45 protein-coding genes and 1 pseudogene are annotated in these 57,671 nt (G+C 71.9%); 22 read left to right on the top strand and 24 right to left on the bottom strand.

Annotated features, from left to right (window positions below; translation table 11 throughout):
* Window positions 1–269: 269 nt before the first annotated feature.
* Entirely contained in the window at window positions 270–1,334 is a 1,065-nt protein-coding gene (locus IG84_RS0133215) for a glucose 1-dehydrogenase (protein WP_031065690.1), read from the top strand.
* A 31-nt stretch (window positions 1,335–1,365) separates the two neighbouring features.
* Window positions 1,366–2,241, top strand: a complete 876-nt coding sequence (locus IG84_RS0133220; RefSeq protein WP_078649728.1) for a ribonuclease BN — start codon at window positions 1,366–1,368, stop codon at window positions 2,239–2,241.
* Window positions 2,242–2,292: 51 nt separating this feature from the next.
* Here the strand turns inward: IG84_RS0133220 and IG84_RS38390 are convergent, their stop codons facing one another.
* Both IG84_RS38390 and IG84_RS0133230 read right to left on the bottom strand, forming a co-directional pair.
* Complete coding sequence (locus IG84_RS38390; protein WP_037801148.1) at window positions 2,293–2,808, bottom strand: hypothetical protein; 516 nt, start codon at window positions 2,806–2,808, stop codon at window positions 2,293–2,295.
* 236 nt (window positions 2,809–3,044) lie between these two features.
* Window positions 3,045–4,118 carry a LacI family DNA-binding transcriptional regulator gene (locus IG84_RS0133230; protein ID WP_342668478.1) on the bottom strand — a complete coding sequence of 358 codons (1,074 nt, stop codon included), beginning with the start codon at window positions 4,116–4,118 and terminating at the stop codon, window positions 3,045–3,047.
* A gap of 267 nt (window positions 4,119–4,385) precedes the next feature.
* Here IG84_RS0133230 and IG84_RS0133240 point away from each other — a divergent pair, with 267 nt between their 5' ends.
* The 7 genes from IG84_RS0133240 to IG84_RS0133270 all read left to right on the top strand — a co-directional run bounded on the left by IG84_RS0133240 (window position 4,386) and on the right by IG84_RS0133270 (window position 13,659).
* Window positions 4,386–5,714, top strand: a complete 1,329-nt coding sequence (locus tag IG84_RS0133240) for an extracellular solute-binding protein (protein WP_382467331.1) — start codon at window positions 4,386–4,388, stop codon at window positions 5,712–5,714.
* Window positions 5,711–6,688, top strand: coding sequence for a carbohydrate ABC transporter permease (locus tag IG84_RS0133245; protein ID WP_211266551.1), 978 nt, complete (start codon window positions 5,711–5,713; stop codon window positions 6,686–6,688). Before IG84_RS0133240 ends, IG84_RS0133245 begins: the two co-directional genes overlap by 4 nt.
* A complete protein-coding gene (locus IG84_RS0133250) occupies window positions 6,685–7,533 on the top strand; it encodes a carbohydrate ABC transporter permease (protein WP_031065704.1) in 849 nt (282 codons plus the stop codon). Before IG84_RS0133245 ends, IG84_RS0133250 begins: the two co-directional genes overlap by 4 nt.
* Window positions 7,530–9,266: a glycoside hydrolase family 13 protein gene (locus tag IG84_RS0133255; protein WP_078649723.1), complete on the top strand. Its 1,737-nt coding sequence runs from the start codon at window positions 7,530–7,532 to the stop codon at window positions 9,264–9,266. Before IG84_RS0133250 ends, IG84_RS0133255 begins: the two co-directional genes overlap by 4 nt.
* 237 nt (window positions 9,267–9,503) lie before the next feature.
* On the top strand, window positions 9,504–10,865 hold the full coding sequence (locus tag IG84_RS0133260) for a cytochrome P450 family protein (RefSeq protein WP_051862755.1): 1,362 nt from the start codon (window positions 9,504–9,506) through the stop codon (window positions 10,863–10,865).
* 287 nt (window positions 10,866–11,152) lie between these two features.
* On the top strand, window positions 11,153–12,301 hold the full coding sequence (locus IG84_RS0133265) for a selina-4(15),7(11)-diene synthase (RefSeq protein WP_063761898.1): 1,149 nt from the start codon (window positions 11,153–11,155) through the stop codon (window positions 12,299–12,301).
* Window positions 12,298–13,659, top strand: a complete 1,362-nt coding sequence (locus IG84_RS0133270; RefSeq protein WP_281179400.1) for a cytochrome P450 — start codon at window positions 12,298–12,300, stop codon at window positions 13,657–13,659. Before IG84_RS0133265 ends, IG84_RS0133270 begins: the two co-directional genes overlap by 4 nt.
* A gap of 65 nt (window positions 13,660–13,724) precedes the next feature.
* Here IG84_RS0133270 and IG84_RS0133275 read toward each other — a convergent pair whose 3' ends face one another.
* The 10 genes from IG84_RS0133275 to IG84_RS0133320 form a co-directional block, all read right to left on the bottom strand.
* A complete protein-coding gene (locus tag IG84_RS0133275; protein WP_078649725.1) occupies window positions 13,725–14,405 on the bottom strand; it encodes a GTP-binding protein in 681 nt (226 codons plus the stop codon).
* The gene (locus IG84_RS0133280; RefSeq protein WP_030249882.1) at window positions 14,386–14,748 is read right to left on the bottom strand and encodes a DUF742 domain-containing protein; all 363 of its coding nucleotides are present in this window, start codon (window positions 14,746–14,748) and stop codon (window positions 14,386–14,388) included. The genes IG84_RS0133275 and IG84_RS0133280 overlap by 20 nt, the downstream gene beginning before the upstream one ends.
* A complete protein-coding gene (locus tag IG84_RS0133285) occupies window positions 14,745–15,152 on the bottom strand; it encodes a roadblock/LC7 domain-containing protein (RefSeq protein ID WP_031065723.1) in 408 nt (135 codons plus the stop codon). Before IG84_RS0133285 ends, IG84_RS0133280 begins: the two co-directional genes overlap by 4 nt.
* On the bottom strand, window positions 15,149–16,723 hold the full coding sequence (locus IG84_RS0133290; RefSeq protein ID WP_031065726.1) for a sensor histidine kinase: 1,575 nt from the start codon (window positions 16,721–16,723) through the stop codon (window positions 15,149–15,151). Before IG84_RS0133290 ends, IG84_RS0133285 begins: the two co-directional genes overlap by 4 nt.
* A gap of 313 nt (window positions 16,724–17,036) precedes the next feature.
* Complete coding sequence (mreB, locus tag IG84_RS0133295; RefSeq protein ID WP_031065729.1) at window positions 17,037–18,158, bottom strand: rod shape-determining protein; 1,122 nt, start codon at window positions 18,156–18,158, stop codon at window positions 17,037–17,039.
* A gap of 174 nt (window positions 18,159–18,332) precedes the next feature.
* The gene (locus IG84_RS0133300; protein WP_031065732.1) at window positions 18,333–20,402 is read right to left on the bottom strand and encodes an FUSC family protein; all 2,070 of its coding nucleotides are present in this window, start codon (window positions 20,400–20,402) and stop codon (window positions 18,333–18,335) included.
* Window positions 20,403–20,511: 109 nt separating this feature from the next.
* Entirely contained in the window at window positions 20,512–20,967 is a 456-nt protein-coding gene (locus tag IG84_RS0133305) for a hypothetical protein (protein WP_031065735.1), read from the bottom strand.
* 157 nt (window positions 20,968–21,124) lie between these two features.
* Window positions 21,125–21,988, bottom strand: coding sequence for an ABC transporter permease (locus tag IG84_RS0133310; protein ID WP_031065737.1), 864 nt, complete (start codon window positions 21,986–21,988; stop codon window positions 21,125–21,127).
* Window positions 21,985–24,690, bottom strand: a complete 2,706-nt coding sequence (locus tag IG84_RS0133315) for an alpha/beta fold hydrolase (protein WP_031065740.1) — start codon at window positions 24,688–24,690, stop codon at window positions 21,985–21,987. The genes IG84_RS0133310 and IG84_RS0133315 overlap by 4 nt, the downstream gene beginning before the upstream one ends.
* Before the next feature lie 70 nt (window positions 24,691–24,760).
* Window positions 24,761–26,047, bottom strand: coding sequence for a hypothetical protein (locus IG84_RS0133320; RefSeq protein ID WP_051862757.1), 1,287 nt, complete (start codon window positions 26,045–26,047; stop codon window positions 24,761–24,763).
* A 212-nt stretch (window positions 26,048–26,259) separates the two neighbouring features.
* On the opposite strand from IG84_RS0133320, the gene IG84_RS0133325 reads away from it, so the two are divergent.
* Window positions 26,260–27,492 (top strand): styrene monooxygenase/indole monooxygenase family protein, encoded by a 1,233-nt coding sequence (locus IG84_RS0133325; protein WP_031065755.1) that lies wholly within the window; start codon window positions 26,260–26,262, stop codon window positions 27,490–27,492.
* 141 nt (window positions 27,493–27,633) lie between these two features.
* Here IG84_RS0133325 and IG84_RS0133330 read toward each other — a convergent pair whose 3' ends face one another.
* From IG84_RS0133330 to iolC, 5 genes are all read right to left on the bottom strand, one after another.
* Window positions 27,634–29,127 carry a CoA-acylating methylmalonate-semialdehyde dehydrogenase gene (locus IG84_RS0133330; RefSeq protein WP_031065758.1) on the bottom strand — a complete coding sequence of 498 codons (1,494 nt, stop codon included), beginning with the start codon at window positions 29,125–29,127 and terminating at the stop codon, window positions 27,634–27,636.
* 35 nt (window positions 29,128–29,162) lie between these two features.
* Complete coding sequence (iolD, locus tag IG84_RS0133335; protein ID WP_031065762.1) at window positions 29,163–31,082, bottom strand: 3D-(3,5/4)-trihydroxycyclohexane-1,2-dione acylhydrolase (decyclizing); 1,920 nt, start codon at window positions 31,080–31,082, stop codon at window positions 29,163–29,165.
* The gene (gene iolB, locus IG84_RS0133340) at window positions 31,079–31,978 is read right to left on the bottom strand and encodes a 5-deoxy-glucuronate isomerase (protein WP_031065764.1); all 900 of its coding nucleotides are present in this window, start codon (window positions 31,976–31,978) and stop codon (window positions 31,079–31,081) included. Before iolB ends, iolD begins: the two co-directional genes overlap by 4 nt.
* A 67-nt stretch (window positions 31,979–32,045) precedes the next feature.
* Window positions 32,046–32,927, bottom strand: coding sequence for a Cgl0159 family (beta/alpha)8-fold protein (locus IG84_RS0133345; RefSeq protein ID WP_031065767.1), 882 nt, complete (start codon window positions 32,925–32,927; stop codon window positions 32,046–32,048).
* 60 nt (window positions 32,928–32,987) lie between these two features.
* Window positions 32,988–33,995 carry a 5-dehydro-2-deoxygluconokinase gene (gene iolC, locus IG84_RS0133350; RefSeq protein ID WP_031065769.1) on the bottom strand — a complete coding sequence of 336 codons (1,008 nt, stop codon included), beginning with the start codon at window positions 33,993–33,995 and terminating at the stop codon, window positions 32,988–32,990.
* 279 nt (window positions 33,996–34,274) lie between these two features.
* Here iolC and IG84_RS0133355 point away from each other — a divergent pair, with 279 nt between their 5' ends.
* From IG84_RS0133355 to IG84_RS0133375, 5 genes are all read left to right on the top strand, one after another.
* The gene (locus IG84_RS0133355) at window positions 34,275–35,195 is read left to right on the top strand and encodes a sugar phosphate isomerase/epimerase family protein (RefSeq protein WP_031065772.1); all 921 of its coding nucleotides are present in this window, start codon (window positions 34,275–34,277) and stop codon (window positions 35,193–35,195) included.
* 46 nt (window positions 35,196–35,241) lie between these two features.
* The gene (locus IG84_RS0133360; protein ID WP_031065775.1) at window positions 35,242–36,261 is read left to right on the top strand and encodes a Gfo/Idh/MocA family protein; all 1,020 of its coding nucleotides are present in this window, start codon (window positions 35,242–35,244) and stop codon (window positions 36,259–36,261) included.
* Window positions 36,262–36,317: 56 nt separating this feature from the next.
* Window positions 36,318–37,178, top strand: a complete 861-nt coding sequence (locus IG84_RS0133365; RefSeq protein WP_031065777.1) for a sugar phosphate isomerase/epimerase family protein — start codon at window positions 36,318–36,320, stop codon at window positions 37,176–37,178.
* A gap of 4 nt (window positions 37,179–37,182) precedes the next feature.
* Window positions 37,183–38,595: a sugar porter family MFS transporter gene (locus tag IG84_RS0133370; protein ID WP_031065779.1), complete on the top strand. Its 1,413-nt coding sequence runs from the start codon at window positions 37,183–37,185 to the stop codon at window positions 38,593–38,595.
* Window positions 38,596–38,869: 274 nt separating this feature from the next.
* Window positions 38,870–39,076, top strand: coding sequence for a helix-turn-helix transcriptional regulator (locus tag IG84_RS0133375; RefSeq protein ID WP_031065782.1), 207 nt, complete (start codon window positions 38,870–38,872; stop codon window positions 39,074–39,076).
* Between the two features lie 53 nt (window positions 39,077–39,129).
* On the opposite strand, the gene IG84_RS0133380 is transcribed toward IG84_RS0133375, so the two are convergent.
* Window positions 39,130–40,212: a LacI family DNA-binding transcriptional regulator gene (locus IG84_RS0133380; protein WP_031065785.1), complete on the bottom strand. Its 1,083-nt coding sequence runs from the start codon at window positions 40,210–40,212 to the stop codon at window positions 39,130–39,132.
* A 151-nt stretch (window positions 40,213–40,363) separates the two neighbouring features.
* Between IG84_RS0133380 and IG84_RS0133385 the strand changes: the two genes are divergently transcribed.
* Window positions 40,364–41,365 carry a Gfo/Idh/MocA family protein gene (locus IG84_RS0133385; protein ID WP_031065788.1) on the top strand — a complete coding sequence of 334 codons (1,002 nt, stop codon included), beginning with the start codon at window positions 40,364–40,366 and terminating at the stop codon, window positions 41,363–41,365.
* Between the two features lie 14 nt (window positions 41,366–41,379).
* Complete coding sequence (locus IG84_RS0133390) at window positions 41,380–42,261, top strand: TSUP family transporter (protein ID WP_031065790.1); 882 nt, start codon at window positions 41,380–41,382, stop codon at window positions 42,259–42,261.
* 183 nt (window positions 42,262–42,444) lie between these two features.
* Here IG84_RS0133390 and IG84_RS40255 read toward each other — a convergent pair.
* Window positions 42,445–42,882: pseudogene (locus IG84_RS40255) on the bottom strand (DedA family protein); the annotation flags it as partial.
* Between the two features lie 126 nt (window positions 42,883–43,008).
* On the opposite strand from IG84_RS40255, the gene IG84_RS0133405 reads away from it, so the two are divergent.
* Complete coding sequence (locus tag IG84_RS0133405; protein ID WP_031065793.1) at window positions 43,009–43,242, top strand: heavy-metal-associated domain-containing protein; 234 nt, start codon at window positions 43,009–43,011, stop codon at window positions 43,240–43,242.
* A 5-nt stretch (window positions 43,243–43,247) separates the two neighbouring features.
* A complete protein-coding gene (locus IG84_RS0133410; protein ID WP_031065796.1) occupies window positions 43,248–45,524 on the top strand; it encodes a heavy metal translocating P-type ATPase in 2,277 nt (758 codons plus the stop codon).
* Window positions 45,525–46,185: 661 nt separating this feature from the next.
* Here IG84_RS0133410 and IG84_RS0133415 read toward each other — a convergent pair.
* The 5 genes from IG84_RS0133415 to IG84_RS0133435 all read right to left on the bottom strand — a co-directional run bounded on the left by IG84_RS0133415 (window position 46,186) and on the right by IG84_RS0133435 (window position 53,446).
* A complete protein-coding gene (locus IG84_RS0133415) occupies window positions 46,186–47,475 on the bottom strand; it encodes a citrate synthase (protein WP_030249960.1) in 1,290 nt (429 codons plus the stop codon).
* A 176-nt stretch (window positions 47,476–47,651) separates the two neighbouring features.
* Window positions 47,652–49,895 carry an SF1B family DNA helicase RecD2 gene (recD2, locus tag IG84_RS0133420; protein WP_051862761.1) on the bottom strand — a complete coding sequence of 748 codons (2,244 nt, stop codon included), beginning with the start codon at window positions 49,893–49,895 and terminating at the stop codon, window positions 47,652–47,654.
* Between the two features lie 349 nt (window positions 49,896–50,244).
* The gene (locus tag IG84_RS0133425; RefSeq protein WP_031065802.1) at window positions 50,245–51,102 is read right to left on the bottom strand and encodes a sugar phosphate isomerase/epimerase family protein; all 858 of its coding nucleotides are present in this window, start codon (window positions 51,100–51,102) and stop codon (window positions 50,245–50,247) included.
* Window positions 51,099–52,271, bottom strand: a complete 1,173-nt coding sequence (locus IG84_RS0133430; RefSeq protein ID WP_051862762.1) for a dihydrodipicolinate synthase family protein — start codon at window positions 52,269–52,271, stop codon at window positions 51,099–51,101. The genes IG84_RS0133425 and IG84_RS0133430 overlap by 4 nt, the downstream gene beginning before the upstream one ends.
* A gap of 23 nt (window positions 52,272–52,294) precedes the next feature.
* On the bottom strand, window positions 52,295–53,446 hold the full coding sequence (locus IG84_RS0133435) for a Gfo/Idh/MocA family protein (RefSeq protein ID WP_031065810.1): 1,152 nt from the start codon (window positions 53,444–53,446) through the stop codon (window positions 52,295–52,297).
* 232 nt (window positions 53,447–53,678) lie between these two features.
* Between IG84_RS0133435 and IG84_RS38395 the strand changes: the two genes are divergently transcribed.
* The 3 genes from IG84_RS38395 to IG84_RS0133455 all read left to right on the top strand — a co-directional run bounded on the left by IG84_RS38395 (window position 53,679) and on the right by IG84_RS0133455 (window position 56,983).
* The gene (locus IG84_RS38395; protein WP_037801151.1) at window positions 53,679–54,830 is read left to right on the top strand and encodes a LacI family DNA-binding transcriptional regulator; all 1,152 of its coding nucleotides are present in this window, start codon (window positions 53,679–53,681) and stop codon (window positions 54,828–54,830) included.
* A 26-nt stretch (window positions 54,831–54,856) separates the two neighbouring features.
* Window positions 54,857–55,900 carry a bifunctional helix-turn-helix transcriptional regulator/GNAT family N-acetyltransferase gene (locus IG84_RS0133450; RefSeq protein WP_031065814.1) on the top strand — a complete coding sequence of 348 codons (1,044 nt, stop codon included), beginning with the start codon at window positions 54,857–54,859 and terminating at the stop codon, window positions 55,898–55,900.
* 273 nt (window positions 55,901–56,173) lie between these two features.
* Window positions 56,174–56,983 carry a sugar phosphate isomerase/epimerase family protein gene (locus IG84_RS0133455; RefSeq protein WP_031065817.1) on the top strand — a complete coding sequence of 270 codons (810 nt, stop codon included), beginning with the start codon at window positions 56,174–56,176 and terminating at the stop codon, window positions 56,981–56,983.
* The last annotated feature ends 688 nt before the right edge of the window (window positions 56,984–57,671 follow it).

Genomic DNA, 57,671 nt, shown 5'->3' on the forward strand with positions numbered 1-57,671 from the left:
GCCCACCGAGATCTACACCTCTCTATTCGTCGGCAGCGTCAGATGTGTATAAGAGACAGGGTCAGCGGCGTGTGGGGGTGACGGCGAGCCCGGTGTGGGGGTGAATGGGGGGTCGGACGGGCGCTCCGGGGCCGTCGGTCTGGAGCAGGGGGCTGCGGGTACCCGCCGTGTCCGGTCGGTGGTGGCGGGGTGGACACCAACGCGGCGGTGACCGCTGCGACCGGACGGCCGCCGGCCGGTGACGACGGAGCGACGAGAGGTTAGTGAGGATGCGCGCGTTGACCGTTCGGCCGTTGCAGCCCGGTTCGCTGGAAGTGCGGGAGGTGCCCGGGCCAGTGGCCGGGGAGGGCGAGTTGCTGGTGGACGGGCTCGCCGTCGGGGTGTGCGGGACGGACAAGGAGATCGTGGCCGGCGAGTACGGCGCGGCGCCGCCGGGGCGGGACCGGCTCGTGCTCGGGCACGAGTCGCTCGGGTGTGTGCGCGAGGCGCCGTCCGGGAGCGGGTTCCACCGCGGTGACCTGGTGGTGGGCGTGGTCCGGCGGCCCGATCCGGAGCCGTGCGGGGCGTGTGCACGGGGCGAGTTCGACATGTGCCGGAACGGCCGCTACACCGAGCGGGGCATCAAGGAGCGCGACGGCTACGCGAGCCAGACGTGGACGGTGGAGCCCGAGTACGCGGTCCGGCTCGACGCCGGGTTGCGCCGGGTGGGGGTGCTCATGGAACCCACCACCGTGGTGGCCAAGGCGTGGGAACAGGTGGAACGGGTCGGGGGCCGGGCATGGTTCGAGCCCCGGCGGGTGCTGGTGACCGGCGCGGGCCCGATCGGGCTGCTGGCCGCGCTCCTCGGAGTACAGCGGGGCCTCGACGTGCACGTACTGGACCGGGTCACCGGTGGCCCGAAGCCCGGGCTGGCGCGCGACCTGGGCGGGACGTACCACAGTGCGGACATCGACCGGGTCACGGAGGCGCTCCGGCCGGACGTCGTCATCGAGGCGACCGGGGCCGGGCGGCTGGTCTTCGACGCGATGGCCGGGACGGCGGCGTACGGGATCGTGTGCCTGACCGGCGTCTCGCCGACCGGGCGGCAGCTCACGATCGACGCGGGCACCGTCAACCGGGACCTGGTGCTGGAGAACGACGCGGTGGTGGGCTCCGTCAACGCGAATCTGCGCCACTACCGGCAGGCCGCGGAGGCGCTGGCCCGCGCCGATCGCGGCTGGCTGGAGCGCCTGATCACCCGGCGGGTACCGCTGTCCCGCGCCCCGGAGGCGTTCACCGCGCGCGACGACGACATCAAGGTCGTCATCACGATGGATGACGACAACGAGGGATGAGCACGGTGGATGAGCACGAGGGATGACGGCGATGAATGAGCACCCCCGGCGGCGCCGCCGCCATCCGGTGCGCCGGTTGCGGAACCGGCTGCGGGTGCGGCGGTTCCGGCAGCGCGGCGTCGAGCTGGAGCTGCTGCACCGCTCGATGGGGTTCGGGGCGCTCGGACTGGTCACGCTCGTGCCGCTGCTGATCGTGGTGGCGGCGGCCGTCCCGTTCCAGCACCGCGGCTTCGCCCTGTGGCTGGTCGACGGCATGGCGCTGTCGGGGCGTTCGGCGGACGCCGTGCAGAGCGTCTTCACCGCGCCGCGCCAGGCGGTCGCGACGACCAGTGCGTTCAGCCTCGTCGCGCTCGCCGTCTTCGGCCTGACCTTCGCCGGCAGCGTGCAGACCGGGTACGAGAAGACCTGGAGCCTGTCGGTCGGTCCGTGGCACCGGGCCTGGCGGCAGATCGTCTGGCTGGCCGTCCTGATGGCCTATCTCTACGCCGAGGTGCAGTCCCGCGGCTCCATGCCGGAACCGCTGCGGATCGGGCTGAACCTCCTGGCCGGCGTGCTCTTCTTCTGGTGGGGACAGCGGTTCCTGCTCGGCGAGCAGGTCGCGTGGCGGGCGCTGCTGCCGGGCGCCGTCGCGACCATGGCGGGCCTGGTGGGTCTGCGTGCCTTCTCGTACCTGGTCTTCGCGCCGCTCATCGTCACCAACGCGGTCAGTTACGGGGCCGTGGGCACCGTACTGATAGTGGAGTGCTGGCTGGTCGGGGTCGGCTTCGTGGTCTTCGGCGGCGCGCTGCTGGGGAGGCACTTCCACGACCACCCGGAGCGCCATGTGATCCATTACGTCCACCACCGCGCGCCACGGCACACACGGGACGGGGACTCGCCCCCCGACGAGCCCCCGCACATTCCGTGAGCGTCCGCGCCCGCAACCCTCAACGACCGCCCGGCGCCGCGCACCCGCGCGTCACCTGGCCGGCGCCGCCTTGATGTCCGTGATCTGACGGGTTTCCAGGGAGCTGCGGACCGCCAGCCGGGTCGTGCTCGGGTGGCTGCCCGAGTCCCAGGTGAGGGTGACGATCGTGTACGCGCTGCCGGTGCCGGAACCGTCGTAGTTCACGGACCACTTGGCGGGCACGTTCTGGGCGCGCAGGACGCCGTCGGCGTGGTTCTTCTCCTCCCAGACGGCGAGGCGCTTGCGCAGGTCCGCGCGGAGGTAGTGGTTCCGCAGCTCTCCGGCGAGCCGGCCGTCCTCGTCGTAGACGGCGTCGATGTACGCCCCGTAGAAGTCCGCGACCCGGTCCACGGTCGATTCGGGGCTGCCGTCGCGTACCGGCTGGACCGCCGCCTGCGCAGCGGGCCGGACGGGCGGCGGCGCGGTGCCGGCACCGAAGGCCGGGATGGCCGCGGAGGTGGCGAGGAGCGCGGCGACGGCCGTACCGATGACGGCGGTGCGGCGGCGCGCGGGACGGGAGCTTCGCATGGTGAGTCCTTCCCCCAGGATGAACGGTGGACCCTGAGTCCGGGGTCCACGAGATAAGACACTCATATGCCTGGGAAGGGTTGTATTCGACCCGGTGTGTCATCTCCGGTTCCCCGGGACGGCGTCTTCACCGTGCCCGGTTCGGCCGAGTTGCGGCAGCTCGCGCACGCGTCCGTATCCGTCCGTACGCGCCCGTACGTCTTCCTGGGGACCGCCGGCACCGGGCCGGGTGGCCGTCACGCCTCTCCGGCGTCCGGCTCCCCCGACGGCGCGGAATCCGAAGGCCCCGGACCGGGAACCGGCGCCGTGGTCCCCCGAGGAATCAGATACGTCGGCAGTACGACATGCCGCGCCGGATCCGTGGCCGGGTCGTCGATGAGGGTGTGGGCGAGGGTGCCTGCCGCGCGGCCGACCTCGACGGCGGGCTGGGCGATCGTGGTGAGGTCCAGCCACTCGGCGTGGTCGTGGTCGTCGAAGCCGAGGACGGAGATCCGGCCGGGTATGTCGATGCCGGAGGAGCGCAGTACCCACAGCACCTCCATGGCGATCTCGTCGGTCTCGGCGAAGACCGCGGTGGGCGGGTCGGCCAGGCAGAGCAGCCGCCCGACCGCCTCCGCGGTGTGGCGCCGGCCGCGCGAGGTGGCGACCACCAGGTCCTCGTCGTACGGGAGTTGCGCCTCGGCCAGCGCCTCGCGGTAGCCGAACAGGCGGGTGCGTGAGCTGCAGGTGAAGCCGGTGCCGGGGGACGCGCGGACGAAGGCGATCCGGCGGTGGCCGAGGCCGCACAGGTAACGGGTGCCGCTGCGGGCCGCGGCGACGTCCTCGACGTACACGCTCGCCCGGCCCGGCGCGTGCTGGCTGACGTACACCACCGGTACGCCCAGGCCGTCCAGCCGGGCGAACTCCGCTTCCGTCAGGTCGAAGGAGACGACGAGCAGCGCGTCGGCGTTGCGGCGGGCCGGGAGCCGGTCGAAGAAGGCGGCGCGCTCGGCGAGGTCGGCGACGCTGTAGACCACCAGGTCCAGGCCCGCGTCGCGCAGCACTTCACTGAGGCCGCGCAGCACCTGGCCGACGAACCACGAGCCGAGGGTGGGCGCGAGCACGGCGACCGTGCCCGTCTTGCCGGTGACCAGGCTGGATGCCTGGCGGGAGATGACGAAGGACAGCTCGCGGGCGGCCGCTTCCACCCGCTCCCTGGCCTCGTCCGAGACCGTGGACAGCCCGCGCAGGGTCCGCGAGACCGTGGAGACCGAGACCCCCGCCCGTTCGGCCACGTCGGCCATGGTGGGGTGGCGCTGCGCTGGAGGCATGTTCCGGAACGTAGCACAGGTGTAGGGGACATGGACCGGTTGGTGACAGCGTTACCACCGGGCGATATCCGGCAATTCGCGCCAACGCCGCCATTCACCCCGGTTCTTCGCGCAGGAGACGTGCAGGAGAGTCGCAGGCGACGCGCAGGAGAGCGGCCATTTCGATGCTGCGCGGTCCATTGACAGCCTCTGGGGCCACTTCTAGCGTGCAAGCGTTGTCAGGCAGCAGCGATCCCACCCCTCCATCAGGAGCGCATCGTCATGCCGTTGAGCCGCAGATCCCTTCTTCGCACCACCACCGGGGCCGCCGCCTCGCTGGCCGCCGTCACCGGCTGCGGCCGGGCCGTCGCGCGCGGCCCCGATCTCTCGAGTGCCGCCGAGATACCGCGTGGCCCGGTCACCATCCGCTGGTGGGCCGGGCGGGTGGCGGCCCGCGACGGCAGTGACCTGCGACCCGCGCTGGTCAGGGCCTTTCGCCGGAAGTACCCCAACATCGCAGTGCAGTTGATCGCCGCACCGCCGACCACGGACGTGGCCCGCGCGACCCTCACCACGCAGGTGACGAGCGGCAGCCCGTCCCCCGACGTCTACATGGGCGACATCGCCTGGCCCGCCCAGTTCGCGTACAACTCACTGGCGCTGCCGCTCGATCCGCTGCTGCCGAAGGGGTACTGGCAGCGCTATCCCGAGGAGCTGGTGCGGGCGCTGACTTACCAGGGCTCGGTCTACGCCTTCCCGCTCTATCTGGACGAGGCGTTCCTCTACTACCGGAAGGACCTGCTGCACAAACACGGGCTGCGGCCGCCCGGTTCGTGGGAGGAGCTGGCGTCCAGTGCCGCGAAGATCCAGCGGGCGGGCGACGCCGACCTCGGGTTCGTCTGGCAGGGCACGGTGTACGAGGGGCTCACCGCGAACGTCGCGGAGCTGGTCGCCGACGCGGGCGGCAGCATCCTCTCCCCCGACGCGCGCACGGTCACCTTCGACAGCCCGGCCGGCGTGCGGGCCGTCTCCTACCTCCGGGAGCTGATCGCGCGCGGCGTCTCCCCGTCCTCGGTGACGACCTTCGTGGAGCAGGACAGCCTGGACGCCTTCACCAGCGGCCGGTCGGTGTTCCTGCGCAACTGGCTGTACGCCTGGGGCGTCGCGGACAACCCGGCGTCCTCGCGCGTGGCGGGGAAGATCGGGGTGATGCGGCGGCCCGGCTTCGAGGGCGGCACGGGCGGCCGGAGCTGCCTGGGCGGCTGGTGCAACTACCTCAATCCGCACTCCCGGCACCTCGGCGCGGCCCTGGCGTTCGCCCGCTTCCTCGCCGAGGAGGAGGGGCAGTCGATCCTGGCCCGCGAGGCCGCCGTGCTGCCGCCGCTGCTGTCCCAACTGCACGGCAAGGCCGTGGCGCGGTCGTCCAACCCGGCGTTCGCGCTGGCCCGTGAGGTGCGGCTGGTCGCCCGGCCGACCCGGACTCCGGAGTATCCGATGGTCAGCAAGGCGGTGTTCACCCGCGTCAACGAGGTGCTCAGCGGCGGTACGAGCATGCCGCGCGCACTGGCCCGCGCCCGCGGCGACCTGCGCGCTGCGCTCCGAGGGGAGGCGCTGTGACGGTCTCCCCGACGGCTGTCCCGGACACCCGGTCCGCGCCCAGACCCTCCTCCCCCGCCCCTCGAAAAACCCGTCCCCCGGCCGGCATCGCGCGCCGCCGGGCCCGTACCGGCTGGCTCTACACCGCCCCCGCGCTCACCGTGATCGCGCTGGTGACGCTCTTCCCCGTGGTCTACTCCGTCGTCCTCAGCTTCAGCGACGTGCGCTTCACCTTCGGCGGCGTCCGCGTCGAGGAGTGGACGCTCGGCAACTACACGACGATGCTGGCGAGCCCGGTGTGGCTGGAGGCGCTGGCCTTCACGGTCGGGTACACGCTGGTGACGGTGGCCGTGGAGATCGCCCTCGGCATCGCGGCCGCGGTGCTGCTGGACCGGCTGGAGGCCGGGCGCGGCTGGATCCTCGCACTGCTGCTGATCCCCTGGTCGCTGATCACGGTGGTCTCGGCGCAGCTCTGGGACTTCCTGTACGACGCCACGTTCGGCGCGGTGACCTGGCTCTTCGGGCTGGTCCTGGACCAGCCGCCGGTGATCCTCGGCACGCCCGTACCCGCGATCACCGGCATGGCGGTCGCGGACATCTGGAAGACCACGCCGTTCGTCGCGGTGATCATCCTGGCGGGGCTGGTCCGCATCCCGCAGGAGCGGTACGAGGCGGCGGAGATGGACGGCGCGGGGGCCTGGGCCACCTTCTGGAACGTCGTCCTGCCCGCGCTGCGCCCCGTGGTCTCGGTGGCGGTGCTCTTCCGGGTACTCCAGGCGTTCGGGATCTTCGACCTGCCGTTCGTACTGACGCAGGGCGGCCCCGGCACGGCCACCCAGTCGCTCGCCGTGCTCGGGTACAAGACGCTGTTCCAGAACCTCGACATCGGGATGGGCGCGGCGATCGCCACCAGTACGGGCGTGCTGGTCATCGCGGGCTGCCTGCTCTTCCTGCGGATGTTCCGCAGCCAGGTCGACGAAGGGGGCGCGGCATGAGGCGCGGCCGCCGGCGTACGGGAGTGCGCCGCTATGTGAACGTGGTGAACCTGGGCGCGCTGGTGCTGGTGGCGGTGACCGCGCTGCCGCTGCTGTGGATGGCGGTCACGTCCTTCAAGACGGCGCGGGAGAACGGCACGCTGCCGCCGACGCCGGTGCCGCTCCACCCCACCCTCGCCAACTACCGGCAGGCGCTGGGCTTCGCGGGCTTCGACCGCTATCTGCTCAACAGCGCGGTGGTGGCCGTCAGCGCCACCGCGATCGTCCTGGGACTCGGGCTGTTCGCCGGGTACGCGCTGGCCCGCACGCCGATGCGCGGCCGCGGCCCCGTCATGACGGGCCTGCTGATGATCTCCGTCTTCCCGACGATCGCCGTGGTCACCCCGCTGTACCTGGTCGAACGCGAGCTGGGCCTGCTCAACAGCTACTGGGGCCTGATCATCCCGTACACCGCCTTCCACCTGCCGTTCGCCATCTGGATCCTGCGGAACTCGCTGCTGTCCATCCCGTACGAGCTGGAGGAGGCGGCGACGGTGGACGGCGCGGGGCCGACCCGGGCGCTGCTGTCGGTGATCCTGCCGCAGGCCCGGCCCGCGCTGTTCACCGCCGGGGTGTTCACCTTCACCGCGACCTGGACGGAGTTCCTGATGGCGCTCACGTTCAACAGCGAGGACGCCTACCGGACCGTGCCGGTGGGCATCGCACTCTTCAGCAGCCAGTACGAGATCCCGTACGGAACGATCTTCGCCGGGGCGATGGCGGCGACCGTGCCGATCGCCCTCCTCGTCCTCGTCTTCCGGCGCGCCGTGCTCTCCGGCCTGACCGACGGCGCGGTCAAGGGATGAGCAAGTACGCCTCCTCTTCTGTGTCCGATCCGCTTCCCGAAGGAGCATCCGTGACCGTCCCCGCCTCCCCCGACCTCTCCTCCCAGGACCCCGACTGGTGGCGGCAGGCCGTCATCTACCAGGTCTACCCGCGCAGCTTCGCCGACAGTGACGGCGACGGCATCGGTGACCTGCCCGGCATCACGAGCCGGCTGACCCATCTGGCCTCGCTCGGCGTGGACGCGCTGTGGCTGAGCCCCTTCTACCCCTCGGAACTGGCCGACGGCGGGTACGACGTGGCCGACTTCCGGGACGTCGACCCGCGGCTGGGCACGCTCGCCGACTTCGACGCGATGGTCGCCGAGGCGCACCGGCTGGGCCTGAAGGTCCTGGTGGACCTGGTGCCCAACCACACCTCCGACCAGCACGTCTGGTTCCAGGAGGCGCTGGCGTCGCCGCCCGGCTCGGCGGCCCGCGCACGGTACGTCTTCCGGGACGGGCGCGGTGCGAACGGCGAGCTGCCGCCCTCGGACTGGGTCTCCCGGTTCGGCGGCAGCGCCTGGCAGCGGGTGCCGGACGGCCAGTGGTACCTCCATCTCTTCGCGCCCGAGCAGCCGGACCTGGACTGGAGCAACGAGGAGGTGCGCGAGGACTTCCGGCGCACCCTGCGCTTCTGGTCCGACCGCGGCACGGACGGCTTCCGCATCGACGTGGCGCACGGGCTGGCCAAGGACCTCACCGAGCCGCTGCGGGACATGGGCGAGAACCAGTTCAAGGGCGACCACGACCTGCTGCCGGACGGCACCCACCCGCACTGGGACCGGGACGAGGTGCACGAGATCTACCGGGACTGGCGGATCGTCATGGACTCCTACACGCCGCCGCGGATGGCGGTCGCCGAGGCGTGGGTGAAGAACTCCCGGCGGGTCCTCTACACCCGGCCCGACGAGCTGGGGCAGGCGTTCAACTTCGAGTATCTGCAGACCGAGTGGACGGCCACCGCGCTGCGCAAGGTGATCACCGAGTCGCTGGCCACCGCGGCCGCCGCGGGTGCCTCGGCGACCTGGGTGCTCTCCAACCATGACGTGATCCGGCACGCCTCCCGGCTCGCGCTGCCGCCGGGCACCGACACCGACGCCTGGCTGCTGTCCGGCGGCACCCGGCCGGCCGAGGACCGGGCGCTGGGGCTGCGCCGGGCGCGCGCGGCGACGCTGCTGATGCTGGCACTGCCCGGCTCCTCGTACGTCTACCAGGGCGAGGAGCTGGGCCTGCCGGAGGTCGCCGACCTGCCGGCCGACGCGCTGCAGGACCCGGTGTGGGAGCAGACGGGCCACACCCGCAAGGGGCGGGACGGCTGCCGGGTGCCGCTGCCGTGGACCGAGGACGGCCCCTCGTACGGCTTCGGACCGGGCGGGGCCTGGCTGCCGCAGCCGGCCTCCTTCGGGAAGCTGTCGGTCGCGTCGCAGGACGGCGAGAAGGACTCGACGCTGGAGCTGTACCGGTCGGCGCTGCGGCTCCGGCGGGAGCTGCAGGGCGACGAGTCGCTGGAGTGGCTCTCGGCGCCGGACGAGGCGGCGGAGGACGGCGCCGCGGGGATCATCCACTTCGGCCGCTCGACCGGCTGGCGCTGCCTGGCGAACCTGTCGGGGCGGGCGGTACCGCTGCCGGCCGGTGAACTGCTGTTGAGCAGTGCGCCGTTGACCGGCGGGCTGCTGCCGCCGGACACCACGGCCTGGCTGCGGCAGACGGACTGACACCGGATCGGTGGCGGGCCGGGGCAGCGCGCCGGAGCGGCCCCGGCCCACCGCGCACCGTGAGGGGCACAGCGGCAAACTGGAGCGCAATGGTGGGCTGTTAGCCTGACGCAGTGGATCACGCCTGGTACGCCTTCGACGCTGGATCCTGTCATCCGGATGTGAACGACAGCGGTCGCACCCGCGCCACGTGATGCCGCTCCCTCATTCCGCCCCCCTCATCACGCCGGAGAGACCGTGACCATCCCGATCCCCGAACACCTCCGCGCCCGGTTCGAGTTGAAGGCGCATGTGGGCCGGCCCCTGAGCGACGAGGATCCGGGCGGACTGCTTCGGCTGCACGGTCCGGAGGCCGCGGACCCGACGGCGCTGTATGCGCGGCTCCGCGCCACGTACGGTCAGGTCGCCCCGGTACTGCTGCCGGGGGATCTGCCGGTCTGGCTGGTGCTGGGGTACCAGGCCAACCTCGACGTCGCTCGTGCGCCGTACCCCTACAGCCGTGACTCCCGGCTGTGGAACCTCGCCGACCGCGTTCCCGCTGCCTGGCCTCTGGGCCCCACCGTGGACTGGGAACCGACATGCGTGTTCACCGACGGCCGGGCGCACGCGCGGACGCGGGCAGCCGTCACCGACAGCCTGGAAGACCTCGACCGGCACGGGATACGCCGCTATGTGAGCCGCTACACCAAGATGCTGGTCAACGAATTCATCCACACCGGCGAGGCCGATCTGGTCGGCCAGTACGCCGAGCGGCTGCCGATGTTCGTGATGACACGGCTCCTGGGCATGGACGAGGCGGACGGACCGCGACTGGCGGACGCCGCCCGCGACCTGATGACCGGCAGCGACACGGCCGCCGCCAGCAACAACGTGATCAAGACCGCCCTGGTCAGACTGGTGAACGCCAAGAAGGCCCGGCCGGGCAACGACCTGGCGAGCTGGCTGGGCACGCACGAGTCCGGCCTCTCCGACGACGAGGTTCTCGGACACCTGCGACTGATGCTGATCGCCGCGTACGAGACCACGGCGAATCTCATCGCGAACACCCTGCACATGATCCTGACCGACCGGCGTTTCCGCGCGAGCCTGTCGGGTGGCCACATGACGCTGAGCGATGCGCTGGAGGGCATGCTCTGGGACGAGCTGCCCATCTCCGTGGTCCCCGGCCGCTGGGCGAACGCGGACACCACTCTCGACGGCTGGCGGATCGAGGCCGGCGACATGCTGCTCCTCGGCCCCGGCGCCGCGAACACCGACCCGGAGATCCGGCCCGACCTTTCCGAGCCCGTGCACGGCAACCGGTCGCATCTCGCCTTCAGCGCGGGGCCGCACCGGTGCCCCGGTGAGGACATCGGCCGGGCCATCGCCGACACCGGCATCGACACCCTGCTCACGCTGCTGCCCGACATGCGGCTCGCCGTTTCCCAGGACGAGGTGCGCTGGGACTACGTGCTGCTCTCCAAGCGCCTGTCCAAGCTGCCCGTACGGTTCCAGCCGCGCCCCCCGCTGGCCCTGCGCTCCGGGTCGCTCCCCGCTCGCGACCTTCCCGCGGCCACGGGCTGCCCGTTCACGGGCGCCGCGGCCAACACCGCGCCGTAGACGGCCGGTTCGGCCGCGTACCGCATTCCACATACAGCCACTATTCGCCAACATATCGTCATAGTCCCCGCGGTGCGCGGCAGTCGGCCGCCACCGGGGACCGTTCGCTATGGGTGGAAAACCGCCGGTCAACGACCAGTTGAGGGATCTGGGCGGTCTTCCCGGGCACAGCCGCACACACACGTGATGTTGGCCCTATTCACCTTTTTCAAGCCATGCCTACCATTCCGCTTGTTGATCACACTGAGTGCACGCTATGTAGCGCGCACACCAGGAAGGCGGCCGGAGTGAGTATCGCGCTCGTAGTCCCACCGACCTATGCCCCCATCCCACCGGCCATTCATCCGCGCCATGCCGACATCGATGCGCAGACCACCGCGTGGGCGCACGCGTTCGGCATCGGGTCCGCGGGCCTGCGCGAGCGGCTGGTGACGCAGCAGATCGGCACGTTCGCCGCGCGCATCCTGCCTTCGGGCCGGAGAGAAGTCGTCCAGGTCCTGGGGGACTTCGTCCTGTGGCTGTTCGGAGTGGACGACGGGCTGTGCGAAGAGGGGGCGCTGGGCCGGACTCCGGGCGCACTCAACGCCTCCCTTCAGCGACTTCTGTGGGTCGCCGAGCATCCCGAGGCGGACATCCTCGCCGGCGATCCCCTCGCGCGCGGACTGCGGGACCTGCGGGCCAGGGTGGCGGAGTACGGCACTGCCGGGCAGACGAAGGCGTGGATCGACGCACTGCGGGAGTACTTCCTGTCCGTGGTCTGGGAGGCTTCCCACCGCACTGCGGACAGCGTGCCCGAGCTCGACGACTACACGCTCATGCGCCTCTACGACGGCGCGACCACCGTCGTACTGCCGATGCTGGAGATGGCCCACGGCTATGAACTCCGGCCCGAGGAGCGGGCGCTGCCGGGCATACGGGCCGCGGCCCAGGCGGCGTCCTTCGTGATCTGCTGGGACAACGACCTCTTCTCGTACCACAAGGAAGTCAAGGAGCGTGGCCGGACGGGCGGCTACTACCTCAACGTCATCCGTGTACTGGAACACCACCGGGGTCTGTCCAGCCACCAGGCCCTGGCCGAGGCCGTCAGCCAGCGGGACCGCGTGATGGTCCTCTTCCAGCGCCTGTGCAGGGCTCTCGGGGAGCAGGGGAGCCCGCAGTTGCGGCAGTACCTCGACGATCTGGGCCACTTCGTACGTGGCTCCATGGACTGGGGCATCTCCTCCGTGCGCTACACCACGCCCGATGATCCGGCGGCGCTGCCCGCGCGGTTCAGCTCGACGCCCACCAGCACGGGGCCGGTGGACATCCCCTCCATCACCTGGTGGTGGGACGTGCTGGACCGGCTCGACGGCACCGCGGCGCACCGGCTGCCCCAGCCCGCCACTCCCCCACTGGTCGGCGCGCGCGTCGGCGCGATGAATGGATTCTCCTGGTGATTGTCGACACGCAGAACATCCCCCGTGCGCCGGGCCGGATGCCGCTCCTCGGGCACGCCCTGAAGATGGCACGCCGGCCGCTGCACTTCCTGCAGTCCCTGCCCCGGACCGGGCCGCTGGTACGGGTGGACCTGGGCACGATGCCCGTCTACGTCCCCACCGACGCCCGCCTGATCCGCGACGTGCTGACCACGCACGCCACCAAGTTCGTCAAGGGACGGCTGTACACCCGCGTCGAGCCGCTGGTGGGCAAGGGCCTTGCGACCTCCAGCGGTCAGGTGCACCGCCGCAACCGGCGCCTGATGCAGCCGATGTTCCACAAGGAGCGCATCGCCGCTTACGCGGCCACGATGAGCGAGCGCGCAAAGGACCTAGTCGACTCCTGGGTGCCGGGGCAGCAACTGGCCCTGGAACAGGTCATGGGCGAATACACCATCCGTACGCTCGCGGAGGTGATGTTCTCCGCCGACCTCGGACAGCCGGCGGTGGAATCGGTCCGCCGGAACCTGCCGGTCATCCTCAAGTACATGCTGCTGCGGGCGGCGTTCCCCGCGTTCCTGGACGGGCTGCCGATCCCCGCCAACCGGAAGTTCGACGCCGCGGCGCGGGACATGCGCGCGGTGATCGACCAGGTGGTCGCGGACACCCGGCGCTCGGCGGATACCGAGCGGCACGATCTGGTGACGCTGCTGCTGGAGGCGCGGGACGCGGACACCGACGAGGCGCTGACGGACGAGGAGGTCAGGGACGAGCTGGTGACCATCCTGTTCGCCGGCACCGAGACCACCGCCTCGACGCTGGGCTGGTTCTTCCACGAGGTGGGGCAGCACCCGGAGGTCGAGCGACAACTGCTGGAGGAGATCGACGAGGTGGTGGGCGGCGGCCCGGTGACCATCGAGCACGTCCCCCGGCTCGTCACCGTCAAGCGGGTCCTGGACGAGGTGATCCGCCTCTACGGCGTCACCATGCTGATGCGGCGGACGACCGAGCCGGTGGAACTGACGGACACCCGGCCCGACGGCGAGCAGGTCACCTATCGGATCCCCGCCGACACCGAAGTCGCCTTCAGCCCCTATGCCGTGCACCGGCACCCGGAGCTGTACAAGAACCCCGACGACTTCGACCCCGACCGATGGCTGCGCGACGACATCCCGCGCACGGCCTTCTTCCCCTTCGGCGCGGGCAACCGGATGTGCATCGGTGACGCCTTCAGCTGGACGGAGGCGACCATCGCCGTCGCGACCATCCTTCAGCGGTACACCCTCGCCCCGGTCCCCGGGCACACCCCGCGCAAGGCCACCTCGGCCATGGTCCACCCCGACCACGTCCCCATGACGGTGGTGCCGCGGACCGGCTGAGCACCGGTGTCCGCGCCGCGGTTCGCGGCGCGGACACCGTTACTGGCAAGGACACCGCTACCGGCTTACGACGCCTCCGTCGTGAGCGCGAGATTGTGCAGGTAGTGCATCAGTGCCATCAGGACGTCGCGGCTGGACGTGCGCAGTCGCGCGTCGCAGTCCACGATCGGGACCTCCGGGGGCAGGTCGAGGGCTTCGCGGAGCTCCTCGACGTCGTGCTTCGGCGCCTCCGGGAAGGAGTTGATCGCGACGACGAAGGGCACGCCGCGCTCCTCCAGGCGCCCGATGACGTCGAAGCTGACCTCCAGGCGGCGGGTGTCGACCAGGACGACCGCGCCCAGCGCGCCGTCGAACAGGCCGTTCCACAGGAACCAGAAGCGCTGCTGGCCGGGCGTGCCGAAGAGGTAGAGCACCAGCTCCTCGTTGAGGCTGATGCGCCCGAAGTCCATCGCGACGGTCGTGGAGGTCTTGCGCTCGACGCCCAGGGTGTCGTCGACGCCGACGCCGGCCTGAGTCATCGTCTCCTCGGTGGTCAGCGGGCGGATCTCGCTGACCGCGCCCACCAGGGTCGTCTTGCCGACCCCGAAACCGCCCACGATCACCACCTTGACCGCGGCGGTGGCCGAGTCGGGCAGTGTGTCCTCGCTCCGCGGGCCGGCGACCGGTTCGGCGACGAGCGCCTGTCCGGCCACGGGCTGCGCGGCGAGCCCCTGCCCGGCGGTCGAGTCAGAGCTGTTGAAGTCCATGGATCACCGCCTCGATAAGGGAACGGTCCGGAAGTTCTGCGGGCGGTACGGGCGCGCGCGCCACGACCCGCCCGTCGGCCAGCAGGTCACCCAGGAGCACGGTGACCACGCTGACCGGTAGCTTCAGGTAGGCGGAGAGCTCCGCCACCGACAGCGGGGAGTGGCACAGCCGCATGATCGCGGCGTGCTCGGGCTGGATGCCCGGTCGCGGGGCGGCCTTGGCCACGATCAGCGTGACCAGGTCGAGGGAGAAGGTCTGTGCGGCGGCGCCGGAGCGTCCGCCGGTGATCACGTAGAGCCGTTCGGGGCTCTCGTCCTCCCAATCCTGGCCCGCTCCGCTCACGCGGCCGATCCCTCGCCGCGCGGCGGGCTGCTGAGGTGCTCGCCGATCCGGGCCACCAGGTCGCGCATCTTCATCCCGATCAGCCCGGCGTCCACGCCCTCGTCGGCCAGCACCGCGAGATAGGCGCCCGCGCCCGCCGCCATCAAGTAGAAGAAGCCGCCGTCCAGTTCGATGACGACCATGCGCATCTTGCCGTCGCTGTGCGGGAATTCGGAGGACACCGCGCCGGCCAGGGACTGCAGCCCCGCGCAGGCGGCGGCCAGCCGGTCGGCGGTGTCGGTGTCCGTGCCGTACTGGGCCATCCGCAGGCCGTCCGAGGACAGCACGACGACGTTGCGGGTCTGCGGGACGCTCTCCGCCAGGTCCTTGAGCATCCAGTCCATGTTGGCCCGGTGCTGAATCATGGCAACTCACTCTTTTCCGACGACTCGTCACTCTTCGGCCCGGCGGCCCCGCCCGGCTCTCCGGAGAGGCCGCTCTGGAAGGCGGCCAGCCACATGCCGGGCTGCACCTCGGGAGCTGCCTCCGGCGCGGAGGGCCGGTGGTCTGCGGTGTCGGGGGCGGTGGGCGCCTGGGGCGCGGGCTGGGCCGGCGCGGTGGCGCGGGACTTGCGGCGCCGCTGGGGCAGCCCGTTCGCGGTCCGCCCGGTCACCACCGGCACGTCCTCCTGCGTGTCCTCGGGCCGGGGCAGCGCCGCGGGCGCCGCGGGCGCCGCGGGCGTCGAAGGCACGGGGCCGGTGGCCGGCCGCCGGTCCGCCGTGGGCTCGGTGCGCTCGCTCAGCGGGCCGGAGGAGGCGCCGATGCCGTGCGCCCGGCCGGTGGCGGGAGCGGTGGTGATCAGGTCCTGCGGCACGATGAGGACGGCGCGCACGCCGCCGTACGCCGAGGTGCGCAGCGACACCTGGAAGTTGTACGCCTGGGCCAGCCGGCCGACGACCGCGAGGCCGAGCCGCGGGGTCTCCCCCAGGTCGTTGACGTCGATGCCCTCCTGGGCCTGCTGGAGCATCCGCTCGGCCCGCTTGCGGGCCTCCTCGCTCATACTGACGCCGCCGTCCTCGATCTCGACGGCGATGCCGGACTGCACCTCGACCGCGGTGAGGTGCACGCGGGTCTGCGGCGGGGAGTAGCGGGTGGCGTTGTCCAGCAGCTCGGCGAGCGCGTGGATGAGCGGTTCGACGGCCGTGCCGACGACCGCGACCTCCGAGACGGAGTGCAGCTCGACGCGCTGGTAGTCGATGATCCGCGACATCGCGCCGCGCAACACGCTGAACAGCGGGACGGCGCGGCTCCACTGGCGGCCGGGGCGGGCGCCGCCCAGTACGGCGATGGAGTCGGCGAGGCGGCCGATCAGCGCGGTGCCGTGGTCCAGCCGGAGCAGGTCGCCGAAGACCTCGTGGTTCTGGCCGTGCCGGTCCTCCATGCCGCGCAGTTCCTGCGCCTGCTGGTGGACGATGGCCTGGACTCGGCGGGCGATGTTCACGAACGCGCGCTGGGCGGACTCGCGCAGGTCCTCCTCGGCGACGACCGCCTCCAGGACGGAGCGCAGCACCGCCTGGTGGGCCGCGGCGAACTCGGGGGTCAGACCGGACTCGCGGGCCTCCTGGGCCAGCCGGTCCGTCATCGAGGCGAGCACGTCCTCGGGGAACTCGTCCTGCCCGAGCCGGGTGACGACCTCGGGCAGCAGCCCTTCGGCGAGCCGTACGGTCGCGGCCTCCTGGCGGGCCAGCACCGCGGCCTGCGCGTCGGAGCTGCGGCGCAGCGCCGTCAGCGCGCGGCCGCGGCGGGCGACCTCGGCGGAGAGCAGCGCCACCGCGACGGTGGCGGCACCCCCCGTCCACAGGACCGGCGTCAGCGCGGCGGAGGGGACCAGGACGGCGGCGACGACGGCGGCGGTCACGGTGAGTGCCGCCGGCAGTATCCACCCGAGCGCCGAAGCGGGTCGCAGCCCTCCGGGCGACGATCCTTCTCGAACCATCAGCACCCTCAACCAATCGAAAGATACGGGGAAGTCCACGGGCGCAGCGGTGAGGGCAGCGCTGACACACAGATCACCATGAGTAACTGCCAGTACGCTGAGCCGCCTTCAGCATAACCGGACTTGATCACTCCTTGACGCCGGGTCATGTCGCCGCAGGTGAAGGGCTTTAGACCCGCTCAACGGACACCAATGTCCGCCTGACGCACATCTCGTAGGGGCCGTGACGTCACCTTCCGGACGACGTCCGCGCACACCAGCACGACGTGCGGCCAAGGGAGTTGACCGCACGGCGTACTCGGCAGTGCGTCGACTACAGGCGCACCGTCCGGCGCGGCTGCGTCCTGGCGTCCGCCAGGAGGCCGTGCATGGTGGCGAACTCCTCCACGCACTTGCCGGTGCCCGCCACGACGCAGTGCAGCGGGTCCTCGGCGACCACGACGGGCACGCCGGTCTCCTCGCTCAGCAGCCGGTCCAGGCCGCGCAGCAGCGCCCCGCCGCCGGTGAGCGCGATGCCGTGCTCGATGATGTCGCCGGACAGCTCGGGCGGGCACGCGTCCAGGGTGCGCCGGACGGCCTGGACGATCGCGTCGACGGGCTCGGCGAGCGCCTGCCGGATCTCCTCGGCGGTGATCTCCTGGGTCCGCGGCAGGCCGTTGACCTGGTCCCGGCCGCGGATGGTGCAGGCGTCACGGCGTACGGGCACGGGGCGCTCCGCCTCCTCGTCCGCGCCGTCGGCGGGCGGCTCCGGTACGCCGTCCTCCTCGGGCGTCCACAGCGCCGAGCCGATCGCGATCTTGATGTCCTCGGCGGTGCGCTCCCCGATGGCCAGCGCGTGCTTCTTCTTGACGTACGCGGTGATCGCCGCGTCCATCGCGTCGCCCGCGACCCGCACGGACTGGGCGGTGACGAGGCCGCCCATCGAGACCACCGCGACCTCGGTCGTGCCGCCGCCGATGTCCACCACCATGCAGCCCACCGGCTCGGCGACCGGCAGCCCCGCCCCGATCGCGGCCGCCATCGGCTCCTCGATGAGCTGCACTTCGCGGGCGCCCGCGCGCTTGGCGGAGTCGATGACCGCGCGCCGCTCGACGCCGGTGATGCCCGACGGTACGCAGACCACCACCCGCGGCCGGGACAGCCGGCGGCCCGGCAGTGCCTTCTTCATCAGCCCCCGCAGCATCCGCTCGGCGGCGTCGAAGTCGGCGATCACGCCTTCCTGGAGCGGCCGCATCGCGGTGATGCCGGAGGGGGTGCGGCCGATGGTGCGCTTGGCCTCCGTGCCGACCGCGACGACGTCGCCCGCCGCGCTCACGGCGACCACGGACGGCTCGTTGAGCACCACGCCCTTGCCGCGGGCGTAGACCAGGGTGTTGGCCGTCCCCAGGTCGATGCCTATGTCGTACGTACCGCCGGAGGAAGTGCTGGACGCCATGAGGAGTTCGCTCGCTCGCTTTCGGCTCGGACTGCGGACACGCCCGCGGCGCGGCGCGGAATCCCCGACATCGCGCCCCAGACGGCAGCAATGACGTCAATAACGGGCAATTACCTACCCTACCGGCGTCGCACCATTGCATGCCGCCCGGCCCGGGGTTGGGCGGATCAGCCCTCAGTGACCGGTCCGGTTCAGCGCCTGCGCGAGGTCGTCCAGCGCGTCCACCAGCAGACCCGCCGCGCGCAGCGCCACGCCCCGCCCCTCCGTCTCCGCGTCCCAGACCGCCAGCCACCTGTGCGGCCCGGACCAGTCCAGGTCGCCGCCCTCCCTGACGGCCCGGGCCGCGCGCTCCACAGCGGGCCCGAGCTCGGCGGCGAACGCGTCGGCGCCCGGCGACGGTTCCGCGTCCGGCCCCGGCAGATGAGCCTCCATCAGCATCGTGACACGGCCCATGGCGTTGAGGGCCGCCTCCGCCGCCTGCGTGGCGCCCTGCGAGAGCCCGCGGTGCCGCACCGGCTCCTGCCCGGCGCGCTCCCCGCTCTTCACCCACGCGACGCGCGCCGCACGCAGGTCGAGCAGCGCCTCGCGGACCCGGCGCGGCCGGCGCTCGGCGGGTCGGGCGTAGATCTCCAGTACGGCGACGGCGTACCGGCCGCCCGCCTCCAGCCACTCCGCCAGCCGCTCGCGCAGCCGGGACGTCTCCCAGGCCGGGAAGAGCGCGTACGAGAGGGTCGCCAGCAGACCGCCGAGCAGGGTGAGGACCACCCGCTCCTGCACGGTCTGCTCCCAGCCGGCGCCCGCGATGCCGAGCAGGAATACGACGTACGCGGCGACGCAGGCCGAGGTGACCGCGACGCCGGTGCGCAGCAGCAGGTACATCAGAAAGGCGCACACGATGGCCAGCCCCGCGTCGACGTACTGCCCGGGGTGGAACAGGGCGATCACCCCGCCGCCGACGGCGACGCCGAAGAGGGTGCCGATGAAGCGGGCGATGCCGCGCTGGTAGGTCTGCGCGAAGTCGGGGCGCATGATCATCACGGAGGCGAGCGGCGCCCAGTAACCGTGCCCGAAGGGCAGCGCGGTGCCGATGAGGTAGCCGGCCGCGGCCACCACGGCCACCCGCAGCGCGTGCCGCAGGACGAACGAGGACCAGCGCAGCTCCCGGCGGACGGCCCGCAGCACGACCGGGACCTGGCGGTGGACGGCGGGGCGCAGCAGGTGCGGCCGGTCGCCGTCGGAGACGGGCCCCGCGGGCTCGACCGGCTCCTCGGCGGCCTCCACGGCGTCGGCCAGCAGGCTCAGCAGCCGGGCCGCCGAACGGCGCGCCGGGCCGGTCAGCATGTCCCCGGACTCCGGTACCTCCAGGGTGTCCATGGCGTCGGCGGGCAGCCGGACCGGCCGGGCGCGGCGGATGGCGGCGGCCACCGCGTCCAGCACGGTCGCGGCGGCGCTGAGCAGTTCGCGGGCGCGGTCCCGCTCGGGGCCCTCCAGCGGGGCGCCGACGACGGGGTCGGCGAGCGAGGCGAGCGCGGGGCGGACCTGTTCGGCGAGGGTGCGGGGGCCGTGCAACTGGGCGGGGCGGCGCTTGGCCTGGCGGGGCGTCACCCGGGAGGCGAGCCGGGCGTCCATCAGGGGCTGCGGATCGAAGGGCGCGACCGGATCGTGGCGCAGCCGGCGCGCGTAGTCGGCCTCGGCGGCGAGCGCGTCGGCCAGCGCGTCCCGCTGCCGCCCCCAGCGGCGGATGGGGAAGAGCAGGATGAGCGCGGCCTGTACGCAGCCGCCGGCCGCGATCAGCGCGGCGTGCTCCAGCGCGCCCAGTACGGAGGTCGGCAGGGTGACGGTCACCAGCATCACCGCGACCGTCTGCGTGCCGATCAGCCCGGAGACCGGCCCGACGGCCCAGCACAGCCCCGCGAGCAGGGTCCAGGCGCCGAGCAGCAGCACGAACAGCACGGTGTGCGACGCCGCGAGATAGCCGAGGAAGGTGGAGACCGACAGGCCGCCCGCGACGGCCAGCGCCAGCAGCGGGCGCGGCCGCCAGCTTCGCTGGAAGGTGGCGATGGCGGCGGAGAAGGCACCGAAGGCGGCGGAGACCGCGAGCACCGGGGAGCCCAGCCACAGACAGCCCCCGACGACGATGGCGACGCCCGCGGCGCCGCGGACCGCGATGAGCGGCGTCAGCTTGGCCCGTTCGACGCTCAGCCCGGAGCGGGCGGTCTGCTTCAGCGCGCTCGTCCAGGTCATAACGAGAGAATACGTGCCGTATGCGTGGAAAACGGTCGGCCGACCAGGCGCGGCACCTCCGTACCGGCCGCCCCTCGGACGGCGGCCGGCACGGAGAACGGGGCGGCCGTCAGCTGCCCGGGCTGCAGTCGATCTCGATGAGCTTGATCGGCTTGCTCGCGTCCAGGCCGACGTACGCGGTGAAGTGCTGGTCCGGGCCCCGGTTCCACTTCGTGGTCACCGTCGCCCAGCCCACGCCCGCGGACTGCGCGGTGGTCACCCGCCCGATGGCGATGTCGCGCGGATTGTTCTGCGCGCAGAGCAGGACGTCGTACTTCTTGTTCTTCTCGGCGCGCTTCTTCAGCTCGTCGCCGACCATGTGGACCCGCTCCCACTGGCGGGGCCCGTGGTTGCCGTAGAAACCCTGCAGGAAGTGGTGGACCTGCTCGGCGTTGTAACGGGCCGGGGCCTTCTCCTCGGAGGCCGCGGGCGCGGCGGGCGCGGACGCCGCGAGGGTCAGGCCGCCGCCGAGCAGGGCGGCACAGAGAGCGGAGACGGTGACAGCTCGCGAAGCCTTACGGATCATCGAATGTCCTCTTCTTCCGGAATTCATCCGCATTATGCGGACCTCACCCGAGCAGACACGCCACCCCGCACAAGGGTTGCGCGCCCCGCCGGGCAAGCACCCGCCCGGCCCAACGGCACCCGGGCAGAGGATCAGAAGAGCCGGACCCCCGCCTCCTTCACGACACCACGTCCTTCGTGCGGAAGCCGCGAAAGGCCAGGGCGAAGAGGATCAGCGCGTAGGAGACGGAGACGGCGGAGCCCTGGGCCATGGCGGTCCGGTCCAGTGTCGGCTGGAGCGCGTCCACCCAGGCGAACTGCCAGTGGGCGGGCAGCGCGTCGCGCCAGTTGCCGAGCGCGGTGACCTGGTCCAGGACGTTGCCGACGATGGTGAGGCCGACCGCGCCGCCGACCGCGCCCAGCGGCGCGTCCGTCACCGTCGACAGCCAGAACGCCAGCGCCGCGGTCACGAGCTGCGAGACGAAGAGGTACGCGACGACCAGCGCCAGCCGCGGCACCGCGTCCCCGGCCGGCAGCACCCCGCCGCCCGGCAGCCGCAGCGCGTCCCAGCCGTAGGCGTATGTGCCCACGGCCAGCGCCACCAGCGGCAACAGCACCATCGCCGCCGCGCTGAACACCAGTGCCACGGTCAGCTTGCTCAGCAGCAGCCGGGTCCGCGGCACGGGCGCGGCCAGCAGGTACCGCAGCGAGGACCAGCTCGCCTCCGAGGCAACCGTGTCGCCGCAGAACAGCGCGACCGGCACCACCAGCAGGAAGCCCGCCGAGACGAACAGCGCGGTGGCCGCGAAGTTCGCGCCGGAGGCGGTCGCGGTGTCCATCAGGGTGATCCGGTTGTTCCGCCCGGCCGGGTCGCCGCCGAGCGCGAAGGCCGCGACCAGCACGAACGGCAGCGCGGCCAGCACCACGCCGACCACCAGCGTGCGGCGCCGCTTGAGCTGCCGCAGCGCTTCGACGCGCAGCGGCAGGGTGTGTCCCGCGCGGTAGCCGGCCGCGGGCCCGGCCGGGCGTGCTGCGGTACTCATCGGTCCCCTCCGATCAGGGTGAGGAAGGCGTCCTCCAGGCGGCGGTGCGGTCCGACGCGGTCCACCGGTACGTCGAGGCGGAGGAGTTCGGTGAGCAGTTTCGGCGTGCCGGCCGTGCCGTCGAGACGAACGAGCAGCCCGTCGTCGGCGGGGACGGCCGAGGCGACGAACGGCAGCGCGGCCACCTTCTCCACCACCCCGTCCGGCACCGGCGCTGCCGTGCCGACCAGCAGCGTGTCGCCCGTCCCGACGATCTCGGCGACCGGCCCCGCCTGCACCAGGCGGCCGCGGTCCATGACGACCAGATGCGTACAGGTCTGCTCGACCTCCGCCAGCAGGTGGCTGGAGACGATGACGGTCCGCCCCTCGGCCGCGTAACGGGTCATCACGTCCCGCATCTCGCGGATCTGCGGCGGGTCCAGTCCGTTGGTCGGCTCGTCCAGGATGAGCAGGTCCGGCAGGCCGAGCATGGCCTGCGCGATGGCCAGCCGCTGCCGCATGCCCTGGGAGTACGTACGGACGGCGCGCTGCAGCGCCTCCCCCAGACCCGCGATCTCCAGCGCCTCGTCGATGTGCGCGTCCTCGGCCGGGCGGCCGGTGGCCCGCCAGTACAGGTCCAGGTTCTCCCGGCCCGTCAGATGCGGCAGGAAGCCCGCGCCCTCGACGAACGCGCCGACGCGCGAGAGCACCGGCGCGCCGGGCCGCACCGCGTGCCCGAAGACCCTGATCTCGCCGTCGTCCGGCGTGATCAGGCCCATCAGCATCCGCAGCGTGGTCGTCTTGCCCGCGCCGTTGGGTCCGAGCAGCCCGAGCACCTGCCCGCGGTCGACGCCGAAGGTCAGGTCCTGGACGGCGTACCGGTCGACGGCGCCCTGGTACTTCTTCGTCAGGCCGGTGATCCGCAGCGGCACGTCGGCCAGGTCCGGATCGGGCGCGGGCGGCGTGGTGCGGCGCCGCCCGGTGAGCAGCAGCGCGGCGGCGATCAGTACGGCCGCGAGCGGCAGGCCCCAGACCCACCACGGCAGCGGGGTGGCGGCGGTGTGCACGCCGGGCGCGGTCGGCACGCTCAGCGCGTGCTTCCCGGCGAGCGCGACCTTGTACACCGCGGGCTCGGCCGGTGAGGCGTACGCCATGTCGGTGGCGGCCACCACCAGCCGCATCCGGTGCCCGGCGGCGAATTCGTGGTCGATGGCCGGGAGCCGGACGGAGACCGTACGGCCGTCCTTCGCGTCCGTGACCCGCAGTGGCGTCACGAGTTGATGCGGCAGCAACTGGCTGCGTCCGTCCGGCCCGACGTCGTAGACCTTGGCGAACAGCACGGCCTCGTCATGGTCGCTCGTCACCCGCAGCTTCGCCGTCGGCGAGCCGGTGACCTGCACGGGGCTCGTCAGCGCGCGGGACTCGAAGCGGGCGTACTGGCCGGGGAAGTCCAGCGACGGGCCGTTGCCCAGCGCGCTCAGGCCGCCGAGTGCGGAGCCGATGCCGGGGACGGAGGAGATCGCGGGCGGGTCGCCGCCCGCGGGGTTGGCGAGGGTCTGCTCGCGGCCGGCGAGCGGCACGGACCGCGGGTCGCCGCGCAGGCCCGGGTAGCTGTCGCCGCTCGCGCCGCGCAGTCGCGAGGCGCCGTCGCGGGCGTCCAGGCCCCCGGTACGGCTGATCCGGAACGCCGGCCCGGTGTCGGTGCCGCGCTCGCCCTTCAGATAGCGGGCGAACCACGCCTCCGTACGGGCGAGGACGCGGGCCTCCTCACGGGCGCCGCCGTCGTGGCCGCCCTCGATCCAGTCCACCTTGACCGGCGCGCCGTTCTTCTTCAGCGCCTTCGCCATCGCGTCGGCCTGGCCGAGCGGGAAGAGCGAGTCGGACTGGCCCTGGGCGATCAGGGTGGGGACCTTGATGCGGTCGGCGACGGCCTGCGGGCTGCGCCGCTCCAGCATGTCGCGCGCCGCCTTGTCCGGGCGGCCGGAGACCGCCACCCGCTCGTACATCCGGCAGAGCTGCGCCTCGAAGCGGTGACAGGCCACGCCGCGGGCGGGGTTGGGCACGGAGGTGGTGACGGGGGCCGAGCCGGTGGTGAAGAAGTAACCGGCCCACAGTTTCTTGAACACGTCGTCGGGGAACAGCGCGTCGGCGAGGTTCCAGTACGTGATCTGCGGCGCGATGGCGTCCACCCGGCGGTCGTGGCCCGCCGTGAGCAGTGCGATGGCGCCGCCGTACGAGGCGCCCGTCATCCCGACGCGCGGGTCGCCGGGCTTGTCGAGCTGCACGTCGGGACGTTTCGCCAGCCAGTCGATGAGCCCGCTGGCGTCGGCGACCTCGCCTTCCGGGTCGTTCAGCCCGATCTTGCCGGTGGAGCGGCCGAAGCCGCGTGCCGACCAGGTCAGTACGGCGTACCCGGCCCGCGCGAGCTGCTCGGCCTGGCCCTTGGCCGCCGCCTTGCTGGCGCCGAAGCCGTGGCCGAGCAGCACGGCGGGGCGGCGGCCGTGCACCGCCGTGCTGGTGAAGTAGGACGTGTCGATCCGGACGGTGGCCTTGCTGCCGGGCTTCTCGGGGAGCGACAGGACCTGGTCCTGTCGCTGTACGGCGGCGGCCGAGCCGTCGGAAGCGGCCACCGCGGCCCACGAGCCGCCGCCGAGCAGCACGGCCAGCACGGCCATGAGCGCGACCAGTCGCCGGCCACGCGGCCGGGAAACCTTTACAGCCATGCGGTCACCCTACGGGGGCGGCCTGTGAACTCCCGGTCAGCCCCGGTCGGCCCCGCGGCGACCGTCCCGGTCAGCCCTGCGGCGGGGGCCCGAAGCCGCCGGCGGGCGGGTTGGGCGGTGCCTGCGGTGCTCCGTACGGCATGGGCGGGGCCTGCGGAGTTGCCGGAGGGGCCTGCTGCGGCATGGCGGGCGGGCCGTATCCCGGCGCCGGGGCGGCGGGCTGGCCGTAGCCGGGCTGGGGCTGCGCCGGAGGTGCGTAACCGGGCTGGGGCTGCGCGTACCCGGACTGGGGCTGCGGCGCGTAGCCGGGCTGGGGCTGGGGCTGGCCGGGCGCCGCGTACGGCTGTGTACCCGGCATTCCGTACGGCGCCGCGCCCGGCATCCCCGGCATCCCCGGCTGCGCGGGCGGGGACCATTCCTCGGCGACGGGCGCGCCCGGGCGGCCCATCAGGGCCAGGACGGCGATCGAGCCGAGGAGCTCGACGACCATCAGGAGCCGGGACAGGATGCCCTGGAACGCGGGGGCCTGGCCCAGCTCGAAGAAGGACCCCCCGGCGAGCGCGGCGATCATGCCCAGGAGCGAGGTCGGCAGCAGGACCAGCGCGAGCCCGGTGGTGAAGCCGCGCGCCGACACCCCGCGCGCGACGCAGAGCAGCCCGGCAACCGCGGACATCAGCAGGAACGTGACGGAGGACCAGCCGGGGCCGAGGCTCGTCAGCGCGGAGAGGATGCCGTGGCCCAGGTAGATCACGTCGAGCGAGCCGACCCCGTCCTGCAGCAGTACGGAGACGTTCCACACCGCGTCGCAGAGCGCGAGCAGCCCGAACACCACCGCGCCGGTCACCGCGGCGGCGGGCAGCGGCCGCATCGGCGGGTCACTGGGCCGCCGCGTCGGCCAGACCCGCAGCCCGGACACCACCACGATGCAGGAAACGAGGCCGAACAGGATCAGCAGGCCGCTGGTGATGAAGACGGTCAGGAACGTGTCCGTGTCCGTGTTCACCTCGCCGATGAACCAGCGGTTGTCGCTCGTGTGCTGGCCCGTGCTGATGAACACCTGGACCGCGGCGGTGAACGTCAGTGTCGTCGCCACGGCCAGCAGGCCGCCGGCCGCCCGCGCACCGGTGAACGCCGCCCACACCGCGCCCAGTTGCACGGCCAGGAGCCCGACGGCGTACGGGTCGGTGATCGCGCCGTCGATGTGCGGCCCGAGCCCCGTCCAGGAGTCCCACAGCGCTCCGAACCCGTATTCCCCTATGTCCATCGCCAGCCATGTGGCGCTGTTCAGCAGGAAGAGCGTGCAGAACACCCCCGCGGTGATCCGCGCCCCCTTGCTGAGGACCGTAACGTGCGGCATCTCGCCCCCGTCTTTCTTCTGTTTTCTGCTCTGTATTGCTGTGTTCTGTCGTGCTGTGTACAGCGGTGCCTCGCGGCGTACTGCCGTGTCTCGCGGCCTCGTGCGCGCGCGGACAGCGCCCGCACCGTAACGGATCTGTACACCGCGCGCGCCCCGCAAGTACAACTGAAGGAGGGCTCGGCGCCGCACCCGGGCCGCAGGGGGGAGGCGGCATGCGCGCCATCGCGATCGTCGGGGCAGGGCAGGCCGGACTGCAACTGGCCCACGGGCTGCTCGCCGGGGGGTACGACGTCACCGTGGTCTCGGACCGCACACCGGAGCAGATCCGCGCCGGGCGGGTGATGTCCACCCAGATCATGTTCGGCCCGGCGCTCGGCCTCGAACGCGCGGCGGGCCTGAACGCCTGGGACGGCAAGGCCCCCGGCATCACCGCACTGCAGGCCACGGTCTGGGACCCGCCGGGCAGGCCGTCGCTGCGGTTCACCGGCCGCTTCGACGAGGAGGCGCAATCCGTCGACCAGCGGGTGAAGATGGCCGACTGGCTCGACCTGTACGAAGCGCGGGGCGGCCGGGTGGAGTACGGCGCCGCCGACGGCAGACGGGTGGCCGCGCTGGCCGCCTCGCACGATCTGACCCTGGTGGCCGCGGGCCGCGGCGACCTCGCCCGGCTCTTCCCCCGGGACCGCGCGCGCTCCCCGTACGACCGGCCGCAGCGCTCCCTGGCCTGCATCTACCTGCATGGAGTGGGGCATCGCCCGGAGTACCCGGCGCCGCACGCCCGCTCCAACCTCACGCCCGAGGCCGGGGAGATGTTCGTGATCCCCGCGCTCACCACGGGCGGCCTGTGCGACATCGTGTTCTTCGAAGGGGTGCCGGGCGGCCCGTACGACTGCTGGCAGGACCGGCCGGGACCGGCCGCCTGCCTCGCGCGCACGCTGGAGCTGCTGCGGCGGTACGCGCCTGCGGAGTACGAGCTGTGCCGGGGCGCGGAGCCGACGGACGCGCGCTGCACGCTGTACGGCGCGGTCACGCCGACCGTACGGCGTCCGGTGGCCGAGGTCTCGAAGGGCCGGTACGTGCTGGGCATGGCTGACACCGTCGTCGTCAACGACCCGGTCACCGGCCAGGGTTCGAACAACGCGGCCCGCTGCGCAGCGCGCTACCTCCGCGCCATCAAGGAGCGCGGCACGGCCCCCTTCGACCGGGCCTGGATGGAGCGCACCTTCGACACCTTCTGGGACCACGCGCAGTACGCCACGGAGTTCACCAACACGATGCTCCAGCCGCCCCCGGAGCACGTGCAGCGCCTGCTGGCAGCCGCGGCCCGCTGCCCGGCCATCGCCCACCGCTTCGTCAACGGCTACGCCGACCCGGCCGACTTCCGCCACTGGCTCACCGACCCGGAGGCGGCAGCGGCTTACCTGGCGGAGATCCGCGAGCCGTGAGGGCCGGCGTCCGGCCGGGCGGGGCCGGGCGGCCACCCGCCATGACGCAGCCCCGCCGGTCCGCGCCGGCGGGGCCCGTCAGCTCTCGGCGGGCGTCAGCTCCCTGAGCGTCGTTCGTCTGAGCGTCAGCTGTTGCCGGCGTCAGCTGTTGCTCGGGAAGCCCAGGTTGATGCCGCCGTCGGAGGGGTCGGGCCAGCGGGTGGTGACGACCTTGCCGCGGGTGTAGAAGTGCACGCCGTCGTTGCCGTAGATGTGGTGGTCGCCGAAGAGCGAGTCCTTCCAGCCGCCGAAGGAGTGGTAGCCCACCGGGACCGGGATCGGCACGTTCACGCCGACCATGCCGGCCTCGACCTCGAGCTGGAAGCGGCGGGCCGCGCCGCCGTCCCGGGTGAAGATGGCCGTGCCGTTGCCCCACGGGGAGTTGTTCATCAGGGCGATGGCCTCGTCGTACGTCTCGACGCGCACGACCGACAGGACCGGGCCGAAGATCTCGTCGCGGTAGCAGTCCATCTCGGGCGTGACGTTGTCCAGCAGCGAGACGCCGATCCAGTGGCCGTCCTCATGGCCCTCGACCGTGAAGCCCGTGCCGTCGATCGCGACGGTCGCGCCCTGGGCGGCCGCGCCGGTCACGTACGAGGCGACCTTGTCGCGGTGCACCTTGGTGATCAGCGGGCCCATCTCGGAGGCCGGGTCGTCACCGGGGCCGATGGTCAGCGCGGCGGCCCGCTCCTTGATCTTCTCGATCAGCGGGTCCGCGGTGTCGCCGACGGCGACCACGACGGAGATCGCCATGCAGCGCTCGCCCGCCGAGCCGTACGCGGCGTTGATCGCGGAGTCCGCGGCCAGCTCCAGGTCGGCGTCCGGCAGGACCAGCATGTGGTTCTTCGCGCCGCCGAGTGCCTGCACGCGCTTGCCGTTGGCGGTGCCGGTGGCGTGGATGTACTTGGCGATCGGGGTGGAGCCGACGAAGGAGACCGCGGCGATGTCGGGGTGCGCAAGGATGCGGTCCACGGCGGTCTTGTCACCGTTGACGATGTTCAGCACGCCGTCCGGCAGGCCCGCCTCGGCCGCCAGCTCGGCCAGCTTGAAGGCCGCCGAGGGCACCTTCTCGCTGGGCTTGAGCACGAAGGTGTTGCCGCAGGCGATGGCGATGGGGAACATCCACATCGGCACCATGGCCGGGAAGTTGAAGGGCGTGATGCCCGCGACCACGCCGAGCGACTGGCGGATCGAGGAGACGTCCACACGGGTGGAGACCTGGGTGGACAGCTCGCCCTTGAGCTTCTCGGAGATGCCGCAGGCCAGCTCGACGATCTCCAGGCCACGGGCCACCTCGCCGAGCGCGTCGGAGTGCACCTTGCCGTGCTCGGCGGTGATCAGCCGCGCGATCTCCTCGCGGTGCGCGTCGACCAGCTCGCGGTACTTGAAGAGGACCGCCGTGCGCTTGGCGAGCGAGCTGGTGCCCCAGGTCCGGAATGCCTCCTTGGCGGTGGCTACCGCGGTGTCGACCTCATCGACGGAGGCGAAGGGGACCTGCTTCTCCTGGGCGCCGGTGGCGGGGTTGTAGACCGGACCGAAGTTGCCGGAGGTGCCCTCGACGGGCTTGCCGCCGATCCAGTGGCTGAGGGTCTTCATGTGCGGGGCCTTTCTGGGGACGAAAGCGGGGAGGGTCAGAGGTGGCGGCGGCGTCCGGCCGCCTGGCGGTCGTACTCCTCGCGGGCGAGCAGCGCCGCCTCGCGCGTCGCGGTCTCGGCAACGGGAACATCCCACCAGGCTTGAGCCGCGGGCGCGCCCGGCACAGTGTCAGCCGTTTCGGTCTCGACATAGACACATGTGGGGCGGTCCGAGGCGCGGGCCGCGGCGAGCGCGGAGCGCAGCTCGGCGACGGTCGCGGCGCGGATCACGTCCATGCCCAGCGAGGCGGCGTTCGCTGCAAGGTCCACCGGGAGCGGCTCGCCGGTGTACGTGCCGTCCTTGGCGCGGAAGCGGTAGGCCGTGCCGAAGCGCTCGGCGCCGGTCTCCTCGGAGAGGCCGCCGATGGAGGCGTAGCCGTGGTTCTGGATGAGGACCACGTTGATGTTGATGCCTTCCTGGACCGCCGTGACGATCTCGGTGGGCATCATCAGATACGTGCCGTCGCCGACCAGCGACCACACCGGGCGGTCCGGGGCGGCCATCCGGACGCCGATCGCGGCCGGGATCTCGTACCCCATGCAGGAGTAGCCGTACTCCAGGTGGTACTGGCGGCGGGACCGGGCGCGCCAGAGTTTGTGCAGGTCACCGGGGAGCGAGCCGGCCGCGTTGATGATCACGTCGTCGTCGCCGACGGTCGCGTCCAGCAGGCCGAGGAGCTGCGTCTGGCTGGGCCGCGCGTCCTCCGCACCGGTCTGGTACGCGGCGTCGACCAGCACCTCCCACTCGGCCTTGGCGGCGCCGTACGCCTCCTCGTACGCCTTCTCCACGCGGTGCCCGCCGAGCTCGCGGGTCAGCGCCTCCAGGCCCGCGCGGGCATCGGCGATCAGGGAGAGCGCGCCGAGCTTGTGGGAGTCGAACGAGGCGATGTTGAGGTTGACGAAGCGCACGCCGGGGCGGGCGAAGAGCGTCGCGGAGGCGGTGGTGAAGTCGGTGTAGCGGGTGCCGACGCCGATGATCAGGTCCGCCTCGCGGGCCAGCGCGTCCGCGGTCGCGGTGCCGGTGTGCCCGATGCCGCCCACGTCGGCGGGGTGGTCGTACCGCAGCGACCCCTTGCCCGCCTGGGTGGAGGCGACCGGAATGCCGGTGGCCTCGGCGAACACGCGCAGGGCTTCCTCGGCCTCGGCGTGGTGGACGCCGCCGCCCGCGACGAGCAGCGGGCGCTCGGCGGAGCGGATGGCGTGCACGGCCTCGGCGAGCGCGCCGGCGTCCGGCTGCGGCCGGGTGACGTGCCAGACCCGGTCGGCGAAGAACTCCTCGGGCCAGTCGAACGCCTCGGCCTGCACGTCCTGCGGCAGCGCCAGGGTGACCGCGCCGGTCTCGACCGGGTCGGCCAGCACCCGCATGGCCTGCAGGGCTGCCGGGATCAGCGCCTCGGGACGGGTGACCCGGTCGAAGTAGCGGGAGACCGGGCGCAGCGCGTCGTTGACCGAGATGTCGCCCGCGTACGGGACTTCGAGCTGCTGGAGCACGGGCTCGGCCGGGCGGGTGGCGAAGGTGTCGCCGGGCAGCAGCAGGACCGGGAGGCGGTTCACCGTGGCCAGCGCTGCGCCGGTGACGAGGTTGGTGGCGCCGGGGCCGATGGAGGTCGTGACGGCCTGCGCGGAGAGCCGGTCGGACTGGCGGGCGTATCCCACGGCGGCGTGCACCATGGCCTGCTCGTTGCGGCCCTGGAGATAGGGCATCCCCGGCGAGTCGGGGGCGGCTCCCCGCTCGTATCCCGCGGGCTGCGACTCCAGCAGTGCCTGGCCGAGTCCGGCGACGTTGCCGTGGCCGAAGATGCCCCAGGTCGCGGCGATGAGACGGTGCCGTACGCCGTCCCGCTCGGTGTACTGGTGCGCGAGGAATTCGACCAGGGCCTGCGCGACCGTGAGGCGGCGCGTCGTCGGGGCGGTCATCGGGCTTCTCCTGCGGGTGCGCTGTAGAGGGGGAGGCGGGGGTCGACGGGCTGCTCGGGCCACGTGCCGCGGATCCAGCCGTGGTCCGGGTGGTCGCAGATCAGCCATTCGCGGGCTTCGCCGGGGCCCGCCATGACGTTGAGGTAGTACATGTCGTGGCCGGGCGCGGCGATGGACGGGCCGTGCCAGCCGTCGGGGATGAGGACGACGTCGCCGCCGCGGACCTCGGCGAGCACGTCGGTGTTCTGTCCGTGTCCGGAGGGGCTCACGCGCTGGTACCCGAGGCCGGGCCTGCCGTTCGCCTCGGCGATCTCGAAGTAGTAGATCTCCTCCAGCTCGGACTCCTCGCCGGGCCGGCACTCGTCGTGCTTGTGCGGCGGATACGAGGACCAGTTGCCGCCCGGGGTGATCACCTCGACGGCGATGAGCTTGTCGCATTCGAAGACGCCCGCGGCACCGAAGTTGTTGACCTGGCGCGAGCAGTTGCCCGTACCGCGCAGCTCGACGGGGACGGACGAGGCCGGGCCGTACCGCGCGGGGAGGCGCTTCGCGCAGCGGGCGCCGGTGAGCGCGAAGCGGCCGCCGGACTCGCTGGCGATGCCCGCGTGCGCGTCGCGCGGGACGTAGGCGAAGTCCGTGACGCCGCTGAACACGCTGTCCCGGCCGGTCAGCGCGAACTCCTCGCCGGAGTCGACCGCCACCGTGCAGCCCCCGGAGAGCGGCAGCACGATCCACTCGCTCTCGCCGGTGGCGAAGGAGTGGTGACCGCCGGGCGGAAGCTCGAGCACGCGGAGGGAGGAGTACCCCCAGCCCGCGTTCTTGGGATGGATGTCGAGGGCGTACGGGCCGTCGGCGGCGGTGCCCGCCGGGCGGTGGAAGGTGGATTCGGCGTTCATGACGTCAAGTCTCCTACTGAACACTGACGGTGACAGGACCCTGTGGACAACTTCCGGACTGCCGCGACTACAGAAGGCTGACGGCGGTATCCACAGCCCCCGCCACGTCCCCGTCGACCGGGTAGAGCAGCGAGCGTCCGGCGACCAGTCCCTGCACGGTCGGCAGGTGCAGGGCCTTGCGCCACTTCTCGTACGTCGCGTCCTGGTCGGTGGCGGAGATGTCGCCGCCGAGCAGCACCGTCGGCAGGGTGGAGGTCTCGCAGACCCGCGCCATGTCGTCGGGGTTCTCGGTGACCGGCAGCTTGAGCCAGGTGTACGCGGAGGTGCCGCCGAGCCCGGAGGCGATGGCGACGGACTTGGTCACCGCCTCGGCACTCAGGTCGTTCTTCACCTTGCCGTCGACCCGGCGGGAGATGAACGGCTCGACGAAGAGCGGCAGTTCCCGCTCGGCCATGGCGTCGATGGCGCGCGCCGTGGACTCCATGGTGTCCAGCGATCCGGCGTCGTCGTAGTCGATGCGCAGCAGCAGCTTGCCGCAGTCGAAGCGGAGCCGGGCGATGTCCTGCGGGCGGTGGCCGGTGAAGCGGTCGTCCATCTCGAAGGACGCGCCGGCGATGCCGCCGCGGTTCATCGAGCCCATCACGACCTTGTTCTCCAGCGCCCCCATGAGGAGCAGGTCCTCCAGGATGTCGGCGGTGCCGAGCACGCCGTCCACGCCGGGCCGGGACAGCGCGAGGGAGAGCCGTTCCAGCAGGTCGAAGCGGTCCGCCATGGCCAGCTTGTGATCGCCGACGGCCAGCGCGCCGCGCGCGGGGTGGTCGGCGGCGACGATCATCAGCCGGCCGCTGTCGCCGATGAGGGGGCGGCGGGTGCGGCGGGCCGCGGCTTCCGCGACGGCTTCGGGGTGCCGGGCCCGCAGCCGCACGAGGTCGGAGAGCGGTGTGGTCAAGGCGTAACTCACCTTCTTGAGCGCCCGCGATGTCCACGCGGGCGGTGTGCGGCAGTGGTCTCAGCGCTCCGCGAGGAACGCTTCGACCTCGGTGGCGGTCGGCATGGCCGAGGAGCAGGCCAGGCGGGCGGCGACGATGGCGCCGGCGGCGTTGGCGTACCGCATCATCGGTTCCAGCTCCCAGCCGGAGAGCAGGCCGTGCACGAGGGCGCCGCCGAAGGAGTCGCCCGCGCCGAGGCCGTTTATGACCTCGACCGGGGTGGGCGGGACCTCGGCGGTGCGGCCGTCGCGGTGCACGGCGAGCACGCCCTTCGGGCCCTGTTTGATGACGGCCAGCTCGACACCCATGTCCAGCAGCGCCTGGGCGCACGCCTTCGGGTCGCGCAGGCCGGTGGCGACCTCCGCCTCGTCGACGTTGCCGACCGCGACGGTGGCGTGCGCCAGCGCCGCTTCGTAGTACGGACGGGCGTTGGCCATCGCCTGCGGGCCGGTCTCGCCGCCGTCCCCGGAGGCGCCGCCCCGGCCGCCCCAGAACATCGGCCGCCAGTCCAGGTCGAAGACGGTGGTGCCGGACTTGCCGCGCGCCTCCAGGGCGGCGAGCGTCGCGGAGCGGCTGGGCTCCTCGCACAGGCCGGTGCCGGTGATCCAGAAGACCCGGGCGGCCCGGATCGCGTCCTGGTCCAGCTCTTCGGGACGGATGACCAGGTCAGGGGCCTTGGGGCGGCGGTAGAAGTACAGCGGGAAGTCGTCCGGCGGGAAGATCTCGCAGAAGGTGACCGGGGTCGGGTACTGCGCGACGGGGGTCACCCAGCGGTCGTCCACGCCGAAGTCGCGCAGCGCGTTGTGGATGTACGTGCCGAAGGGGTCGGCACCGGTACGGCTGATCACGGCGGTGCGGCGGCCCTGCCGCGCCGCGGCGACCGCGACGTTGGTGGCCGAGCCGCCCAGGAACTTTCCGAACGTCTCCACGTCGGCCAGCGAGACGCCGGTCTGCAGCGGGTAGATGTCCACCCCGATGCGGCCCATGGTGATCAGGTCAAAGCGGCCGGTGTCGGTCGGCTCGGTCATGTGCGCCCCTTCGATTCCGCCGGTACCCGCTGTCGGCTCCGGCCAGGTCGGCTCCGACCACAGGTCTAACGGGGCGACTCACGCCCTGTCAACAGTTTGTCCTTACATTCTGACGTCGACGATGCGATGATGGCCGAGTCGCCACGGGTTACAAAGTCCTTAAGTCCTTATGTCAGGACGAAGTCTTGACAGGCTCGGCAGGCCGATGAAGGCTGTGCCACCACAACCCCACCCCGTCCCTTCCCGGTCACCGCCGACCGGTGAGAGGAGAGCCGCACCATGCCCGTACCCAGCGCAGATGTGCCCCGTCTGGACCGGCTCCGCGTCGGATCGGCACCCGATTCCTGGGGCGTCTGGTTCCCCGAGGACGACCAGCAGGTCCCTTGGGAACGCTTCCTGGACGAGGTCAGCGAGGCCGGTTACGAATGGATCGAACTGGGGCCTTACGGCTACCTCCCCACCGACCCTGCCGTACTCCACCGCGAGATCGCCAAGCGTGACCTGAAGGTGTCGGCCGGCACGATCTTCACCTCGATGCACCGCGGCCCCGAGAACTGGGACGCGACCTGGCAGCACGTCAGCGAGGTCGCCACGCTGACCAAGGCGATGGACGCCAAGCACCTCGTCGTGATCCCGTCCTTCTGGCGCGACGACAAGACCGCCGAGCTGATCGAGCCGAGCGAGCTGACCACCGAGCAGTGGAAGCACCTCACCGGCGGCATGGAGCGGCTGGCGAAGCAGGTACGCGACGAGTTCGGCCTGGACATCGTCGTGCACCCGCACGCCGACACCCACATCGACACCGAGGAGCACGTCGAGCGCTTCCTCGACGGCACCGACTCCTCGCTGGTCAACCTCTGCCTGGACACCGGCCACTACGCCTACTGCGGCGGCGACAGCGTCAAGCTGATCAAGACCTACGGCGAGCGGATCGGCTACCTCCACCTCAAGCAGGTCGACCCCGACATCCTCGCCGACGTCCAGACCAACGGCACCCCCTTCGGGCCCGCCGTCAAGCAGGGCGTGATGTGCGAGCCGCCGCTCGGCGTGCCGGCCCTGCCGCCCGTCCTGGAGGCCGCGCAGGCCCTGGACGTGGACCTCTTCGCCATCGTCGAGCAGGACATGTACCCCTGCCCGCCCACCCAGCCGTACCCGATCGCCGAGCGCACCCGCCGCTTCCTGCGCTCCTGCGGCGCGTAACGCCACGCAACTCCCCACCCCGTACGAAAGACGAGGAGCACGAACCATGACGCAGCACGGAACGCTCGGGGTCGCGGTCATCGGCACCGGCCGGATGGGCTCGGACCACGTACGCCGCATCGACGACGTCATCAGCGGCGCGCGGGTCGCCGCCGTGGTGGACATCGACGCCGCCCGGGTGAAGGCCATCGCCGACGGCATCGAGGGCTGTACTCCGTACACCGACCCGGTCGCCGCGATGGACGACCCGGCGGTCGGCGCGGTACTGATCGCCTCCCCCGGCCCGGCCCACGAGGCCACGCTGCTCGCCGCGTTCGAGCGCGACCTTCCGGTGCTGTGCGAGAAGCCGCTCACCCCGGATGCCGAGTCCGCGCTCCGTGTCCTGCGGGCCGAGGAGAAGCTGGGCCACCGCCGCGTACAGGTCGGCTTCATGCGCCGCTACGACGCCGACTACATGAAGCTCAAGGACCGGCTGGACCAGGGCGCCTACGGGCGGCCGCTGATGCTGCACAACAAGCACCGCAACCCCAACTGCCCGCCCGGCTTCACCAACGCCATGATGATCAACGACTCGGCCGTGCACGAGATCGACGTCACCCGCTGGCTGCTGGACGAGGAGATCACCTCCGTCCGCGTGCTGTTCCCGAAGCCGACCGACAAGGCCCCCGAGGGCCTGAGCGACCCGCAGCTCATCCTCTTCGAGACCGCTTCCGGCCGGATCGTGGACACCGAACTGTTCGTCAACTGCGGTTTCGGCTACCAGGTGATGTGCGAGGCGGTCTGCACCGACGGCACCGCCCGCATCGGCGACAACCACGGCGTCTTCGCCAACACCGCCACCGGCTGGGGCGGCACCATCGACCCCGGTTTCGAGGACCGCTTCGCCGACGCCTACGACCGCCAGGTGCAGCGCTGGGTCGACGCCACCCGCCGCGGCGAGGTCGAGGGCCCGAGCGTCTGGGACGGCTACGCCGCGGCGGCCGTCTGCGAGGCCGGCGTGCGGGCCCAGGAGACCGGCGAGCGCGTCACGGTCGAGCTGGCCGAGCGCCCCGCCCTGTACCGCTGAGAGATCCACACCGCGCTGGACTCCTCCCTTGTACGTCCCGAAAGGCTGCCCCTCCCGTGAAGATCGCCCTTGACCCGTACATGTTCCGGAACGTCCCCCTGCTCGAACTCCCCGGCCTCGTCGCCGAGCTGGGCTTCGAGTGGATCGAGCTGTCGCCGCGCGAGGACTTCACCCCCTTCTTCCTGCACCCGCGCGTGGACGACGGCACCGTGCAGAAGTTCCGCAAGGAGCTGACCGCGGCGGGCGTCGGCATCTCCTCCGTCCTCCCGCTGTACAAGTGGTCCTCGCCGGACGAGGACGAGCGCCAGGCCGCCGTCCGGTACTGGAAGCGGGCCATCCAGATCACCGCCGACCTCGGCGTCTCCGCGATGAACTCGGAGTTCAACGGCCGCCCCGAGAAGGCCGACCGCAGCGAGGGGCAGTTCTGGCGCTCCCTGGAGGAGCTGCTGCCGGTCTTCGAGCGGGAGAGCATCACGCTCGCCCTGGAACCGCACCCGGACGACTTCATCGAGGACGGCCACGCCGCCGTCGACATGATCCGCGGCATCAACAGCCCGCTGGTGTCCTTCTTGTACTGCGCGCCGCACACCTTCCACCAGGGCAACGACGCGCCGGGCATCCTGAAGCACGCGGGCGACCTGACCACCGCCGTCCACCTGGCCGACTCCTTCGACCACACCGGCTCCTCCGGGCTGCGCTACATCGTCAACCCGCCGGGCTCGGCCGTACGGATCCACCAGCACCTGGACATCGGCCAGGGCGAGGTCGACTTCGACGAGCTCTTCCGGGAGCTGGCCGCCAACGGCTTCGACGGCACGCTGGTCTCCTCGGTCTTCGCCTGGGAGGAGCGGGCGAAGGAGTCCTCCCGCTTCATGCGGGAGACGATCGGCGAGTACGTCACCCGGTACTGGGGCTGACCTGATGGCCGCCCCGACCAGACCGGGCACCGCCGTGCGCGAGGAGAACCCCCGCACGGCCGGCAAGAAGGCCCAGCGCTTCATCGTCGGCATCGCTGCCATTGCCGCCATCGGCGGCGCCCTGTTCGGCTACGACACCGGAGTCGTCTCCGGCGCGCTCCCCTTCATGGAGGAGCACTTCGGCCTCACCTCCCTCGGGGAAGGCGTCATCACCAGCGCCCTGCTGATCGGCGCGGCCTTCGGCTCGCTGGCCGGCGGCCGCATGTCGGACCGGCTCGGCCGCCGCAACTCCCTGCTGTGGGCGGGCGCGGTGTTCATCGGGGGCGCGATAGCGGTCGCACTCGCGCCCTCGGTCGCCTTCATGGTGGTGGCACGCTTCGTCCTCGGCCTCGCCGTGGGCAGCGCGTCCGTCATCACCCCGCTGTACCTGTCGGAGATCGCCCCGCCGCACATCCGGGGGCGGCTGGTCTCCTTCAACTCCCTGATGATCGTCAGCGGCCAGTTGCTGGCGTACCTCATCAACGCGGTGCTCGCGCACTGGGAGGCGTGGCGCTGGATGCTCGGCCTCGCCGCGCTGCCCGCCGTCGCCCTCTTCATCGGCCTGTTCTTCCTGCCGGACACCCCCCGCTGGTACATGAGCAAGGGGCGTACGGAAGAAGCGGGCGCCGTCCTGCGGCGCACCCTGCCGGCCGGTGAAGTGGACGACGAGCTGGCCCGCATCGAGCAGGCCCGCGCCCTGGAGGCGGACGCCCAGCGCGGCGCCTGGCAGGAACTGCGTACCCCCTGGGTGCGCCGCATCCTCCTGGTCGGCATCGGCCTGTCGATCGTCCAGCAGATCACCGGCGTCAACGCGGTCATCTACTTCGCCCCGAAGATCCTGCTGACCACGGGGCTGGGCACGAACGCCGCGATCACCGCGACCATCGCGGTCGGCGCGATCTCCGTGCTCGCCACCGCGGTCGGCATGTCACTGATCGACAAGGTCGGCCGCCGCCCGATGCTGATCTGGGGCCTGACGGGGATGACCGTCTCCCTGGCCCTGCTCGGCGCGTCCTTCCACCTCCCGCAGTCCACCGGGGTCAGCTATCTCGTGCTCGCCCTGATGGTGCTCTACATGGCCTTCATGCAGGCCACGCTGAACACCGGGGTGTGGCTGCTGCTCGCCGAGATGTTCCCCCTGAAGGTGCGGGGACTGGCCATGGGCGCGGCGGTGTTCGTGATGTGGCTCGTCAACTTCGGGGTGGCGCTGCTCTTCCCGGTGCTGCTGGACGCGGCCGGCGCCGCCATCACGTTCTGGCTGTTCGGCGTCATGTGCGTGCTGTCGCTGGTCTTCTGCAAGCGGTACGCGCCGGAGACCAAGGGCATGGCCCTGGAGGACCTGGAACACGAGCTGCGCAAGGCCGCTACGGGGGCGTGACCAGGGGTACTGCGGGGTGAGAAGGGCTTCTGCTTCTCGGAAGGGCCGGGCGAGATGATCGCCCGGCCCTTCTCCGTACGGAAACGGGCGTCCGGGCCGCGTCACCGTCGTCACCGTTACGCGGGTCTTCGGTCACAGACCGTCAACAGCCTGCCTCCGCTGCTCAAGGGCGTCGTTGCACCGGGCACAGGGTGAGTGATCGCCACGCCGTACGCAGTTCCCCCGCGGGCTCTTTTGGAGCCGCCTGCGTGCGGCCGAGGGAGGTGCGCAGAACATGACCGACCGGAGGCTCTGGTCGTACAAGGAGATCGCCGCACACATCCGGGTCCAGCCGGACACCGTGCGCTCCTACCGCAAGCACGGACTGCTGCCCCCACCGGACCTCGTGGAGGGCGGCAAGCCGTTCTGGTTCGCCGACACCGTGCGGGAATGGGTGACCCGCCGCCCGGGCCACCGGGGCCGGCGCGACCGCGAGGACTGAGCCCCGCCGACCACCGTCCTTTCAAGGCCCCGTACCGCCCCCGGTGCGGGGCCTCAGTACGGGGCCGCTGCCGTCCCCCGGACCTCCAAGGTCGGCTCCACGAGCTGCCGTTCGGCGGGGCGGTCCGGACGGTCCATCCGGTCCAGCAGGCACTGCGCGGCCCGCCGCCCCACCTCGTGACTGGCGTTGTTCACGGTCGTCAGCCACAGGTGCCGGATCCGCGCGAGATACGTGTTGTCGCAGCCGATGAGGGAGAGGTCGCGGGGCACGTCCAGACCCAGCTCCTGCGCCGCCGAGAGCACGCCGACGGCCGCGATGTCGTTGAACGCGAAGACGGCGGTGGGGCGTTCGACGCCACCCGCGCGGCGGCCCGTACCGCCGGCCGTACCGCCGAGCAGCCGCACGGCCGCCCGGTAACCGCCCTCCTCGGTCGCGTCGCTGGGTGCCATCAGCACCCGGTCGTCCAGCCCGTGTGCGCGCATCGCCGCTTCATAGCCGCGCCGGCGCAGCTCGCCGACGCTGCCCTGGCCCATGATGTGGGCGATCCGGCGGTGCCCGAGGGCGATGAGGTGCTCGGTGGCGAGCCGGGCGCCGCGCTCGTCGTCGTTGGCGACGGTGTCCACCCTGGGCAGCCGCGGGTCATGGGTGCCGGCGACGACGGTCGGCAGCCGCCCGGCGGCCTCCGCGAGCGCGCCGGTGTCCGGCAGCGTGCCCACCGCGACCAGGCCGTCCACCCGGAGCTCGGCGAACGTACGGGTGAAGTCCTCCCCCGTGCGCCGGTTGAGGCGGCCGTCGGCCATCAGCATCCGCAGGCCGTGCGCGTGCAGTACGGAGTTCAGGCCGTCCAGCAGCTCGACGAACCAGGGGTTGCGCATGTCGTTGAGGAGCACGCCGACGGTGTGCGTGCGCCGCGCCACGAGGCTGCGCGCCGCGGCGTTGGGCCGGTAGTCCAGCTCCCGTACCGCTTCCAGCACGGCGGCCCGCTTGGCGTCGCTGACCTGCGGCGAGCCCCGCAGCACGAGCGAGACCAGCGACTTGGAGACACCGGCGCGCTCGGCGACGCTGCGGATCGTCGGGGGCCTGGCGGCCACGTCCCCCGCCACCGCCCGCCCCGCAGGCTCTTTGGACCGTTCCATGGCGCGAAATCCTTCCATTCACCGCACGAACCCGTCAACGCACGACCACACTCCCCCTCTCCCAAGGGTTGACACCACCATGTAAGGACATGCAGGGTCCTGGGCAGCGATTGGACCGTTCCAAAAGTTTTTGGACAAGGGAGTGGCAGCAATGAAGCTCGGCCTCATCGGCACCGGCCGCATCGGCGCGTTCCACGCCGAGACCCTGAAGACCGTCCCCGGCGTGCACGAGATCGTCGTCGCGGATGCGGATGCCACCCGCGCCTGCGAGTTGGCTGACAAGCTCGGCCTCCAGGCCGCCGCCTCCCTCGAGGACATGTACGCGGGCGGCCTGGACGGCGTGGTGATCACCGCCGCCACCAGCGCCCACGCCACTCTCATCCACCAGGCCCTGGACCACGGGGTCCCGGTCTTCTGCGAGAAGCCGGTGGCACTCGACGTCCCCGGCACCCGCACCGTCGTCGAACGCGCCGCGCACAGTCCCGTCCCCGTACAGATCGGCTTCCAGCGCCGCTTCGACGCGGGCTACAACGCCACCCGTGAGGCGCTGCGCTCCGGCGAGCTGGGCTGGCTGCACACCCTCCGCGCCTGTACGTCCGACCAGACGCCGCCCCCCGCCGCGTACATCCCCACCTCCGGCGGCCTCTTCCGCGACTGCTCCATCCACGACTTCGACATCCTGCGCTGGCTGACCGGCCGCGAGGTCGTCTCCGTCTACGCCCAGGGCGCCAACAAGGGCGAGTCCTTCTTCGCCGACGGCGACGACGTGGACACCTGTGCCGCGCTGCTCCGGTTCGACGACGACACCCTCGCGACCGTCACCGCCACCCGCTACAACGGCGCGGGCCACGACGTCCGCCTGGAGGTCTGCGGCTCCAAGGGCGCCCGCTTCGTCGGCCTGGACGACCGCGCCCCGATGCCCACCGCCGAGGCCCGGCTCTCCTGGCAGCAGGCCGCCCCGTACGCGACCTTCATGGAGCGCTTCCACGACGCGTACGTCACCGAGCTGACCGCCTTCACCGAGGTCGCGGCGGGCCGCGCGGAGAACCCCTGCCCGGCCGCCGACGCCCTCGAAGCGCTCTACATCGCGGAGGCGTGCGACCGCTCGCGCCGCACCGGCGAGCCGGTCGCGATCGCCGACGTACGCGCCTGACCCGCATCGTCGCCGTGCTCGGCCTGGGACTCCTCCCCCTGCTCACCCTCGCGGTGGCCGCGCTGCTGGCGGGCTTCTCCAAGACCGCCCTCAGCGGCGTGGCCGCCGTCAGCGTGGCCCTGTTCGCCGCCGTACTCCCCGCCAAGGAGTCCACCGGCGCCCTGCTGCCCCTCCTCCTGGCCGGCGACGTCATCGCCGTACGGACCTACCGCCGCCACGCCGACCGCCCGACCCTCCGCCGCCTCTTCCCCTCCGTCGCCGCGGGCGTCCTCGCGGGCGTCGCGTTCACGGCCCTCGCCGACGACACCCTCATACGCCGCACCATCGGCGCCCTCCTCCTGACCATCACGGCCCACCACCTCTGGCAACGCCGCCGCCGAACACCCCCGGCCCGGACCACGCCCCCATCCGCTACCACCGCCTCCGCCACGCCCCCACCCGGCACAACCGCCTCCCCCACGCCCGCGCCCCCACCCGGTACAGCCGCCTCCGCCAAGCCCGCGACCGCACTCGGTACGGCCATGGACACCACCCGCCCTCATGCCTCCTCCCTCCGCACCCCCCTCTACGGCCTCATCGCCGGCTTCGCCACCATGGTCGCCAACGCGGGCGGCCCGGCGATGTCCCTCTACCTGCTCGCCTCAAGGCTCGGCATGCTCGGCTTCCTCGGCACGGCGGCATGGTTCTTCTTCCTGGTGAACGCCTTCAAGCTCCCCTTCAGCGCAGCCCTCGGCCTGCTGACCCCACACACCCTCCTCCTGGACGCGGCCCTCCTCCCCGCCCTCCTCCTCGGCGCCCACCTCGGCCGCCGCACCATCCACCACCTCAACCAACCCCTCTTCACCCACCTCACCCTCCTCCTGACCACAGCGGCGGCCCTGAACCTGCTCCGCTGAGCGGGCGGCCATACGCCGCACCACCAGGTACTGGACAAGGGCCGTCGCGCCGCAGACCGCCGCGGAGAGGCCGAGACTCAGAGCGAGGGCGGGGACGAGGGACCTGGTGGCCGTGACGCCGAGGTAGCCGACGCCGACCGAGTACGAGGCCCAGAGCGTCTCGGCAATCGCACAGCCGAGGACATAACGCCGTACGGGGTACCGGACCAGGCCGGTGGCGAGCGCCGCGGCGACCCGCCCCGCCGGGAGGAAGCGGACGCCCGCCACGAAGGGCACGCCGTACCGGTCGATCAGCAGGGTCGTGCGCTCCAGGAACAGCCTGCGCCGCGTGCTGCGCCGCATCCAGCGGCGCGCCGGTCCCCCGAACTTCCGGGCCGCCAAGTGGAGTGCCAGGTCTCCCGCGACCGCGCTGCCCGCGACCGTCAGGAGGACGAGGGGGAGGTGGAGGGTGCCGTGGGCGGCGAGGACGCCGGCCCAGGCGAGGAGGGCGGAGTTGGGCAGCAGTGGCGGCGCGGTGGTCAGTGCCAGTAGTCCGTACATGGCGAGCGCGTTCACGGCGGCCCCGATCCCTCGGCCGGGCGTTCCCTGTGTTCTTCCAGGCTGACCCCATCCCCGCGGCATGGCCAATTACGTAGGGTTCGGGTGGGTTTTTCGGCGGCGGTGCGGGATACCCGTGCGTTCATACCCCCTAGGGGTATAAAGTGGTACGTGGAACACCAACAGCCACCCCGGCACTAGGAGAATCCCATGTCCGCACCGGCCGACCAGCCCGTCACCACCACCTACAAGGTCACCGGCATGACCTGCGGTCACTGTGAGGGCGCAGTGAGGGAAGAGATCTCGGAGATCGCCGGTGTCAGCTCGGTCGAGGCGGCCGCCTCGACCGGTCTCGTCACCGTCGTCTCGCAGGCCCCGCTCGACGAGGAGGCCGTGCGCGCCGCCGTCGACGAGGCCGGCTACGAGCTCGTGGGCCGGGCCTGACCCCCATGCCGGAGACAGCCGTGCAGGCGCAGGTCGAGCTGGCCATCGGCGGCATGACCTGCGCCTCGTGCGCCGCGCGCGTGGAGAAGAAGCTCAACCGGATGGAGGGCGTGACCGCCACCGTCAATTACGCGACGGAGAAGGCGCGGGTCGCCTATGAGCCGGGCGTCGAGATCGCCGATCTGATCGCCACGGTGGAGCGGACCGGGTACACGGCGCGCGAGCCGCAGCCCGAGCCGGAGCCGACCTCCCCCGCGCCGGGCGCGCACGAGGAGAAAGAAGCCGGAGCCCAGGAAGGACCCGACGGCGCCCTGGCATCGCTGCGCCAGCGGCTGACCGTCTCGGCCGTACTCGCCGCGCCCGTGGTCGCGCTGTCGATGATTCCTGTACTGCAGTTCGACAACTGGCAGTGGCTGTGCCTGACGCTGGCCGCGCCGGTCGTCGTCTGGGGCGCGTACCCCTTCCACCGCGCTGCCTGGACGAACCTGCGGCACGGCGCCGCCACGATGGACACGCTGGTCTCCCTCGGCACGCTGGCCGCGTTCGGCTGGTCGCTGTGGGCGCTGTTCTTCGGGCACGCCGGGATGCCGGGGATGCGGCACGGCTTCGATCTGACCGCCCGGCACGGGGACGGCTCGTCCGCGATCTACCTGGAGGCGGCGGCCGGAGTCACCGCGTTCCTGCTGCTCGGGCGCTATCTGGAGGCCCGCTCCAAGCGGAAGGCGGGCGCGGCGCTGCGCGCCCTGATGGACCTGGGCGCCAAGGACGTGGCCGTCCTCCGCGACGGGCGCGAAACGCGCATCCCGGTGGACCGGCTGGCCGTCGGCGACCGGTTCGTCGTACGGCCCGGGGAGAAGATCGCGACGGACGGGACGGTCGTCGAGGGCTCCTCGGCCGTGGACGCCTCGATGCTCACCGGCGAGTCCGTACCGGTCGACGTGGCGCCGGGCGACGCGGTGACCGGCGCGACCGTGAACACCGCGGGACGGCTCGTCGTCGAGGCCACCCGCATCGGCGCGGACACCCGGCTCGCGCGGATGGCGCAGCTCGTGGAGGACGCGCAGAGCGGCAAGGCCGAAGCGCAACGGCTCGCGGACCGGATCTCGGCCGTCTTCGTGCCGGTGGTACTGGTGATCGCCCTCGCCACGCTCGTCGTACGGCTGCTGGTGACCGGCGACGCCACCGCCGCGTTCACCGCCGCGGTCGCCGTCCTGATCATCGCCTGCCCGTGCGCGCTGGGGCTGGCCACGCCGACCGCGCTGATGGTCGGTACGGGCCGGGGCGCCCAGCTCGGCATCCTGATCAAGGGCCCGGAGGTACTGGAGTCCACGCGCCGGGTCGACACGGTCGTTCTGGACAAGACCGGCACGGTCACCACCGGGCGGATGAGCCTGTACGAGGCGGTCCCGGCGGCGGACACGGACGAGAAGACCCTGCTGCGGCTCGCCGGCGCCCTGGAGCACGCCTCGGAGCACCCGGTGGCCCGGGCGATCGCGGAGGGCGCTCAGAAGCGCGTGGGGGAGCTTCCGGCGGTAGAGCGCTTCGAGAGCGCGGCGGGCCTGGGCGTACGCGGCACCGTGGACGGCCACGAGGTCGTCGTGGGCCGCGAGCGCCTGCTGACCGCCACGGAGGGTTCCGCGCTCCCCGCCGAGCTCGCCGACGCCCGGGACCGGGCCGAGGCCGCGGGCCGTACGGCCGTCCTGGTCGCCTGGGACGGGCGAGTACGCGGCGTGCTGTCGGTCGCCGACACCGTGAAGGACGGCAGTACGGAGGCGGTCGCGCGGCTGCGGTCGCTCGGGCTGACCCCGGTACTGCTCACCGGCGACAACAAGGCCGTCGCGGCGAGCGTCGCCCGCGAGGTCGGCATCGACGCCGACCAGGTTTTCGCCGAGGTCATGCCGGAGGACAAGGTCGCGGTGGTACAGCGGCTGCAGGAGCAGGGCCGGTCGGTCGCCATGGTCGGGGACGGCGTGAACGACGCCGCCGCGCTCGCCCGCGCCGACCTGGGCCTGGCCATCGGTACCGGTACGGACGCGGCCATCGAGGCCGCCGACCTCACCCTCGCCCGCGGGGACATCCGGGTAGCGGCCGACGCCATCCGGCTCGCCCGGCGCACCCTGGGGACGATCAAGGGCAACCTTTTCTGGGCGTTCGGCTACAACGTCGCGGCCATTCCGCTCGCGGTGGCCGGGCTGCTCGACCCGATGATCGCGGGGGCGGCGATGGCGTTCTCGTCGGTCTTCGTGGTGACGAACAGCCTGCGGCTGCGGTCGTTCACGTAGGAGACTCTGCGGGCAAGCAGAAGACTTTGCGGGCGGACCGTCCCGTCGTGGAACGGAGCTCCCGGGATGCGCGCAGGGCCCAGGGAGTTCCCGTTCTTCGCGAGTAACTGGGTGGGGTTCTTCACCTGATTGGGGACCTTCACACAGTTCTCACAACCCGCACCGTACCCATACACTGGGGCCCCGATCTCCTGACCGGGGCCCTTGACCGTATTCGCCCGATATGGCAAGAGACCCAGATCACAGAGGTTCGGACGTAACCATTCGAGGGGGTCGTGAGTCTAACCGTGCAGTACAAGCACCCCGGCGGGGCTTGTACTCGGCAACCGGACCGGTCTTGGGGGACTTCGTCCGGTACGCGTGGCCGGGGCGACGTGCCCGGGGAGCTTTGAGCGGCCCTCCCGTACGTGCGCGTCCCGGCAGCTCGCGCAACGCAGTAGAGCAGGGTGCCCTCAATGGACGCCCGGACGGATCCCGTGGGGGGAATCCGACCCGGGAAAGGGAAGCGCCCCCCGCTCCGGACCCGTGGGGGGATCTGGAGCGAGGGGCGCTTTTCGCCTTTTTGCAGCCGCTTTCGCGGCACGCGTTCAGCCGCTTTCGCGGCGCGCGCGGCGGGCCCTGGCCGGCCCGCACTGCGGGCCGGCGGACGGCAAGCCTGGTGTCAGCGCTGCTCGACCGGGACGAAGTCGCGCTCGACCACGCCGGTGTAGATCTGGCGCGGACGGCCGATGCGGGAGCCGGGCTCCTTGATCATCTCGTGCCACTGGGCGATCCAACCGGGGAGCCGGCCGAGCGCGAAGAGCACGGTGAACATCTCGGTCGGGAAGCCCATGGCCCGGTAGATCAGGCCAGTGTAGAAGTCCACGTTCGGGTAGAGCTTGCGCTCGACGAAGTAGTCGTCGGCCAGCGCGTGCTCTTCCAGCTTCAGGGCGATGTCCAGGAGCTGGTCGGACTTGCCGAGCGCCGAGAGGACGTCGTGCGCCGCCGCCTTGATGATCTTCGCCCGGGGGTCGAAGTTCTTGTAGACGCGGTGCCCGAAGCCCATGAGCTTCACGCCGTCTTCCTTGTTCTTCACCTTGCGGATGAAGGTGTCGACGTCGCCGCCGTCGCGCTGGATGCCTTCCAGCATCTCCAGCACGGACTGGTTCGCACCGCCGTGCAGCGGGCCCCACAGCGCGTTGATGCCGGCCGAGATCGAGGCGAAGAGGTTCGCCTGCGAGGAGCCGACCAGGCGCACGGTCGAGGTCGAGCAGTTCTGCTCGTGGTCGGCGTGCAGGATCAGCAGCTTGTCCAGGGCGCTGGTGACGACCGGGTCCAGGTCGTACTCGGCGGCGGGCACCGAGAAGGTCATGCGCAGGAAGTTCTCGACGTAGCCGAGGTCGTTCCGCGGGTAGACGACCGGGTGGCCGACCGACTTCTTGTACGCGTACGCCGCGATCGTCGGCAGCTTGGCCAGCAGCCGGATGCTGGAGAGGTAGCGCTGCTGCTCATCGAACGGGTTGTGGCTGTCCTGGTAGAAGGTGGACAGCGCGCTGACGACCGAGGACAGCATCGCCATCGGGTGGGCGTCCCGCGGGAAGCCGTCGTAGAAGCGCTTGACGTCCTCGTGGAGCAGCGTGTGGTAGGTGATGTCCTCCTTGAAGGAGGACAGCTCGTCGACGGTCGGCAGCTCGCCGTTGATGAGCAGGTACGCGGTCTCGATGAACGTGCTGCGCTCTGCGAGCTGCTCGATCGGGTAGCCGCGGTACCGGAGAATGCCCGCTTCACCATCGAGATAGGTGACCGCGGATTTATACGCAGCGGTGTTGCCGTAACCGGAATCCAGGGTCACCAGACCGGTCTGTGCGCGCAGCTTCGAGATGTCGAAGCCCTTGTCGCCGACGCTGCTGTCGACGACCGGGTAGGTGTATTCGCCGTCCCCGTAACGCAGTACTACAGAGTTGTCGCTCACGTCATCCCTCACCGACGTTGTGCCTCTTCTTCGAGGTGCCCTGACTGCCTATACCTTCCCCCATTTGGACCTTGCCTGTGCACTCGGGGTCGGCCATAGGGCCCTAAGACGGCACTCAGTGCCGCCCAGCTGCCCATCTTGCGCCCCTTCGCCCCAATGGGGAAAGGGGTGACACCTCACATCGTGCCGCCAAGCCGGTGATCCAGCGCGGTATGCCTGCGACCCGCCGATATCGTCCGCACCGCCTGGCCCAGCGCCTTGCGCGACCCCACCAGCACCACCAATCGCTTTGCCCGGGTAACCGCCGTATAGAGAAGATTGCGCTGCAGCATCATCCACGCCCCCGTCGTGACGGGAATCACCACTGCCGGGTACTCACTTCCCTGCGAACGGTGGATCGTCACCGCGTACGCGTGCGCCAGCTCGTCCAGCTCGTCGAAGTCGTACGGCACCTCCTCGTCCTCGTCGGTCAGCACGGTCAGCCGCTGGTCCTCGACGCTCAGGTCCGTGACCACCCCCACCGTGCCGTTGAAGACGCCGTTGCGGCCCTTCTCGTAGTTGTTCCGGATCTGGGTGACCTTGTCGCCGACGCGGAAAACCCGGCCGCCGAAGCGGCGCTCGGGGAGGTCGGGCCGGGCCGGGGTGACCGCTTGCTGCAGCAGACCGTTCAGCGCGCCGGCGCCGGCCGGACCGCGGTGCATCGGCGCCAGCACCTGCACGTCCCGCCGCGGGTCGAGGCCGAACTTCGCCGGGATCCGGCGGGCCGCCACATCGACCGTCAGCCGCCCGGCCTCCTCGGTGTCCTCCTGCGGGAAGAGGAAGAAGTCGGGCATGCCGGTCGTGATCGGCAGCGTCCCGGCGTTGATCCGGTGTGCGTTGGTCACCACACCCGAATGCTGCGCCTGCCGGAAGATCCTGGTCAGCCGTACGGCCGGCACCGGGCTGTCGTCCGCGAGCAGGTCGCGCAGCACCTCCCCGGCGCCCACGGACGGCAGCTGGTCCACATCGCCCACGAGGAGGAGGTGTGCGCCCGGCGGCACGGCCTTGATGAGCTTGTTGGCGAGCAGCAGGTCCAGCATCGACGCCTCGTCGACCACCACGAGGTCGGCGTCCAGCGGCCGGTCCTGGTCGTACGCGGCGTCCCCGCCGGGCTTCAGCTCCAGCAGCCGGTGCACCGTGGCGGCCTCCGCGCCGGTCAGCTCGGCCAGCCGCTTGGCGGCCCGCCCGGTCGGCGCCGCCAGCAGTACCTGTGCCCTCTTGGCGCGCGCCAGCTCCACCACAGAGCGGACCGTGAAGGACTTGCCGCAGCCGGGGCCGCCGGTGAGCACCGCGACCTTCTCGGTCAGCGCCAGCTTCACCGCCGCCTCCTGCTCGGGCGCCAGCTTGGCTCCCGTACGGTCGGCGAGCCACGCCAGCGCCTTGTCCCACGGCACGTCGTGGAAGGCCGGCATCCGGTCCTCCCCGGCCCGCAGCAGCCGCCGCAGCCGCCCGGCCAGGGACAGCTCGGCGCGGTGGAAGGGGACCAGATACACGGCCGTTATGGGCTCGCCGCCGTCAGGCGCGGGCACGGTCTCCCGCACCACCCCTTCCGGATCCTCGGCCAGCTCCGCCAGGCAGTCGATGACCAGCCCCGTGTCCACCTGAAGCAGCTTCACGGAGTCGGCGATGAGCTGTTCCTGGGGCAGGAAGCAGTGCCCCTGATCGGTGGACTGGGACAGCGCGTACTGCAGGCCGGCCTTCACCCGGTCCGGGCTGTCGTGCGGGATGCCCACCGACTGGGCGATGCGGTCGGCGGTCAGGAAGCCGATGCCCCAGACATCGGCGGCGAGGCGGTACGGCTGGTTCCGTACAACAGAGATGGATGCGTCGCCGTACTTCTTGTAGATCCGCACCGCGATGGAGGTGGACACTCCGACTCCCTGGAGGAAGACCATGACCTCCTTGATGGCCTTCTGCTCCTCCCAGGCCGCGCCGATCATCTTCGTCCGCTTCGGCCCGAGGCCGGGCACTTCGATGAGGCGCTTCGGCTCCTTCTCGATGACCTCGAGGGTGTCCGTGCCGAAGTGCTCGGTGATCCGGTCGGCGATCCGCGGGCCGATGCCCTTGATCAGGCCGGAGCCGAGATAGCGGCGGATGCCCTGCACCGTGGCGGGAAGCACCGTGCGGTAGTTCTCGACCATGAACTGGCGGCCGAACTGGGGGTGGGAGCCCCAGCGGCCCTCCATGCGCAGCGACTCGCCCGGCTGGGCGCCGAGCAGCGCCCCGACCACTGTGAGCAGGTCATTGCCGCCGCGGCCGGTGTCGACGCGCGCGACCGTGTAGCCGTTGTCCTCGTTGGCGTAAGTGATCCGCTCCAGGACACCTTCGACGACGGCCTGGCCGGGTGGGTTGTTCGGGCCTCCCCCGCGCGTTCGCTGCATGGAACCGAAGGTACCGCCGGGATCGGACATCGCCGGGGGCCTGTGGACAACCCGGCGGCCGGGCCTGCAGGTTATCCACAGGCCGGACATTTCGACCGGCCATTTCGAGGGGCCCGGCGTACTGCCGGGCCCCTCGGTCCCCCCTCGGGTTCCCCCCTTTTCATCGCCGCCCGACCATCCCCCGGGTCTCCCCCGCAGGCGCCGATGTCCAGTACGACCTCCAAAGGGCCGGAACGGTTGCGTGGTTCCGCCCCTCTTTCGGCGCAGTTCGCATCGCGGCCCGCGCCCGGACGCACGGCGCGCACGGCGCGTTCAGCCGGGCACCCGAGCTCTCCTGCGCGCGCCCGCCTCACTCTGCGCGCAGTACGTGCTCCCGGTAACGGGCGATCACCTCGGCCAGTACCTCGGCCCCGTCCCGCTCCCACAGGCCCGGGTTGAAAATCTCGACCTCGATGGGCCCGTCATGTCCGGCCGCTTCGGTCCGTTCGCGGAACCACCGCAGGTCCACCGCCCCGTCCCCGAGCTGACCGCGGCCGAGCAGTACCCCTTCGGGCAGCGGGGTCACCCAGTCGGCGAGCTGGAACGCCGCGAGCCGTCCGCCGCGCCCCGCACGTTCGATCCCCTCCCCGACCGTGTCGTCCCACCACAGGTGGTACGTGTCCACGACCACGCCCACCTGTTCCGCGGGGAACCGCTCGGCGAGGTCGAGCGCCTGGGCGAGCGTGGAGACGACGCAGCGGTCCGACGCGTACATCGGGTGCAGCGGCTCGATCGCCAGCCGTACGCCCCGCTCTGCGGCGTACGGCCCCAGCTCGGCCAGCGCCTCTGCCACGCGCTCCCGCGCCCCGTGCAGGTCCCGGCTGCCGGGCGGCAGACCGCCGGACACCAGGACGAGCGTGTCCGTACCGAGGGCCGCGGCCTCGTCGAGCGCCGCCCGGTTGTCGTCGAGCGCGGCGGCGCGTTTCTGAGGGTCGGTCGCGGTGAAGAAGCCGCCGCGGCACAGGCTGGTGACGGTCAGCCCCGCCTCCCGCATGAGCTTGGCGGCCGCGTCGACGCCGTACTTCTGTACGGGTTCGCGCCACAGGCCCACGTGGCGCAGCCCGGCCGCCGCGCAGCCGTCCGCCAGCTCGGGCAGCGACCACTGCTTGACCGTCTCCTGGTTGAGGCTGAGGCGCGCGAGGTCGTCCTTCGTGCGGCGGCCGGTCATGCGTCTCCTCCGAGTACGGCGGTCAGCTTGGCCATCCGGTGCCGGGCCAGCTCGGGGTCGGGGAACAGGCCGAGCCCGCCCGCCAGTTCGTACGCCCGGCGCAAGTGCCGCAGCGAGCGGGCCGACTGCAGGCCGCCGGCCATCGTGAAGTGCGCCTGGTGGCCCGAGAGCCAGGCCAGGAAGACGACGCCGGTCTTGTAGTAGCGGGTCGGCGCTTCGAAGAGGTGCCGGGCCAGCTCCACAGTGGGGTCCAGGACCTTGTGGAACGCGGCGGTGTTCCCGGTGTCCAGCAGGCGCACGGCCTCGGCGGCCAGCGGCGCGAGCGGGTCGAAGACACCCAGCAGGGCGTGGCTGAAGCCCCGTTGGTCGCCGGCGATCAGTTCGGGGTAGTGGAAGTCGTCGCCCGTGTAGCAGCGCACTCCCTCCCGTCGCCCACCACCACCCTTGTCCGAGGCCCTTCGGGCCGCCCCCATTGTCTGCAGCCGGCGGCGCAGCGCCACCTCCCGGTCCGCGTCGAGCAGCGAGACCTTCACGCCGTCGACCTTGTCCGGGTGCTCGGCGATGATCTGCAGGAACGTCTCGGTGGCCGCGTCGAGATCGCCGCTGCCCCAGTAGCCCTCCAGCGCAGGGTCGAACATCGGGCCGAGCCAGTGCAGGATGACCGGCTCACTGCTCTGCCGGAGCAGGTGCCCGTACATCTCCGCGTACGCCTCGGGCCCGCCCGCGACCGCCGCCAACTGCCGCGACGCCATCAGGATCGGCTGTCCGCCGGCCTCCTCCACCAGGGCGAGCTGCTCCTCGTAGGCGGCGCGCACGTCCGACAGTCCCGCCTCCCCGGGCGGGAGCTGGTCGGTGCCCACCCCGCACGCGATCCGGCCGCCCACCGCCCTGGCCTCGGCGGCCGACCGCCGGATCAGCTCGGCGGCGGTCGCCCAGTCCAGGCCCATGCCGCGCTGCGCGGTGTCCATGGCCTCGGCGACGCCCAGGCCGTGCGACCACAGGTGGCGCCGGAAGGCGAGGGTCGCGTCCCAGTCCAGTACGGCGGGGCCGTCCGGGGTGGTGTCGGCATTCGGGTCGGCGACGACGTGCGCGGCGGCGAAGACGGTACGGGAGGTGAACGGGACCGCCGCACCTACGGGCGCGGCGCTCACAGGCGTTGCTTCAGGCACGGCGTTGGTTTCGGACGCGGCGCTCACAGGCTCAGCTCCGGTACGTCCAGGCGGCGCCCTTCTTGTGCCGAGCGGATGCCCAGTTCGGCGAGGTGCACGCCGCGCGCGCCCGCCATGAGGTCCCACCGCCACAGCTCGTCGAGCACCACGTGGCGCAGGAAGAGCGCCCACTGCTCCTTGAAGCCGTTGTCGAACGTCTCGTTGTCGGGCACCTCCTGCCACTGCGCCCTGAAGTCCTCCGTGGCCGGCAGGTCCGGGTTCCAGACCGGCTTGGGGGTCGCGGAACGGTGCTGGACCCGGCAGCGGCGCAGGCCCGCGACGGCCGACCCCTCCGTGCCGTCCACCTGGAACTCCACCAGCTCGTCCCGGTTGACGCGCACCGCCCAGGAGGAGTTGATCTGCGCAACGGCGCCGCTCGCCAGCTCGAAGATCCCGTACGCGGCGTCGTCGGCGGTCGCCTCGTACGGCTTCCCGGCCTCGTCCCAGCGGCGCGGGATGTGGGTGGCCAGCTGGGCCTGGACGGTGCGTACCGGCCCGAACAGCTCGTGCAGTACGTACTCCCAGTGCGGGAACATGTCCGTCGCGATGCCACCGCCGTCCTCCGCCCGGTAGTTCCACGACGGGCGCTGTGCCTCCTGCCAGTCGCCCTCGAAGACCCAGTAGCCGAACTCGCCCCGGACGGACAGGATGCGGCCGAAGAAGCCGCCCTCGATGAGCCGCTTCAGCTTCAGCAGGCCCGGCAGGAAGATCTTGTCCTGGACGACGCCGTGCTTGATGCCCGCAGCCTGGGCCAGCCGCGCCAGTTCGAGCGCACCGGCGAGCCCGGTGGCGGTGGGCTTCTCCACGTAGAGGTGCTTGCCCGCGGCGATCGCCTTCTTGACGGCCTCCTCGCGGGCGGCGGTGACCTGTGCGTCGAAGTAGATGTCGATGCTGTCGTCGGCCAGCACCGCGTCCAGGTCGGTGGACCACTCCGTGAGGCCGTGCCGGTCGGCCATGGCCGCGAGCTTGTGCTCCGCGCGGCCGACCAGGACCGGTTCGGGCCAGATCACCGTGCCCCCGCCCACGTCCAGGCCGCCCTGCTCGCGCAGGGCGAGGATCGAGCGGAGGAGGTGCTGGCGGTAGCCCATGCGCCCGGTCACGCCGTTCATGGCGATCCGTACGGTCTTGCGTGTCACAACCCGACCCCTCACATCAACCGGTGGTACCGGTCGCGGCCCCGTGGTCCGCGAACGGACAAGCGCACGGAAAGCGCCGACGAAGGGCGCGCGGCACCCAGCGCCCGGAGTTGTTCACCCGGTCACGCATAGAAAGCGCTTTCCATCGCGAGAGAAGCTAGCCTGCGACGCGAGGCGCCACAAGAGGGGCGACGCCGGACGTGGCGCCGCAGGAAGGGGGACGGGGAGCGATATGACCGTGACACTGGCGGACGTCGCCGCGCGGGCGGGGGTCTCGGCGGCGACCGTCTCACGCGTGCTGAACAGCAACTATCCGGTGGCCGAGGCCACCCGCGACCGAGTGCTGCGGGCGGTCGCGGAACTGGAGTACGTCGCGAACGGACCGGCCAGCGCGCTCGCCGCAGCCACCTCCGACCTGGTCGGCATCCTCGTCAACGACGTCGCCGACCCGTTCTTCGGAGTACTCGCGAGCGCGGTGCAGTCGGAGATGAGCGGCGACGGCACCTCCGGCGGCGAGAAGCTCGCCGTGGTCTGCAACACCGGCGGCTCCCCGGAGCGCGAGCTGACCTACCTCACGCTGCTGCACCGCCAGCGGGCCGGCGCCGTGGTACTGACCGGCGGCGCGACCGAGGACCCCGCGCATACGGCGGCGTTGGCGGCCCGCGTGGCGCGGCTGTCCGCGGCGGGGACCCAGGTGGTGCTGTGCGGCCGCCCGCCGCTGCCGGCGGGCGCGACGGCGGGTGCCGGAGGCTCGGCGGAGGCGCCGGTGGCGGGCGGTCGGGCCGCGGGGGCTGCCTCCGCGGCGGCTTCCCCGGCTTCCGCTGCCGACGCGGGGCCTGCTCCGCTGACCGTCGCGTTCGACAACCGGGGCGGCGCGCGGTCGCTGACCGAGCATCTGGTCGCCCTCGGCCACCGCCGGATCGGGTGCGTCGCGGGCCCCGAGGGGCTCACCACCACCCGGCACCGGCTGGAGGGCCACCGCGCCGCCCTCGCGACGCACGGCATCGAGGACGTGCCCGGCCGCACGGTCCACGGCGCCTACGACCGGGCCTCCGGCTATGCGGCAGCCCACGAGCTCCTCCGGCGGGACGAGGATCTGACCGCCGTCGTCGCGGCCAATGACACGGTCGCGCTGGGCGTCTGCGCCGCGCTGCGCGAGCACGGGCTGCGGGTCCCCGAGGACGTCTCGGTCGCCGGCTTCGACGACCTCCCCTTCAGCATGGACGCCGTGCCGGCGCTGACAACCGTCCGGCTGCCGCTGACCGAGGCCGGAGCGCGGGCCGGCCGGCTGGCGATGGGCCGGGAGCCGGCGCCGGCGGACGGCGTGGTGCTGCTTTCATCCGAATTGGTGATACGCAAGTCGACGGCTCCGCCCTATTCTTGACTCAGTCAAGGTTTTTGGGGGATGCCATGACCGTCCAGGAATTCCGCCGCTTCAACCGCTTCTACACCAACCTCATCGGCGCGCTCGACTACGGCCGCCATCTCTACACTCCGTACACGCTCACCGAGGCCCGGCTGCTGTACGAGCTCGCCAACAGCCCTGGTCAGGTGGACGCCGCGGACCTGCGGGTCACGCTCTCCCTGGACGCGGGCTACCTCAGTCGTCTGCTCGGGAAGTTCGAGGAGCGCGAGCTGATCACCACCGGCCGCTCGGAGCAGGACTCGCGACGCCGGCGCATCGCGCTCACCCCGCACGGCCGGGAGGCGGCGTCCACCTTGGAGGAGCGGTCGCAGGACAGCGCCGGCCGGCTCCTGGAAGGGCTGCGCGGGCCGGACCGCGCCCGACTGGTGGAGTCCATGGCGACAATCCGCGAGCTGCTCGGCGACGCCACCCCGCCCGACGCGGAACCGCCGGACGCCGTTCCCGAGCCCACGTCCGTCGCCCATGCCGGGCCGGCGTCGGACCAGGTGACCCTGCGGACCACTCGCCCCGGTGACCTCGGCTGGATGGTGCAGCGCAACGCCGAGCTCTACGCCCGCGAGTACGGCTTCGACCTCTCCTACGAAGCGCTGGTGGCCCACATCGTGGCCGAGTTCGCCGACCACTTCGACCCGCACTGGGACCGCGCCTGGATCGCCGAACTGAACGGCAGACCGGCGGGCCAGGTGATGTGCGTCCGGGACCGGGCGGACGAGGGTGCGCAGGCCGATGGCGAGGAGGTCAGCGGGGATGGGCGGCGCGGTCGGCGGGAGCGGATACGCACGGCTCGGCTGCGGTTGCTGCTCGTGGAGCCGGAAGCGCGCGGTCATGGCATCGGCGGGCGGCTGGTGGCGGCCTGCACGGACTTCGCCCGGGACGCCGGGTACGAGGAGCTGGTGCTGTGGACCAACAGCGTCCTGACGTCCGCCCGGCGGATCTACGAGCGGGCCGGGTTCGAGCTGGTCGCCGAGCGGCCGCACCACAGTTTCGGACAGGACCTGGTCGGGCAGGACTGGCGACTGCGGCTGTGAGTCGTCGGCCGAGACGGTGAACCGCGGGCTGGGGCTGTGAGCCGTGGCTGCGCCGGTGAGTCGCCGACCGAGACTGTGGGCCGTGGCTATGACCGTGGCCGTGGCCGTGGCCGTGGCCGTGGCGATGAGTTGCCGGATGGGGCTGTGGGTCGTGGCTGCGGGTCGTGGCTGCGGCGGTGAATCGCGGGCTCAGACTGCGGTCGTGGCCGCAGGTGTGGTGGGGTCGGTGTGAGGGTCTTCGTGAAGGGCTGCGAAAGGTAGGGCTGTAGGGCTATGCGATTCGCCTTCTCGACGCTGGGCGTGCCCGGTATGCCGGTACGCGATGTGGCCGGGCTCGCCACCGGCGCCGGGTACCACGGGGTGGAGCTGCGCGCCCACCCGGAGGAACCGGTGCACACGGGCCTCGGTCCCAGCGAACGTGCCGAGGTCGCCCGGGAGTTCGCGGACGCCGGGGTGGAGATCCTCACCATCGCCGGATACGCGAAGGTCGCCGAGGCGCAGGACGCGGCGGGCGAGGCGGCGCTCGCGGACGAGTTGGCGGGGCTGGTCGGCCTCGCGGCGGACGTGGGCGCCTCGTACGTCCGGGTGTTCCCCGGTGCGGGCGACCGGCCGGCCGCGGAGGCCGACGCGGACGCCGCCCGCCGGCTCGGCGCCATCGCGCCGCTCGCTGCGGACCGGGGCGTGACCGTCCTGCTGGAGACGCACGATTCGCACCGTACGGGGGCCGCGGCGGCGCGCGCGGTCGGTCCGGTGGGGCACGGGTCGGTCGGGGCGCTGTGGGACGTGCTGCACACCTGGCTCGGCGGCGAGGACCCGGCCGCCACGCAGGCCGTGCTCGCCCCTCATCTGGGCTATGTCCAGGTCAAGGACGTCGCCTCGGCCGAGGACAAGACGCCGCTGCCGCTCGGCGCCGGGGTGCTCCCACTGGCCGGCTGCCTCGGGGCACTCGTCGGGGACGGTTGGGACGGCTGGCTGTGCTGGGAGTACGAGAAGCGGTGGTACCGCGAGGCGCCCGCGCTCCCCGGCCTCCTCCGCCCCGGCCGCGAACATCTGGAGCAGCTCCTGACCAATTTGGAGAAGTGAGGACCAGGGGAAGGGGGGAAGCGAGGGCGAGTTCGGCGAAGTGAGGGCGGGTGGCGGTCGGCCGGGCGGCCCACCGCACGGCCCCCAGGCGGGCCCATCGCACGGCCCCCGGGCGGTCCACCGCACGGCCCTCGGGCGGTCCACCGCGCGGGCCTCGGGCGGTCCGCCGTGTGCCAGTAGTACCAATCTGTACCAATCTTGGGGGGTGGGACGGTTCCGGGGAACCCAGGGCGTTGCCGGTCCGTCACAACGACGTACTGCCGGTGAGTCTCCGCAAAGCGGTGTCGGCCTCGCTGCTGGCTGCGTCGCTGACCACCCTCTCCACCGCCTGCGGCCGGCAGCACACCGCCACCGGCGCACCCCCCTCCTCACGCGCCGGTGGCGGATCTCATCCCGGGCCGACCGCCGTTCGGAGCAGCCTCCCCGTCGCCACGCCTCGGCGCCCCCGCACCCCGGCGCCCCCGCACCCACGCCTCTCCACCCCCTACCTCCGGTCGTGTGATCACCCGGTTGGTGCTGGGGCATTGACCGGCAATTGTTTTCCGGATATCCGTGTCTCCTTGGCAGTTTCCTTCAATACGCCTATATGCCTGGGACTGGGCGGGTGGGAGCGGTCTGTGCCGCGCCCCGGTCGTGTGGTGCCACCGGCACCGAGGAAGTCGCCGAGGAGTCGTCGAGGAGTCACCGA

Origin of the sequence: Streptomyces ochraceiscleroticus (assembly GCF_000720485.1) — a bacterium.
Classification (GTDB): Bacteria; Actinomycetota; Actinomycetes; order Streptomycetales; family Streptomycetaceae; genus Streptomyces; species Streptomyces ochraceiscleroticus.

Bases quoted from the DNA above. Each gene is read 5' to 3' on its own strand.
- IG84_RS0133215 (WP_031065690.1), top strand. From the start codon at position 270: ATGCGCGCGTTGACCGTTCGGCCGTTGCAGCCCGGTTCGCTGGAAGTG.
- IG84_RS0133220 (WP_078649728.1), top strand. From the start codon at position 1,366: ATGAATGAGCACCCCCGGCGGCGCCGCCGCCATCCGGTGCGCCGGTTG.
- IG84_RS38390 (WP_037801148.1), bottom strand. From the start codon at position 2,808: ATGCGAAGCTCCCGTCCCGCGCGCCGCCGCACCGCCGTCATCGGTACG.
- IG84_RS0133230 (WP_342668478.1), bottom strand. From the start codon at position 4,118: ATGCCTCCAGCGCAGCGCCACCCCACCATGGCCGACGTGGCCGAACGG.
- IG84_RS0133250 (WP_031065704.1), top strand. From the start codon at position 6,685: ATGAGGCGCGGCCGCCGGCGTACGGGAGTGCGCCGCTATGTGAACGTG.
- IG84_RS0133255 (WP_078649723.1), top strand. From the start codon at position 7,530: ATGAGCAAGTACGCCTCCTCTTCTGTGTCCGATCCGCTTCCCGAAGGA.
- IG84_RS0133275 (WP_078649725.1), bottom strand. From the start codon at position 14,405: ATGGACTTCAACAGCTCTGACTCGACCGCCGGGCAGGGGCTCGCCGCG.
- IG84_RS0133285 (WP_031065723.1), bottom strand. From the start codon at position 15,152: ATGATTCAGCACCGGGCCAACATGGACTGGATGCTCAAGGACCTGGCG.
- IG84_RS0133290 (WP_031065726.1), bottom strand. From the start codon at position 16,723: ATGGTTCGAGAAGGATCGTCGCCCGGAGGGCTGCGACCCGCTTCGGCG.
- mreB (WP_031065729.1), bottom strand. From the start codon at position 18,158: ATGGCGTCCAGCACTTCCTCCGGCGGTACGTACGACATAGGCATCGAC.
- IG84_RS0133300 (WP_031065732.1), bottom strand. From the start codon at position 20,402: ATGACCTGGACGAGCGCGCTGAAGCAGACCGCCCGCTCCGGGCTGAGC.
- IG84_RS0133305 (WP_031065735.1), bottom strand. From the start codon at position 20,967: ATGATCCGTAAGGCTTCGCGAGCTGTCACCGTCTCCGCTCTCTGTGCC.
- IG84_RS0133310 (WP_031065737.1), bottom strand. From the start codon at position 21,988: ATGAGTACCGCAGCACGCCCGGCCGGGCCCGCGGCCGGCTACCGCGCG.
- IG84_RS0133315 (WP_031065740.1), bottom strand. From the start codon at position 24,690: ATGGCTGTAAAGGTTTCCCGGCCGCGTGGCCGGCGACTGGTCGCGCTC.
- IG84_RS0133320 (WP_051862757.1), bottom strand. From the start codon at position 26,047: ATGCCGCACGTTACGGTCCTCAGCAAGGGGGCGCGGATCACCGCGGGG.
- IG84_RS0133325 (WP_031065755.1), top strand. From the start codon at position 26,260: ATGCGCGCCATCGCGATCGTCGGGGCAGGGCAGGCCGGACTGCAACTG.
- IG84_RS0133330 (WP_031065758.1), bottom strand. From the start codon at position 29,127: ATGAAGACCCTCAGCCACTGGATCGGCGGCAAGCCCGTCGAGGGCACC.
- iolD (WP_031065762.1), bottom strand. From the start codon at position 31,082: ATGACCGCCCCGACGACGCGCCGCCTCACGGTCGCGCAGGCCCTGGTC.
- iolB (WP_031065764.1), bottom strand. From the start codon at position 31,978: ATGAACGCCGAATCCACCTTCCACCGCCCGGCGGGCACCGCCGCCGAC.
- iolC (WP_031065769.1), bottom strand. From the start codon at position 33,995: ATGACCGAGCCGACCGACACCGGCCGCTTTGACCTGATCACCATGGGC.
- IG84_RS0133355 (WP_031065772.1), top strand. From the start codon at position 34,275: ATGCCCGTACCCAGCGCAGATGTGCCCCGTCTGGACCGGCTCCGCGTC.
- IG84_RS0133360 (WP_031065775.1), top strand. From the start codon at position 35,242: ATGACGCAGCACGGAACGCTCGGGGTCGCGGTCATCGGCACCGGCCGG.
- IG84_RS0133370 (WP_031065779.1), top strand. From the start codon at position 37,183: ATGGCCGCCCCGACCAGACCGGGCACCGCCGTGCGCGAGGAGAACCCC.
- IG84_RS0133375 (WP_031065782.1), top strand. From the start codon at position 38,870: ATGACCGACCGGAGGCTCTGGTCGTACAAGGAGATCGCCGCACACATC.
- IG84_RS0133380 (WP_031065785.1), bottom strand. From the start codon at position 40,212: ATGGAACGGTCCAAAGAGCCTGCGGGGCGGGCGGTGGCGGGGGACGTG.
- IG84_RS0133385 (WP_031065788.1), top strand. From the start codon at position 40,364: ATGAAGCTCGGCCTCATCGGCACCGGCCGCATCGGCGCGTTCCACGCC.
- IG84_RS0133405 (WP_031065793.1), top strand. From the start codon at position 43,009: ATGTCCGCACCGGCCGACCAGCCCGTCACCACCACCTACAAGGTCACC.
- IG84_RS0133410 (WP_031065796.1), top strand. From the start codon at position 43,248: ATGCCGGAGACAGCCGTGCAGGCGCAGGTCGAGCTGGCCATCGGCGGC.
- recD2 (WP_051862761.1), bottom strand. From the start codon at position 49,895: ATGCAGCGAACGCGCGGGGGAGGCCCGAACAACCCACCCGGCCAGGCC.
- IG84_RS0133425 (WP_031065802.1), bottom strand. From the start codon at position 51,102: ATGACCGGCCGCCGCACGAAGGACGACCTCGCGCGCCTCAGCCTCAAC.
- IG84_RS38395 (WP_037801151.1), top strand. From the start codon at position 53,679: ATGACCGTGACACTGGCGGACGTCGCCGCGCGGGCGGGGGTCTCGGCG.
- IG84_RS0133450 (WP_031065814.1), top strand. From the start codon at position 54,857: ATGACCGTCCAGGAATTCCGCCGCTTCAACCGCTTCTACACCAACCTC.
- IG84_RS0133455 (WP_031065817.1), top strand. From the start codon at position 56,174: ATGCGATTCGCCTTCTCGACGCTGGGCGTGCCCGGTATGCCGGTACGC.